The organism is Amycolatopsis sp. NPDC104819, assembly GCF_055583145.1.
Genome location: NZ_JBVJON010000001.1, coordinates 605,415 through 659,827 on the forward strand (window position 1 = coordinate 605,415; position 54,413 = coordinate 659,827).

Consider the following 54,413-nt stretch of genomic DNA (forward strand, 5'->3'; position numbering starts at 1 on the left):
ATCCTGGAGACGTATTTCGCCACGCGGCGCTGACCGTCGCGGTCCGCTGGGTACCCGGTGGACATGACTATGAAGGACAAGGTCCAGCAGGCGGTCGGCGGCGCACGCTCCAAGCTCGGAGCGGCGACGGGCAACCGGCGCCTGGAGGCTTCGGGCCGCATGCAGCGCCGCCGCGCCCAGGTGGCCGAGGTGGCCCACGACCTGCGCGACCGCTTCCGGGAGGCCCAGGTCAGGCGCCGTTCCCCTCGCCCCGGCGACCCCTCGTGAGGCTCAAGTAGGTGCTCCGGTATTGTTCTCGGCGGTGGCGTGTCCGAGCGGCCGAAGGAGCACGACTCGAAATCGTGTGACGGCTAATCCCCGTCCGTGGGTTCAAATCCCACCGCCACCGCTCTGCCGGACCCCCGGTCAGCCCAGCTGACCGGGGGTCCGGCGTTTCTCGAGGGTCTCCGGCTACTTGTGGTCGTCGGTGCGCCAGCCGTTCTTCGACTGGCACGTCGTGGGTGTGTTGCCCATGCTCGGGGCATCGGTCGCCGGATAGTGCGTGGCACAGAGTGCCGCGAAAGTCTCAGGCTCCTCGATCTTCACCTTCGATCACCTCCTCTCCGCTCCATCAGCAGACTTGCCAGGGCTCGCGAGATCGGCAGACCGGTCTCTTCTTCGATCCACAGCCACTGACCTACCGGATTGACCTCGAGGAAGACGTATTCGCCGTCCTGGTCGACGGCGAAGTCCATTGCGGCGTATTCCAGTCCCAGCTCCTCGAGCAGTTCCCGAGAAGCTTTCGCCAGTCCGTCGGGAAGCTCGTCGACCTCGTACTTCAGCGTGGTGAACACCTCGGGATTTCGCCAGTCCTCGATCTCCTCGAAGCCGGGTGCCGAGATGCGGCAGGTGTAGAACTTTCCGCCGACGTAGGTGGCGCGCACCTCGAAGGATTTCCGGATCCAGCGTTGGAACATCACCGGTTGATTTCTGACCAAGTCGATCTTTGCGAGCCGTTCTCTGGTCACGCGAGTGGTCAAAGCCGTATACGTGGAGTCTTCGTACTCGAAGTGGTATCCGCTGATCGGCTTGTAGACGCTCGGGGCAAGGGCGCAGAACTCGCGGGCGAGAACGGGGTCGTTCGTGACCAGGGTCTCGGCGACCTTGAGGCCGCAGCGCTCCGCGGTGGCGAGCTGGTGCATCTTCAGCCTGGAACGCCGGATCGACTGCGGCGGGCTGATCCAGTACCGGTCCCGGAGCGTCTCCCAGATGCCGTCGAGAACGTCTCGGATCTCTTCCTCGGCAACCGACCGCTGCACGGTGTCCTTGATCCGGAAGTCGTACGTGTGCGGGCGGCGGAACCAAACTGAGCGCACGGAGCGCAGGTCCTCGGATCCGATCGTGACGAGCGGACCGGAGCCGTGCCCGGTCCGGAAGCCGAGGGTGAGGTCGCCGCGGGTGAGAAGGTCGACGTCGAGCCGCAGGACCCGCCCGCCTCGCGCCAGAATTTCGGTGAGTACCGACTCCGTGTTCAAGCCGTCCCTGGAATGGGTGAGAAGGAGGATCTCCGGGGTGCCTTTCACGCAGCCCGGAGTCGGCGGTCCAGGTGGTGTTGTTACGCACGCTGTTCGGCGTTGGTGCGTCCGGGTGAACCTGCGTGGTGCGACGCAACAGGAACAGTCGCAAGAGCGAACCGGAGGGAGTCGTGCATCTCGAATCGGTTCCAGGAGAGAAAACATGGGTTTCTTCACGCGAAAGCAAAACGGCTCTCTGCTGCCGGCGGACATGGTCGACCGGGTCGTGGGTTACTTGCGGACCGAGGTACGTGCGCCGAACGCGCCCGCTTCGTTCGACACGCCGGGACTGATCTACAGCCTGCATTCGACGGCGCAGGCCGACCCGGCGCTGTTCATCAGAGAGCTCGCCGCGACGGTTCTGCCGGCAGGTGGGGAGGCGTCGCGTGGGGGCGCCCGGGTCGTTTGGGACCTCCTCACGTCCGACCACCTCGGTGATCCGAACTGCGAAGCGATGCTCGACGCCGGGCTGGCCTGGCTCCGTGCGACCGGAACCTCGTCCATCAACCTGTTCGGCTACGAGATCGGTCGCTGGCAGGCGACCCACGGTACTTGGTAGCGGCTTGACTTGAAGGGGACTTGAAGTGTGACCGTGGTCGGCACCAGCTGATCGAGGAGCGCACCATGAAGGTTCTTGTCACCGGGGCCACCGGAAACACCGGCCGGCACGTCGTCAGCGGTCTGCTCGACGCCGGCGTCGACGTTCGGGTTCTTGTTCGTGACCCCGCCAAAGCGCCCGACGGCGTCGAAGTCGTTCACGGCGATATCGCCGATCCCGCCGAGGCTGTTGAAGGCGTCGACGCCGTCTACCTCCTCTGGCCGTCCTACAGTGCCGAAGGCATCGAAGCCGCCGTGAAACCCATGCGGGGCAAGAAGATCGTCTATCTTTCCGCGATGAACGCGGAACATGGCGGGGTCTGGGGAGAGGTCGAGAAGGCCATCGAACACGTCACCGGCGACTGGACCTTCCTCCGCGTCACCGGCCTCGCCACCAACACGCTCGGCTGGGTCGAGCAGGCGAAAACCGGCAAGGTGCGAGCACCCTACGGCCAGGCCAAACGATCCCTCGTCCACGAAAAAGACGTCGCCGAAATGGCGGTCAAAGCGTTCACCGAAGACCACGCCAAGCAGATCTACCTCGTCACCGGGCTGGAAGCCATCAGCCAGGAAGACCAGGTGAAGGCCATCGGGAAAGCACTGGGAATCCCCGTGGAATGGGAAGAACAACCGCTCGAAGAAGCAACAACACAACTCGGCGAGGAATTCGCGAAAAGCGCCCTGCCCTACTGGGCCTCGCTCGTCGACGATCCGGAGCCCGTCTCGCTGGACGTCACCACCGTCACCGGGCATCCGGCGAGGAGCTTCGACGAATGGGCGCGCGAACGCTTCAGCTGAGCTGGACCGCCGGCGCCGTCAACGGCTCCAGTTCCGCGGCCAGCGAAGACAACGACGCCACCTTCGCCGAAACCACCCGCAGCACCGAAGTGCACGCCGCGCTCACCGCGCTCACCACTTCGGCGGACCGGTCGTCCGAAAGCACCGCCGCGATCGACGGCGAAACACCGGACGCGATGGTGGCCACCTCTTCGGACGCCGAAACAGCCAGCGCGTCCAGCTCCGCAGCGATCCGGACCCCCAGCGCGGCGGTCGACGCGGCCGCCCGGGCCGCTGACGTGTACTGACCGTCCACTGTGTCCGCCCAGGTGCCGAACGTCTCCGCGCTGCCGCCCGTTTCGGCGCGCTCGACGCCGCCGCGGAACTCCGCCTGGGCCGACGTCATCAGCAGGGCGCCCGCGTCGACCGTCGACGCGGACGTGCTGACCGACGCCGGGGCGCAGTCGAGGTGCCGGAGCGCCGCGACCGGGTCCGGGGCGCCGATGCGGCCGGCCGCCGCGCGCAGCGACGCCAGCGAAGCAGCCGCTGACGTCAGCGCCGGGTGTTCGAACAGCTCGAGCGTCACGGCGCCACCGCTAACCGCCCCCGGAAGCCGGTGCTCCGGGTGCTCTCGGCCGCCATGCGCAGCCGGCCGGCCAGGTCGGACGTCGCATCACCGAGGATGCGCGCGTCCGCTTCGCGTGCTGCGAGGGCGGACGCCCAGCGCGCCGCCAGCTCGCGGGCCTGCGGTGAGATGCCGAACGGCGTCGATTCGACGCGGGCTTCGGCGAACCGGCCCGCCGCCTTGTCGTCGGCTGCCGCTGCCTGATCCAGCAGGTCAGCCGCCGTGCGCAGCTGGTCAGGCCGCTTTGGGGGGTTCCGGGTGGCGAAGCCCCCGGCCCCGGGGCGGAGCCCCGGGATGTCACTGTCGATCCGCGAGCCTCTGCCTTCCGGCATGGGGACCTCCGTCGTCAAGGGCGCTCACCCGATCGTGAAGATCTTGCCTCATGGTCCCGCCCGGCCCGCATCGCGGTGACCTGCGGTGTTGATCGCGTTCCACCAAGTGGACGGCTTGACCGCAGGACGGGAAGAAGGTGACCATGAGCGCATGCCCGCCACCTCGGAACGCCTGATCGTCCGGTGGCTCGGCCGCGCCTCCAAGCGGTCGGTCGGGGAAGGCACCGTGGAGCTGCTCCTGCGCCGCGGCCGCCTGGGCTCGCCCCCTGCCTGACGCCGGCCCAGCGTCCGCTTTTCCCGAAAACCCTTGGAGCACAACCATGTCCGTAGATCTGCCTGCCCGGATCCAGCTGCGGGAGGCCGCCACGCCCGACGCCGGGATCGTCGAAGGCCCGCGCGTCCTGCACCGCGTCGAAAGCGAACCGTACGAGCTCTTCCGGATCCGGCCGCTCGGCCGGGTGATCGGCGCCGAGGTCGAAGGCGTCGACCTGGCCGAGCCGTTGACCCCTGAGCTGCGCGAAGAGCTGAACCGCGCCCTGCTCGAGTGGAAGGTCGTCTTCTTCCGCGACCAGCGGATCACGTCGGCGCAGCAGCGCGCCTTCGCCGCGAACTGGGGTGAGCTGGAGACCAACCCGTTCATCCCGAAGGGTGACGACGACGCCATCACACGCTTCGAGCGCACCGCCGCCATGCCCGGTTACGAGAACATCTGGCACGTCGACGTCACCTGGCGCCCCAACCCCGCCCTCGGCTCGGTGCTGCGGCTCATCGAGGTGCCGCCGGTCGGCGGCGACACGATGTGGGCCGACATGGCCGCCGCCTACGACAACCTGCCCGAAGACGTCCGCGCCCGCATCGACGGGCTCACCGCGGTGCACGACTACCTCCCCGGCTTCGACCGGTTCTCCGATCCTGCGCTCCTCGCGCAGTGGCAGGACCGCTTCCCGCCGGTGGAGCACCCGGTGGTCCGGACGCACCCGGAGACCGGCCGGCGCACCCTGTTCGTCAACCAGGCGTTCACGACGCACATCGTCGGACTCGACCGCGCCGAGAGCGACCGGCTGCTGCGGTACCTGTTCCTGCAGGCACACACGCCCGAGTTCCAGGTCCGGTTCAGCTGGCGGCCGAACTCGGTGGCGTTCTGGGACAACCGCGCGACGCAGCACTACGCGGTCAACGACTACCACCCGCACGTCCGGATCGCGGAGCGCGTCGCCATCGCGGGCGACCGGCCGTACTGAGCCTTAGCCTGGGGGCATGACCGATGAACCCCAGGCAGTGGTGACCGGTTTCCTCAAGGCCCTCGAAGACCTCGACATCGACCGCGCGCTGACGTTCGCGGCGAGTGACATCGTGTACCAGAACGTGCCGTTGCCGCCCGCTCGCGGCGTCGCCGCGGTCGAGAAACAGCTACGTCTCATGGCCCGGTTCGGCTCCGGGTTCGAAGCGCGCACCCACCACATCGCGGCGGACGGCAATATCGTCCTCACCGAACGCACCGACGTCCTGCGCCGCGGCGCGTGGGAAGCGGAGTTCTGGGTGTGCGGCACTTTTGAGGTCGAAGGCGGCCGGATCGTGCTCTGGCGCGACTACTTCGACTGGACGACGGTCCTGGCGGCGAGCGCGAAGGGCGCCGGGCGGGTGGCACTGGCCGGCGCGCGCACGCTCCTCGGCCGCTACAAGGGAAGGGCGGCGGTCCGCTAGGCCCGGTGCTCGCCGCGGTCGTGGTCCCGAAGGTCCACGACCGCGGCTATCCCCAGCACCAGCACGAACACGCAGCTGAGAACAATCAGCCCCCACATGATGGTTCTCCCTCCCCCACGTGATTGTGCCGGTTGAGCTGTCGGGGAGTGGTCTGTGCCACTTTTCCGGCGGCTCACGCAGACCGTACCGCCGCTTCACGCGGGTTGTTCCGGTCCTTAGGGAGCATTTAAGGCAGATGCGCCGGATGGGTGACACGCGCAGCGCGAGTCGTCACAGTTCGCGCGCGATCCGTTACGCACCAACACCCAACCCGGCCACCGAAGCGATTCCGTCCCGGACAGTGACCGATGTGGAGCGCAGCGCGGAGAGGTCCGCGACGTGCCGCAACACCTTGGCCGCTTCGTCCCCGGCGAGCGGTTCGCACTCGTTGTCGGCGCCGCGCCGCACCGGGATGAGCTCGAGCCGTGGTTCGTCGCCGAACATGCAGCCGGCCAGCAGCCCGTCGAGGTGCCGCCCGCGCATCGCCGGCCAGTCGAAGACGAGGTTGCCGAGGCTGTAGAGGATCGGGCGGCCGCGGTACACCTCGACGGCCTGGATCGTGTGCGGCCCGTGCCCGGCCACCAGGTCGGCGCCGGCGTCGATCGCGGCGCGCCCGTAGGTGACCTGGTACTCGGCCAGGTCGGGCCCCGGCAGGCCCCAGTGCATCGAGACGACGACGTGGTTGTTGCCGGCCTTGGCCTGCTTGACGTCCGCGACGAGCCGGTCGAGGTGCTCGGGCAGCGGCGTGGTGCGGACGAGTGGCGGCCGGCCCGGGACCTCCGCCACGCGGGGGTCGGGCTGGTAAGCGGTGGTCGCAAACGCTTGCGCGACGCCCGGGAAGTCCGGTTGCGCGACCTGGCCGGGCGAGCGGAGTGAGGTGTACGCGAGGAATGCGACCTTCTCCCCGGATTGCTCCACCACGGCGGGTGCGTGCGCGATGTCGGCTTTCGCGCCCGCTCCGCAGTGCGCGATCCCCGCGCGGTCGAGGACCGCGAGGCTCGGCAGGTGGGTGAAGTTGTTGGCGCAGGAGACGACGTTGATGCGGGCGGACGTCAGCGCTTCGGCGAGCGCGGCGTCGGCCGGGCCTTCGAGGTTCACGAACCGGAAGTCAGCGCCTTCGAGCAGGGGTTCCAGGCGGGCGAACGCTTCCGCGGGCTTCACGCGGCCCTGGACGTTGACGTCTCCGCCGAGTACCAGCGTGATCACGAAGCTTCTGCCGATCGAGTGACGACGAAAGTAGTTGTTACGAATCGTTGCATCTTTGTCTTCCTCCTCCTCATCTGTTCGGGGGACTATGCCACGACTGTTCAAGCACAAAGGGGACTCAGGGTGACCAAGACCCACAGATCCAAGACCGCGCTGACGGTGGCCGTCGCGTCGGGCCTGGTGCTCGGCGGAGTGGCCGCGCCGGCCGCCTTCGCGGCACCCAGCGCCGACGCGGTCATCGCCGAGGTCTACGGCGGTGGCGGCAACTCCGGCGCCACGTTGACCAACGACTTCGTCGAGCTCGCGAACCACGGTACCGCCGCCACGAGCGTCGACGGCTTCAGCGTCCAGTACCTGCCGGGCGCGCCGAGCGCGTCCAGCACCTGGCAGGTGACGCAGCTGGCCGGCAGCGTCGCGCCGGGCGGGCGTTACCTCGTCGCCGAGGGCAAGGGTTCCGGGGGCACCGTCGCGCTGCCTGCACCGGACGCGACCGGCACGATCGCGATGTCGGCGACCGCGGGCACGATCGCCCTCGTCTCCGGCACCACGGCGCTGACCTGCAAGACCGCCGCGGACTGCGCCGCCGACCCGCGGATCAAGGACCTGGTCGGCTTCGGCACGGCGACCGTGCGCGAGGGCAGCCCGACCGCCGCGCCGTCCAACTCGACCTCCGTCGCGCGCGGGACCGCGCTCGCCGACACCGACGACAACGCCGCCGACTTCACCACGGGCGACCCGTCCCCGACGAACACCAAGGGCGAGACGACCGGCGGCGGGAACCCGGGCGAGCCGGGCACGCCGGCGAAGATCCACGAAATCCAGGGCACCACGCGCCTTTCGCCCTTCAAGGACAAGAAGGTCAGCGACGTCACCGGCGTCGTCACCGCGACCCGGACGTTCGGCTCGGTGCGCGGCTTCTGGCTCACCGACCCGAACCCGGACAACGACCCGCGCACCAGCGAGGGCCTCTTCGTGTTCACCGGCTCGACCAGCCCGGCCGTGGCGGTCGGCGACGCGGTGACCGCGACCGGCACCGTCCGCGAGTTCTACCCGGACGCGCCGGCGATGTCGAACTACCAGTCGCTCACCGAGCTGAGCAGTGCACAGTGGACGGTCGGCTCGCACGGAAACGCCCTGCCCGCGCCGACGGTGTTGAACCCCGACACGGTGCCGGTCTCCTACGCGCCCGCGCCCGGTGGGAACATCGAGGCGCTCCCGTTGGAGCCGGCGAAGTACGCGCTGGACTTCTGGGAGGCGCACGAGAGCGAGATCGTTTCGATCAGCGACGCTCGCGTCGTCGGCCCGTCGAACTCGTTCAACGAGCTGTACGTGACGTCCAAGCCGGACCAGCACAAGTCGGTCCGCGGCGGCAGTGTCTACCTGGGGTACGACCAGCTGAATAGCGGCGTGATGAAGGTGTCGTCGCTGATCCCGTTCGAGCAGCGGCCGTTCCCGAAGCTCAACGTCGGCGACCTGCTGACCGGCACCACGTCCGGCCCGGTCGAGTACAGCAACTTCGGTGGATACACGCTGTTCGCCAGTGTGCTCGGGACCGAAAAGGACAACGGGCTGCAGGCCGAGACGACGCGCAAGCAGCGTTCCGGCGAGCTCGCCGTCGCGACGTACAACGTCGAGAACCTGGCGCCGAGCGACCCGCAGGCGAAGTACGACCGGCTCGGCGAGGCGATCGTGACGCACCTGGCGACGCCGGACATCGTGAACCTGGAGGAGATCCAGGACAACACGGGCGCGACCGACGACGGCACCGTGGCGGCGGACCAGACGCTGCAGAAGTTCGCCGACGCGATCGTCGCCAAGGGCGGGCCGCGCTACCAGTGGCGCTCGATCGACCCGGTGAACGACCAGGACGGCGGCCAGCCGGGCGGCAACATCCGTGTGGCGTTCCTGTTCAACCCGGCGCGAGTGTCCTTTGTGGATCGTCCGGGTGGCTCGTCGACCTCGCCGGTGGGTGTCGTCCGTGATCACGGCAAGGCGCACCTGACGGCGTCGCCCGGTCGTGTCGACCCGGCCAACGAGGCCTGGGAAGCCAGCCGCAAGCCGCTGGCCGGCGAGTTCGTCTTCAAGGGCCGCACGGTGTTCGTCATCGCCAACCACTTCAACTCCAAGGGTGGCGACCAGCCGACGCACGGCCGCAACCAGCCGCCGGTGCGCAGTTCGGAGGTGCAGCGGGCGAAGCAGGCCACGGTGCTGCGCGGGTTCGTCGACTCGTTGCTGTCGGCCGACCGCAACGCGAACATCGTCGTGGCGGGTGACCTGAACGACTACCCGTTCTCGCCCGCGGTCCAGACGCTCACCGCCGGTGGCGTGCTGAAGGACCTGATCGCGTCGGTGCCGGAAGCCGAGCGGTACAGCTACGTTTTCGAGGGCCAGTCGCAGGTCCTGGACCACATCCTGGCGTCGAAGGCGCCGCGCGGAGTGGACTACGACGTCGTCCACATCAACGCGGAGTTCGCCGACCAGGCCAGTGACCACGACCCGCAGGTGATCCGGTTCCGGCCGAGCACCGGCAACACGATCCTGGACGCGCTCAACGATCTGCTCGACTACCTGGAGCAGATCCTCGGGCACTAGTCCGCGGATTTCGAGGCCGCCACCGGGTTCGCCCGGTGGCGGCCTTTTGCGTGTTAGCTCCTTTGGGTGACGAGGAAACCACGAGGCGTTGACGGCCGTCTTACGGTGGACAGGACCACAGGGGAGGGTGGCGTGGACGGGTATGCGGTGAAGGTCGAGGAGCTGGGCAAGCTCATCAACGACCTAGACACGGCGGCGGGTCGAATGGCCGACGCGAACAAGAAGCTCGGCGGCGGTGGGGCGTTCGGGTCGCTGGGGACGGCGGACCTGGGCAAGGCGGGTGTCGAGTTCGAGGAGGCCTGGCGGTTCGGCATCGGGCGCCTGGGTGAAGCGGCGGGGGACATCACTGAGCGGCTGAAGGCGGCCAAGGAGAAGTACGAGCGGATCGAGGCGGAGTTCGGCGGTCAGCTGACGAAGTTCGGGTCCGCGGTGCTGGGTGACGAGCCTGGGAACCAACCCCGGGTCGGGCAGCCGTCCGGCGACGCCCCGGTGGGTGACGGCGGCATGGTGGGCGGCGGCGCGACGGGCGGCATCACCGGCATCCTGGACGGACTCGACGGATGAGCACGCAAGCCTTCCCGGCCCTGGGCTTCGACCCGGCGCCGGGCGACCTCGACGGCGTCACCGACCTGGCGGCCAAGTACCGCGCGGTGAGCAAGGACCTGACCGAGGCCGACGACGCGGTCCGGCAGATCGTCCGGAAGCAGGGCATCTGGCAGGGCGAGGCGAGCGAGGCGTTCGCCCGGCGCGTCGGCCCGCTCCCGCAGTACCTCGAGGGCGCGGCCCGGTCGATGGGCGAGGCCGCGGACGCGCTCGAAAGGTGGTCCCAGGACCTCGGCAACCTGCAGAAACGCGCGGCAGACCTGGAGGCCCGAGCAGAGGCGGCGGCCAAGGCAGCGGAGGCGGCGCGGGCGAACCCGGACCTGGCGCTGGCGAACCGGACGTTCCCGGATCAGCAGTCACTGCAGATCGCCCAGAAGCTCCTGGACAACGCAGGCCGGCAACTCCAGTCGGCGATCGACGGGTGCCAAAACATCCAGGACGCAGCGAAACAACTGCAGCAGGAGCACGCGGACGCGGCCGGTCGGGTGGCGGAGGCGTTGCGGAAGGCGAAGGAGCTGGCGCCGGACGAGCCGGGGTTGCTCGACAAACTGGGCGACGCCATGGGTGGTGTCCTGGGTGACCTGGCGGACACCCTCGTTGATGGGGCGGACCAGGCGTGGGACTTCGTCCAGGACCACGCGGAGCTGATTTCGAAGCTCTCGGACGTGATGGGCGATATCGGCAACGGCCTCGGACTGCTGAGTGACTGGCTCCCCGATCCGGTCGGCGAGGCCGTCGGCGCGGTCGCCACCGGCGTGGGCTTGGGCGCGCTGGGCGGGCATGCCCTCGCCAAGGCGGCGGGGGCGGACGTCGCGCCCGAGACGCTGACCTTCGACGCGGTCGGAGCGGTCACGTCGCTGGCGGGCATGGTGCCCGGCGTGCCGACGTGGGCGCTCAAACTCGGGACCTACGGTCCGGTGGCGGAGCAGCTCGCCGGCGAGACCATCGCGGGAGCCACCGGCAAGAGCTTCGAAGGTCCGTGGGGAGATTTCAGGAGCTACTGGGTTCCGAAGGACGTCGGCCAATGGGCGGTCGCAGGCTCGGCGCTCATCGCCGGGCCCGCTCCGTGGGCGGCGGTGGCGCTGGACAACGCGACCGAGGCGGGTATGCAGGCCGACAACGCGCCGGAGCGGCGTCGTAAGCGCGCGGAAGACGAGGTGTGGAACTGATGCCTCTGGAAATCGACCTCCCACCCGGGTTCGCGGGCATGCCGGTGGGCGCCGACGACAAGATGAACCGCGGCCACGCCTGGACCATCGCCGAGAGCCTGGCGACCGGCGCCGGAACGTCCGTCGAGGAGTTCGGCAGCTACCTGATGGCCCTGGTCCCGACCATGCAGGCGAACGGTATCCGGGTGTTCGGCAAGTTCGCGGTCGGCCGGCGCAAGGGCGACGTCGCGACCCTCACGCTGGGCGTGGTGCAGTGGCCCGAGACCGCACCTGGCAACCGGGACGCCGTCGTGGCGGCCATGGCCGACCAGTACCGGAGCCGGCACAAGTACGCCGTGGTCCAGCCGGTGCGCCTGCCCATCGGGCCGGCGATCGTGGCGATCAGCGGGGGTGAGTTCCGCCTGCCCGAGCGGGACGTCCGGACCCAGATCAAGGCCGAGTACCAGATCCCGCTCCCGGACGGCCGGTCCGTGGTGATCCTCTCCGTGGTCGCCGAGTCCGAGGACGCCTGGCCGGCCGTCGCCGAAGCGACGGCGAAGGTGGCTTGGAGCCTGCGAAGCGGGACGGTGGGCGGATGACCGCACGGCCAGGGCCGTGGTCGCCGTGACCATCGCCAGCTCGCAGTTCCACGGGAGCTTCACCGAGATGATGGTGATCGTCGGTGTGCTCTTGGCGGGGATCGCGCCCGTCGCGCAGTTGCTCGACGGCCGTCCGTTCGCCGTCCTTCCGTACGCCGAAAGTGCGATAAATGTGCCTGATCTGCTGAGCATGGCCCAGGCGCGTGGTTACGCATTAACACCGAACCCGGCGGCTCTGCGCTACGAATTCGCGCTCGGGGCGCCCCAGACGGCGTTCACCGGCATGGTCGTCGCCCACAGCCGGGGATACACCGTTCAGAAAGGCGACCGGGCCTACCAATTCATGCGGCATCAGGGGACGTCATGAACAACCCGCAGCGCGACGGGCACACCCAGACCAAGGCCGCGTGCCTGCGCAGCGAGCAGGCAGCCGGATGACGGTCTTCATGGCTGCCGCGGCAGCGGACTCCCCGGCTTCGCCGGCCGCCTACGTGCTCGGCATCCTCGTCTTCGGCACGATCGTGGTCGTCAGTGTCACGGTGAACGTCACACGGTTCAGGAAGTCCAGGAAGCCGCGAGAACACCAGATGGCGCTCCTTGCCGCCCGGCTCGACGGGCGTCGCCAGCTCTACGTCCGGTTCGACGAAACCGGCTTGGCGCAGGAGGACCTTCGTCGTGTGGGGTACAGCCGAGGCTACGGCCTGATCGAGCACAAGGTGGGCAAATACTACGAGTTCGTGTACGCGCCGCACCAGGCGGGGAGGCCGGGGCCGTGGGCGATTTGAATGTGTTTCACGAGTTCGAGGACATGGACCTCGCGGGCTCCAAGTTCAACGGCAGCGACGCGGAGTACTTCGGGACACTCGCTGTCTTGGCCGCGATCGTCCTTACCGCCGTCGGTGTGTACCTCTTCGTGAAGAGCAGGCAGAAGAAAGCGCGCATTCAGCGTCTCGCGCAGCAGTTGGACGGCCGCCCGCTGGTATACGTGCCCTACGCCGAATGCGGCCTGCCCGCTCCAGATGTGCTGAGCACCGCCCAGGCCCGCGGTTACGCCATGGCCCCGAACGGGGCGGCTTCGCGCTACGAATTCCTGCGACACCAGGGGAGGCCATGAACAACCCACAGCTGATCGAAGAAATGCGCTGGCAGCTAAGACAGATCGAAGACCGCAAAGCCGATAACCAGCGCCTCCTCGCGAGTATCGCCAGGAGTGCGCATACCACCGTCGTCTCGCCGGATCGGTCCGTCACCGTGCTGGCCGGGCCCGGGGGTGTTGTCAGCGAAGTGCGGCTCGCGCCCGAAGCCATGCGGCAGGACGCCGTCACGCTCAGCCGGATCATCACCGCCGCCGTGCGGGAAGCTGTGGCCGCCGGTGAGCGAGCGCCCGCCCAGCAAGCACAACCGCAACCGGCCAGACATACGCAACGCAGGCAAACCCCGGCCGACGAAGAAGAGCCCTACGACACCGTCTTCGACGTCTAGTCCGGCGGCTGCTCTCCCCGCTTCCCCGCCGCCCGCTTGGCCCGCCAGCCCAGCGCCAGCACGGCCTGCACCAGCTCCTGGTAACTCGGCTTGACCTCCTCCAGATACCGCTCCAGATACGCCGCCCGCGCCGTCGGGACCGGGCGGGGCTCGTCGCCCGGATGCAGCCACATCAAGCCCTGGATGTTGTGCAGCGCCATCTTCCACCAGCGCGTTGCGCGCTCGGCCGCCCTGGCTTCGCGGTCCGTTGCCGCCTCGATGGCGGTCTGGGCCTCCTCCAGTTCGCCCTCCAGCTCCTCGGCCCGCCGGAGCTCCCACTCACGCAGGTTCTCCGCCGAGCCCCGGGACAGGGCGATGATCTCCTTGTACCGCATGGCCGCGGTGGCGCCGTCGTCGGTCATGACGCGTTCTCCGGACGCTGGAACGGGATGATCACTTCGGGTGCGCCGTGCGTCGTCCGGTCGAAGAACAACGCGCGGCCGGGCCGTGGTGACCAGTGCACGACCTGGCCCGCCGCGAACGGGGCCAGCTCGTTGCCCTGGACGTCGAGCGCCGCCCACGTGCCGATGTCGTCGGTGCCGGCAAACCCCAGCGTGTCCTTCAACCTCGCGATGCTGCGCCACCAGCCGATCGTGTGGATGCCGTGGCCCGGCCCCTGTTTCAGCACCGTCCGCAGGTGGTCGAGCCCGCTCTTCAGCTGCCCGACGGCCTTGGCCTCCAACACCGGCAGCGCCGCGTCGACGCCGTACAGCAGCAGGATTTTCGCCCCGCCCGACATCGAACCGGCCAGCGACTCCAGCACCCCGGTCAGGTCCTCCACCAGGGACGCCGCGTGGCCGTCTGAGCGCAGCCGGTCGGCCAGCTCCAACGCCGCGGGCGCGCACGCCTCGATCGCGCAGCCCAGGACGAACTCGACCTCGCCCGGCTCGTACTGACGGGACAGCGACCGCGCCGCCGAGTCCAAAATGGACAACGCTTCCGCGGTGGCCGACCCCAGCACTGCGATGTTGCGGCCCGGCGCCCAGGAGAGGTCGACGCCGCACGCCGCCTCGGTGACGTCGATCGACTGGCCCAGCAGCGCCCGCGGCCGCGAGCTCGGCTTGAGGTCGAGGTACGCCGGGAACTGTTCCAGGATCGGCGAATGCGCGCCGTCGAACAGGCGGGGTCGCGGGAACCGGCCCGCGTACTCCTCCCACAGCCGGTGCTGCAGCCGGACGAACACGTTCTTGCTGCTCGCGTCCGGGATGTGGGCGAGCTGGTTGCCGTGCGCGATGCCGGAGTCGTGGTTGATCACGCCGTGCCACTTCGGCGCCGCCACCGCGGCGTTGTTCGTCTCGGCCAGCACGCGCCGCGCCTTCGGCATCGCGATCCGCAGCGTGCACTGCTCGAACACCGCCGGCTTGCCCCAGAACGCCTCGATGCCGGCGACGTCCTGGCTGGCCAGCACCATGTGGATGCCCTGCGACCGCCCGCGCCGCGCGATGTCTTCGAGCAGCTGCGTCGCCGTCGCCGTCACCTGGTCACGGCCGGCGAACAGGTACTGGAACTCGTCGATCACCGCGACGATCCGCGGCCAGTGCCCGCCCGGGTCGGCTTCGCGCAGGTCGGCGAGGTTCGTGACTTCGTGCTCCTTCGCCGCCGCCGAACGCCGTCGCAGCTCGTCGGCCAGGAAGCGCAGCAGCGCCAGGCCGAACTCGCGGTCGGTGTTGACGTTGACGCCGACCAGCCGCGCGTGCGGCAGCCAGCTCGCGTCCTTCCGGCCCGGCGCGAGACCGGCGAACGAGACGCCTTCCTTGAAGTCCAGCAGGTAGAGCGCCAGCTCGTTCGGGTCGTAGCGCGCCGCGAGACTGCCGAGCAGCGCGTACAGGAAGTTCGTCTTGCCCGAACCGGACGGTCCGCCGATGAGGGCGTGCGGGCTCGCGTCGCCGATCACGACCTCGACCGGCTCGCCCTCGAAGAACCCGACCGGGGCACGGAGTTCGCGCGCCGAGTTTTCCCGGCCCAGCTCGGTCGGCAGCAGGTCGTCGAACGAGCGCGGCCCGCCCTGCTTCGCGATCAGCGCCTTCGCGATCTTGTCGACGGCGCGGATCACCTGCCCGGACGGCATCGGCGGATCGAGGTCGACCATCAGGTCGGTGCCGGTCATGCTGCTGATCGCGTGCCGGTCGTCGACCAGGCTCAGCGTCTCGACCGGCGCGCTCACCGCCGTCGGGACGTCGACCATGACCAGGCAGATCCCGGCGGCCAGCGCGCCGCTCGCGACGCGCTTGAGGTCGCGGGCGCGTTCGGGTTCGAGGGTTTCGCCGTTGCCGTACAACACGACGACGCGGTACGGCTCGCCCCGCTGCTGGGTCGACTTGCGGATTTCGCGCAGCGACGTGAACCCGGCGGCCATGCCGGTCGCGTGGATGCGGCGGATGTGCCCGGCCAGCTCGTCGAGGAGGTCCTCGAGCCGGCCGGGGTCGTACAGCGAGAGCGCGCTGGTGGTGCTCAGCGGGTACAGGTCCGGCAGGATCGCGGTCAGCTGCCCGACGTCCCACAGGTGCACCCGCACGGCACCGGGTTCGAACGTCGAGAGCACGCGGATCAGCAGGTTCTGGACGATGCCATCGATCGTGGGCCGCGTCTTCGGCGCCGACGTGATCGCCAGGTGCGACTCGTCGAGCAGCGGCACCGCGACGTCGAACGTGCGGGTGGCGTCCCCGCCCGCGGCGGTCGCGGACCCGACGCGCCACAGGCCGGGCGAGGTCAGGCCGGGGTTGTGCCCGACCCGGCCGAGCCAGTCACCCGGCGGCAGGCCCGCCGGGCCCGGCGCGTTCTGGGCGACCAGCTCGCGCAGGGTCACCGGACCCTGGCTCCAGTCGGTGTAGAACGCGCTGCGGACACTGCCGAGCGCGCCGAACACCTCGTGCGCGGCCGGGTGGCGGGCCCACTCGTTCTGCTGTTCGGTGCTGGCGTGGTTCATGCCGACGCGGACGATGTCCCGCTCCAGCTGGAGTTTGGCGAGATCGGCCTCAGCGGCCTGTCGGGCGCCGGCCGCCGCGCCCAGCACCAGCCCGATCTGATGGCGGACGCGGTCGAGTGCGGTTTCGACGCGGTTGCGTTGCTCGGCTGACTTGCTGGCCATCGGCGTCCCCAAGAAAAGTCGTCCCCCGGAAAAAGGATTACAGGCGCGACCGGTATCCGCTCACCAGGTCCTCGGCGGTGCTCAGGCGGCCGAGGAGCTGGTCCAGCCCCTCGCCGGCCTGCGCGTACTGCGTCGGTAGCCAGGGATCGGCCTTGGCCTGGGCGTCCACGAGAGCTTGCCGGGCCTCTCCGAGCAGGCTTGTGGCCCGCTCGGAGTGGGCCCGCGCGTTCGCGAGCCCGTCCACGACGGCGGTGAGCAGCTGGTGGAGTTCGGCTAGCGTCATCCGGTCAGAGCCTGGCCGAATACGAGTCGGCGGAGGAGATGCTGGCCTGGATGGTGCTCTGCATACCGCTTATGTCGTGCAGGGCCTGGGCGAGCAGGCCGTGGGCCTGGCTCACTTCGTGCTGGCTGCTGCCCTGCGTCGCCTGGGCGAGCGACTGCTGGGCTTCTTCGAGAGACTGCGCTGCTTGCTGAAGGGCGGCGATGCCTGCGGACGCCTTTTCGTTGGCGAGCGCGATGCCAGCGCGGATCTCTTCGACTCCGGCCATCGGGCCTCTACTCCTCGGATATCTGGTGTCTTACGGGGGACGGATTCCATTGAAACAGATCCAACGACACAGCGTGATCATCTGATGATGCCGAGTGATCGCGGGTCCGGAATCAGCAAGGCCCCGGACGTGGGACGTCCGGGGCCGGGCCGATCACGGTCTGTGCGGGGGTCGTCCCGACACCAGTACCGCACACTGAAGTCGCTGGCCAGCGCTACCCCAGGTCAGAGCGGTTTTCGTGCCACTGCTGGCCTCTCTTGACGGGGCGGGCTCGGTTGCGGGTGAGAGTAACGCGACCGGAGCAACCGGCTTCGCTCGGCCCTGCTCGTAACTCCCCGTCAACGCGCGGAAAACGCCACAATCGAAGCGATTTCACATTTCGGGCCGCCGAAACTCCCAGACGAGCATCGCCGGCACGCCCTTGGCGGCCGCCCGCGCCGCGTCGGGCACCAGCGCGGCGAGGCTCCACGGCCAGAGCTCCCACGGCCCGGGCTCGGTCGTGGCGGGCGCGGGATCCTGGGGTGGCAGGCCCGGTTCCTCGCAGCGCACGACGGTCAGCCCGGCCGCCAGCGCGGCCCGCAGGTAGTCGCCGACGAGGTGCCGGTGCGAGACGATCCGCCCGGGCCGGCCGCCGGGTCCGCGCAGCGCCGGGATGGAACCGCGGGCGACGGATTCGGGGTGGACGTCACAGATGACGACGGTCCCGCCGGGCCGCAGCACCCGTGCGAACTCGGCGAGCACTGGTCCCAGGTCGGCGACGTGCGTCAGGGCGAGTCCGCAGACGACCAGATCCACGGCGGCGTCGTCGACGGGTAGTTCGGTCAGGTCACCGAGCCGGAAGTCGCCACCTGCCGCCTTCGCGAGCATCGCGGGCGAACTGTCGACACCGATGACGCGATGACCCCGCCCGGCGAGGATCCGCGCGTACCGGCCGGTGCCACAGGCGGCGTCGAGGGCGTCGCCGGGCGGGAGGTCGTCGAGGATCTTTTCGAGCAGTGGCTCGTCGAGCGTGAAGGCGGCGTTGCCGGGGTTGTCGTAGGAGGGGGCCCAGATCTCGTAGCCGGGCACGGAGTCGAGCCGCTCACTGGTGACGGCTTCGGTCAGTGACGCGTCGTCCAGCAGCCGGCGGACCTCGGTGAGCCGGGCCTCGACGAACTCGCGGTCGAACTCGCCGGTGAACCCGCGTAGCAGGGCCAGGCCTTCGATGCCGAGGAGGTAGGCGAGGGGGTGTTCGTAGGTCACGCCTGGGACGGTAGGGGCGAGGATTCGGGGCGGGCCACCGAATTCCGGCACCGAAACGACAAAACGCCGGGCGCGCGGCCCGGCGTTTTGCCTGATCAAACGGCGGAGGATACAGGATTCGAACCTGCGAGGGCGTGAACCCAACACGCTTTCCAAGCGTGCGCCTTAGGCCGCTCGGCCAATCCTCCGCAGGAGACGATACCGGATGGTCATCTCGTGGTCTGAAGGTGGGTCAGCGCGTGACGTCGGCGACCACGCACGTGATGTTGTCCGGGCCGCCGGCCTCGTTGGCCAGGCGGATCAGCTCCGGGATCGTGTCCGCCGGCTCCGGGATCGATGCCAGGACGTCGCGCAGGGTGGCCTCGCTGACCGGGCCGCTCAAGCCGTCCGAACACAGCAGTACCCGGTCGCCTTCGGTCGGCTTGAACGTCCAGATGTCGGGGTCGCCGGATCCCGCCGTTTGCAACGCTTTCATCAGCAGCGACCGCCGTGGGTGGGACTCCGCGTCTTCCGCCGCCACGCGGCCGTCCTCCACCAGTGCCTGGACGAGCGTGTGGTCGCGGGTCAGGCGGCGCAGGCCACCCTCGTGCAGCACGTAACCGCGGGAGTCGCCGATGTGGGCCGCCGCGAACTCGATGCCGTCGAACAACAGGGCCGTCAGTGTTGTGCCCATGCCTTCGGTTGTCGGCTCCTGGGACGCCACCTCGGTCAGCCGCTGGTCGATCGACTTGACCACGCCGGCCATCGTCGCGGCCAGGTCGACACTCGTGAGATCGATCCGGCGCAGGTCGACCTCCAGCTCACGCAGCACGTCCACCGCGGTCGCGCTGGCCACCTCGCCGTGCGGCTGACCGCCGATGCCGTCGGCCACCGCGAGCAGGCGGGAACTCGCGTACAGCGAGTCCTCGTTGACCCGGCGACGCCGGCCGACGTCCGACCCCGCGGCGTACCGCAGGACGTACCGATCGTGTGTCATGCCCCCATGAAAGCATTGGTTGACTGAGTTCACAACCATGACGGCTGAATGGAGCATCCTCCGATAGAGTCCTCGCCATGGACGACGACGCCACGGTCAGCGCGGCCGACATCGCGCGGCTCGCCGGGGTCGGCCGGGCCGCGGTGAGCAACTGGCGACGTCGTTACCCGGACTTCCCGCAGCCCGTCGGCGGCACGGCGTCGAGCCCGCTGTTCGGCCTGTCCGACGTCGCCGGCTGGTTCCGCGCGCGCGGCAAGAAGTTCGAGCTGACCGCGGGCGAACGCGCCTGGCAGCGCCTGCGCGCCCTCGGTGACGACCTCGACCTCGCCGCGCGCGTGAGCCGCGCCGGGGTCTTCTTCGCTTTCCAGGCCGGGATTTTCGACACTTTCGACAGCAAGCTCGACGACCCCGAGCTGCTCACCCTGCTCAGCGAGATGACCCACCAGACCGGGCCGGTCGAAGCGTTCGAACTGTTGTGCCACCGGTACTTCGAGGCCCACTCACGGCGGCTGTCGACCACGCCGGAGCCGGTCGCCGAGCTGATGGTCCGGCTCGCCGGGCCGGTCTCGGCGATCCTCGACCCCGCGTGCGGCTTCGGCGCGCTCGCGCTGGCGAGCGGCGCCAAAACCGTGCTGGGCCAGGACAGTGACCCCATGACGGCGTCGATCGCGGCACTTCGGCTGCGGCTGCGCGGCATCGAGGCCGAGGTCTACGCGGTCGACGCGCTGCGTGAAGACGCTTTCACCGGCCGCGTCGCCGAAGCCGTGCTGTGCGATCCGCCGTTCAACGAACGGGCCTGGGGGCACGACGAGCTCGTCGGCGACGAGCGCTGGGAGTACGGCCTGCCGCCGCGGGGCGAGCCCGAGCTCGCCTGGGTGCAGCACTGCCTGGCCCACGTCGAACCCGGCGGCACCGTGGTAATCCTGATGCCGGGCGCGGCCGCCGGGCGGCGCAGCGGCAAGCGCATCCGCGGCAACCTGCTGCGCGCGGGCGCGGTCCGCGCGGTCGTCACGCTGACCGCGGCGGGCCCGGACCTCTGGCTGCTGCGGCGGCCGGTGCCCGGCGAACGGCCGCCGTCGACCGTGCTGCTCGGCGAAGCGGGCGATGATCTGTCCACAGTGGATACCAGCTGGCAGGAGTTCCTGGCCCGCCCCGAATCCGGCGTCCGGATCATCGACCTGCTCGACGACGACGTCGACCTCACGCCGGCCCGGCGCCGCGCCCGCGACGAGGACCTCGGGCAGGCTTTCCAAGCCGTGCAACACCATTTTGCCGAGCTGGCGCCCCAGCTGCCGGTGCTCAAGACGGCGGACACCGAACCCGCGTTCACGACGATCGGTGAGCTGGTCAAGGCGGGGATCGTCGAGGTGAAGCACGCGGCTCGCGCGGACGCCGAGCCTCCGGTGGCCGAGGAGGGTGACGTCGTCGCGTCGGTGACCGGCGTCGCGTACGTCCACAGTGGACCACCGGAGCCGGTCGGCGCCGGGCTCACCGTGTACCGCGTCGACCCGGACCGGCTGGACGCGGGTTTCCTGGCCGGCTGCCTGCGTGCGGCCGACCTGCCCGCCGCGTCCGCGTCGACCCGGATCGACGGCAGGCGGGTGCGGATTCCGCGGTGCCCGATCGCCGTCCAGCGGGAATACGGACTGGTCTTCCGGCGGCTCGCGGAATTCGACGCCGTCCTGCGCGAGACGGCGGAAACCGGCCGTGAGCTGGTCCGGCTAGGCTTCGCTGGACTTGTCGAAGGACGGCTCAAGCCGGGCCATTAGGGGAACGGATGCTGATCGCCGACCGCTACGAGCTCGACGAGCTGCCGCTCGGCCGCGGCGGGATGGGCGCGGTGCACGGCGGGCACGACCGCCGGCTGGGCCGGCGCGTGGCGATCAAGCTGCTCAGGCTGCCGGGCCGGGACGAGGAGCTCGAAGCCCGCTTCGCCCGCGAGGCGCGGATCCTGGCGACGCTCGACCACCCCGGCGTCCCGACGTTGTACGACTACGGCACGCACGATGACCGGTTGTTCCAGGTCATGCAGTTCGTCGAGGGCGTGACGGTGGCGGATCTGCTCGCCGAGCACGGGCCGCTGCCGGTGCCGTGGGCCGCGGCGATCGCGGCGCAGGCGTGCGCGGTGCTGACCGCCGCCCACGCGCTCGCCGTCTGTCACCGCGACCTCAAGCCGTCCAACCTGATGCTCGGGCCCGACGGCGGGGTGAAGGTGATGGACTTCGGGCTGGCGGTGCTGCGCGAAGCCGACGCCGCGCAGTTCACGCGGGCCGGGCAGCTGCTGGGGACACCGTCGTACATGGCGCCCGAGCAGATCCAGCGCGGCGGCGCCGAACCGCGCAGCGACCTGTACGCGCTGGGGTGCGTGCTGCACGAGATGCTCACCGGGCGGCGGCTCTTCGACGGGCCCACGGCGTACGCGGTGTTCGAGCGGCAGGTCAAGGAGCTGCCGGCGCCGGTGCCGGGGATTCCGAAGCAGCTCAACGCGCTGCTCGCGGAGATGCTCGAGAAGGACCCTGAAGCGCGGCCGCCCGGCGCGGCGGCGCTGTACGAGCGGCTCGGCGCTTTTGTCGGCGCGCTGCCGCCGCTGCCGGGGTTCCTGGTGCCGCCGTCGGTGCCGAGCCCGGGCCGGATGTACGCGCGGATGCTGGGGCGCGTCACCGGCTGAGTCCCGGGCATCCGCAAGACGAGAGACCCGGCATCTACCCAATCGTGACCTTCGCCGACGAACCTTCACCGGGTGACCACCGTCTTTACGGGTGTCCAAAGGCGATGATCGAGTAGCTGGGGGTACCGGATCGTGAAAAGGCTTCTGGCGGGAGCGGCCGCGCTGGCCACCGCATTCGTGCTGGCCGCCTGCTCCGGCGGTGGCGCCGCGGGCGGGGCGAACGCCGGTGGTGGGGCCGTCGCGGCCGCGGGGACCGGTGGGGGGACGCCGGCCACCTCGAGCACCACCGCCGCCCCGACGACGACGTCGAGCGCGACACCGACACCGACCCCCACCCCGACCACGTCGAAGGCCGCGCCGACCACCACGGCCAAGCCGAAGCCCAAGCCGAAGCCGCAGCCCGCGGCGAACGACTCCGGGGTTCCGTGCGCCGCCGCGGCGGCCGCTTCCGGCACCGCGGCCTGTGTCGACCTCTCCGCGCACAAGGCGTGGATCCTGCAGGGCGGCAAGGTCGTCTACGGGCCGGTGCCGATGCTGCCGGGCCGCAAGGGCTACGCGACGCCGACCGGCACGTTCCACGTGCTCTCCAAGGAGAAGATGCACCTCTCCAAGGAGTTCGACAACGCGAAGATGCCGAACTCGGTCTTCTTCTACCCGGGCGACGCCTTCCACACCGGCAGCCTCTCGGTCTACTCGCACGGCTGCATCCACCTGTCTGCGAGCGCGTCCCTGAAGTTCTTCAACACTTTGCACGTCGGTGACGTGGTGCAGGTTGTGCCGTAACAACCACGCACAGTAGGTCACAGTCAGATAACTTCACTCTGTCGAGTGCAACTGGCCCCCCTGTTCAGGCGATAAGTGATCGCTTGGGAAGGGGGGCCAAATGGCCTTGGCAAAACTTCGGGCACTCCGTCACGCCCTCGTGGCGGCCGTGCTCGCAGGGGCGTTGCTGCCCGTCGTGTCCACTGGGGTGGCGACGGCGGCAACAACACTCCCGCAGGGATTCGTCCTGCGGGACACCAGCACCGGGCTGGGACAGCTTCAGCTCACCGATTTCGCGTACCTGCCGGACCAGTCCGTTCTCGCCACGGCGAAGGACGGCCGCGTCCAGTGGGTCCCGGCCACCGGGACGCCCCGGACGATCGCGGCCCTGCCGTCGACCCGGGTCGCGGGTGACCTCGGTCTGGTGGGCCTGGCCGTCGCGCCGGACTACGCGACTTCGCACTCCATCTACCTGACGCGGTCGATCAACGGCAGCAACGGCTTCGTCATGCGGTTGTCGCGGTTCACGGTGACCGTCGACGCGGCGGGCGCGCCGACCGGGCTGACCGGCGAGCAGTCGCTGTTCGAGGTGCCCGGGTTCCACGACGTCCACGGCATCAACGGGATCGTCGCCGCCGCGGACGGCACGATCTGGACGTCCGTCGGCGACAACGGGGACTTCACGCAGGTCGACCCGGGTTCGCTGCGGGCACAGGACGTCAACCAGCCGTACGGCAAGATCTTCCACCTCGCGGCCGACGGCAAGGGGGTGCCGGGAAACCCTTACTACGACACGGCGAACCCCTCGTCCACCGCGAGCAAGGTGTTCGCGCGCGGGTTCCGCAACCCGTTCCGGTTCAGCATCGACCAGAACCTCGGCCTGCCGGTCGCCGGTGACGTCGGCTGGAACACCTGGGAAGAGGTCGACGTCGTCCAGCGCGGCGCCAACCAGGGCTGGCCGTGCTGGGAAGGCAACCACCCGACGCCGGGTTACAGCGGCCTCGCGGGTTGTGCCGGCGTGCCGAACCAGCCGCCGCTCGTGGAGTTCCTCCACGGTGAAGGCCCGATGCAGGCCAACAGCGTCACCGGCGGCATCGTCTACAACGGATCGAGCTACCCGGCCGCCTACCGCGGGTCGTACTTCTTCGGCGACTACGTGCGCAACAAGATCTGGACTCTGCGATACGACGACCAGGGCCAGCTCACGCAGGCTCCGGAGAACCCGCCGGCCTTCACCGGCATCGGCGGCCCGACCAAGTTCGCGGCGGCGCCGAACGGCGACATCGTCTACGCCGACATCCTGACCGGGAACCTGCGGCGGCTGACCTACTCGGCGAACAACACCGCGCCGGTGGCGAAGGCGACGACGACCACCGATCCGGACGCCCGCACGGTGTCGTTCGACGGCTCCGGCTCGGTCGACTACGACAACGACCCGCTGAAGTACGACTGGGACTTCGGTGACGGCGCCACCGCCGTCGACGCCGGCCCGAAGGTGAACCACACCTACGCGGCGGGCACCGAGTCGTTCACCGCGAAGCTCACGGTTCGGGACCCGCTGGGCGCCACCGGCACGACCGACATCCAGGTCGCGCCCGGCAACCACACGCCGGAGCTCACGCTGACCACGCCCGGGGACACCGCGACCTTCGCGGTCAACCAGCAGGTCTCGCTGAGCGCCACCGCCACGGACGCCGAGGACGGCACGCTGCCGGTCACCTGGACCACCGCGGTCCGGCACTGCCCGAGCGAAGCGACCTGTCACTCGCACCCGGGTGTCGGCGGCACCGGGGCGAGCTTCGCGCAGCCGTTCACCGACCACCCGGACTCCCGCATGGAGTTCATCGCGACGGTGACCGACAGCGCGGGTGTGGTCACGACCAAGACGTACACGGCGATGCCGCGCCAGCACCGGCTCACCCTGCTCAGCACGCAGCCCGCGGCGCTGAGCATCCCGGTCGAGGGCGGGGTCAGCTCGGCGCTGGTCACCGAGGGTGCCAAGTTCGACGTCGAGGCCGCACCGCTGGGCATCGACGGCGTCTCGAAGTTCACCGGCTGGCAGGGCGGTCCCACGGACACCACGTGGATCGTCACCGTCGGCACGGGTGACATGACGCTGACGGCGAACTACGCCACGCCGATCGACCAGCGCTACGACGGCGACGCCGCGTTGCGGGCGAAGCTCGGGGCGCCGACGGCGGCCGAGGTCACCGACGGTCCGGTCCACTACCGCGCCTACGCGAACGGCCGGCTGTACTGGAGCGCCCTGGGTGGCGTGAAGTACGTGACCGGTCCGGTGCTGGACAAGTACGTCGCCCTCGGCGGCAGCAACGCGCTCGGTGTCCCGACCTCGGACACCGCGTCCACTCCGGACGGTGTCGCGCAGTACAGCCACTTCAACAACAACGGGAACATCGGGTCGATCTACTACACCGCGGCGACGGGTGCGCACTCGATCTACGGTGAGATCCGGAAGAAGTGGGCGGCGCTGGACTACGAGCGCGGGCTCGGTTACCCGACGACCGACGAGTCCGGCACGCCGGACGGGGTCGGCCGGTACAACCACTTCGTCAAGGGCGGCAACGTCGGGTCGATCTACTTCACGGCCGCGACGGGCGCGCACGCGATCTTCGGTGAGATCCGGAAGAAGTGGGCGGAGTACGGGTACGAGCGCGGGCTCGGCTACCCGACGACCGACGAGGGCACGACCCCCGACGGCGTCGGCCGGTACAACCACTTCAGCCTCGGCCACTCGATCTACTACACGGTGGCCACGGGTGCGCACGCCGTGAAGGGCGAGATCCGCAAGCGCTGGGCGGCGCTCGGGTGGGAGCGGTCCTACCTGCGTTACCCGACGACGGACGAGTACGTCACGGGAGGGGTGTACCGCAGCGACTTCCAGGGCGGTTACATCACCTACACCGTCGCGGGCGGGGCAGTCGACCGTCCCTGGTGACGTCTGAGTGAGCAGAAGCGGGCCGTCTCCGGGTTTCCGGAGGCGGCCCGCTTCGCGTTTCAGGAGCGCAGGTCGGCCGGGGTCGTGCCCGGCGCCGTCAGCGGCAGGCCGAGGGCGACGCGCTCGGTGAGCCACGGGCTCGGCCGGTACCGCGGGTCGCCGGTGGTGGCCAGCAGGCCGCGCAGGATGCGCAGCACGACGTCGCCGCCGACGAGGTCACCCCAGGCCAGCGGCCCGCGCGGGTACCCGAGGCCGAGGCGGACGGCGGTGTCGACGTCGGCGGGGGTGGCCAGCTGCTGGCCCGCGATGAAGCACGCCGTGTTGACGATCGACGCGAGCAGCCGCTGCGCGACCGGGGCCGGCCCGTCGCGGACGACGGTCACCGGGCGTCCGGTCGCGGCCAGCGCGCCCCACGCGGCGCGGCCCGCCGCCGGGTCGAGCCCGGCGTGCACGGACATCGTGAGCCGGCGTTCGTAACCGCCGAGCGGGTCGACGCCGGCGACGCGGGCGGGCGGCAGTCCCGCGCGGGTCGCGGCGTCCACAGTGGACTCGCCGTAGAGCGGGACGAGCAGGACCGCGTCCGGGTAGGCGTCGGACACCACGTGCACCCCCGCCGAGGACAGCACCCGCGCGAGGTGCTCGTCGGCGGTGAACACCGGGCTCGTCGGCTTCGGCGGCGCCGCGGGCTCGTCGGCGACCTGCTGCTTCCCGTCGGCGTACGAGTAGAACCCTTCGCCGTTCTTGCGCCCGAACAGCCCGGCGGCGACGCGCGGCCGGGTCAGCCACGACGGCCGCAGCCGCGGTTCGCCGTGGAAGCCGCTCCAGATGCTTTCCAGCACGGCGTGCGACACGTCGAGCCCGGTCAGGTCGAGCAGCTCGAACGGCCCGAGCTTCAGCCCGAGGACATCGCGGGCGACCCGGTCGACGTCGGCAGGTTCGGCGAGCGCCTCGGCGAGGATCTGCAGCGCCTCGGTGTTCAGGCCGCGGCCGGCGTGGTTGACCAGGAAGCCCGGCGCGTCCTTCGCCAGCACCGGCTCGTGGCCCCAGCTCTTGACCAGCTCCAGTGCTTCGCCGGGCAGCCAGTCGTACGTGCGCGTGCCCGGGACGACTTCGACCAGGCGCATCAGCGGCACGGGGTTGAAGAAGTGCAGCCCGAGGAGCCGGCCCGGGTCGGCCAGCTCGGCGGCGATCTCGGTGACCGACAGGGAGCTGGTGTTCGTCGCGAAGATCGTCTCCTGTGGACAGACGCGCTCGAGGCCGGCGAACAGGGCCCGCTTCGTCGCGATGTCCTCGCGGACGGCCTCGACGACGAGGTCGACGCCGTCGGCGGGCGCGTCCGGCGCGTCCACCGCGACCAGCCGGTCCTTGACCGCCTGCGGGTCGTCGAGCTTGCCCTTGCCGGCCAGCTTGTCGGCCATGCCGCCGATGAACTCGATCGCTTCGGTGACGGCTTCGCGCCGGACGTCGGCCAGCTCTACGGTCACCCCCGCCGTCGCGGCCAGCTGAGCGATCCCGCGGCCCATCACCCCGGTCCCGATCACCCGGATCCTGCCGACCTTCCCGGCCCACCCCGTCACGTCGTGCCCGCCTTCCCGCCGATGCTCACCGGGCGACGGTACCGTCTCGGCCGTGACGGGGAAGCGCCTGACGCGGGCGGAAAGCCGCGAACGGACGAAGGACCGGTTGCTCACGGCCGCCGCCGAGCTGTTCGCCGAGCGCGGGGTCAACGGCGCCTCGGTCGAGCAGATCGCCGAACGCGCCGGGTACACGCGCGGGGCGTTCTACGGCAACTTCGACGGCAAGCACGACCTGGTCGTGGCCCTGCTGGCGCGACGCCGTGAGCAGGAAGCCGTCGAAGTCGCGGCGCTGCAGGGTGATGTCCTGGCGCGGCTGAAGGAGTGGCACGCCGAGCGCGCCGAGCACCTGCCCGAGTGGTTCGCGCTGCGCACCGAGCTGACGCTGTACGCGCTGCGCAACCCGGCCGCGCGGCCGTCGGCCGGGGAGAACGAGCGCGCCGCGCGGGAGCTGATCGAGACGGGCGTGCGCGCGACGTTCGCCGAGCGCGGGATCGAGCCGCCGGCGGATCCGGCGTTCCTGGCGCTGATCATCCACGCGCTGGAGGACGGCCTGCTCCGGCAGCGGTACCTCAGCCCGGACGGCACCAGTGACACGGTGATCGCCGACGCCGTCGAGCTGCTGCTGCGGACCTGGCTGCGTTAGAGCCCGACGAACTCCGCCATCCGCAGCGCCGTGTGCGCGAAGAACTCGTCGGCCGGGTCGACACTGCCGACGTACTGGCCGAACAGGTCGAAGTTGATCGCTCCGAACAGCTGGGTCCAGGCCATGATCAGCCGGGCCACGGTTTCCGGCCCGGAGACGATCCCGAGGACCTTCGTGAGGGCCTCGGCCTGGGCGCGCAGCCGGGGTGGGACGTCGCCGTGGACGTCGCGAAGTTCGGTGTGCGTGAGCACCTTGACCAGGGCGAACGCGACCCGGGACGCCGGCGCGACGGTGTCCTGCGGCGCCTGGTAGCCGGGGATCGGCGAGCCGTAGATCAGCGCGTATTCGTGCGGGTGCGCGCGGGCCCACTCGCGCGTCGCCCGCCAGATCGCCAGCCACCGGTCGCGTGGTTCGCCCTCGCCCGGGTCGGCCTGCTCCGCGGCCTCGCCGATCGCGTTGTAGGCGTCGACGATCAGGTCGGTCAGCAGCCGGTCGCGGCTGGGGAAGTAGCGGTAGAGCGCGGACGACACCATGCCCAGCTCCCGCGCCACCGCGCGCAGCGAAAGCCCGTGCGCGCCGACCTCGGCGAGCTGGCGGCGGGCCTCGTCCTTGATCTCCTGGGTCAGCTCGGCGCGGGCGCGTTCGCGCGCGGTGCGGGTCGCGGTCATGAGGCTCAGTGTGCCATGGCGGAGAGCGGCGCACCAAATCGAGAGCACTGCTCTTGACAACGTGTCGCGACCCGTGTTCACTGCTCTTAACCGAGAGCACTGCTCTCCCAAACTTCGGAGGACACCATGACTGCCGCCCGCTACATCGAGCCGAAGAAGGCCACCAACGTCTTCAACGAGGCCGTCGCGAAGCTGACCCGGATGGGCTTCAGCGTCTGGGGCAGCCGGGTGCTGACCGTCGTCGGCCGCAAGAGCGGCGAGCCGCGGTCGGTCCCGGTCAACCTGCTGACCGTCGACGGCGTGCGCTACCTGGTCGCCCCGCGCGGCGAGACGCAGTGGGTGCGCAACCTGCGCTCGGCCGGCCAGGGCACGCTGAGCGTCGGGCGCCGCGTCGAGGAGTTCACCTTCCGCGAGCTGGGCGACGACGAGAAGCCCGGCATCCTGCGCCCCTACCTCAAGCGCTGGAAGTTCGAGGTCGGCGTGTTCTTCGACGGGGTCGACGCCAAGGCGTCGGACGAGAAGCTGCGCGAGATCGCGCCCGGCTACCCGGTCTTCGAGATCTTCACGAAGTAGGTTTGCGCCGCTTCGTCAGGTTCGCCGCGATCAGGACCACGCCGAGCAGGAACGCGACGAGCCCGATCAGGAACCACAGCTTCTGGCCGGTCATGAAGCTGCCGGTGATGACGCCGATGCCCTGCAGCACCCAGACGGCGCCGACGAGCAGGAGCACAACCCCGACCGCGAAGGTGATCCAGCGCCTCATCCACCCAGTCTGGCACGCGTTCGGGCCAGTCGCCGGGAACGGGCCCGGCGACGGCCCCGGTTAGGGCAGAGTTGCGGGGGTGCACGACATCAGCGGGTCACTGCGGCGGCAGTCGCTGCTCGTCGCGCTGGTCTGCATCGCCTGCGACGCCATGCTCTTCAGCGTGCGGGGGCCGCTCGGCGACGGCCGCTGGCAGCCGTGGGCGGTGCTGGCCGGCGGGGTCGCCGTCAACGCCGCGCTCGCCGGGCCGGCCCGCTACTCGGGCTGGGTGTCGTTGGCGCACGCCCTGCTCTTCGCCGCGTCACCCGTGCTGATCAGCACCACTACGGGGTACGTCGTCGGCAACAACGCCGGCATCCTGATCGCCGGGTACCGCGCCGGCGCCTGGCTGCGCCCGAAGCCGGCGGTGCTCGCGTTGCTCGTGATGCTCGCCGGGGTCACCGCGGGCTGCATCGAAGGCGGCGGCCGGACGGCGGGTGACCTGCGGCTGATCGCGGTCAGTGTCAGCGTCAGCGCACTCCTGCCGTGGCTGGTCGGCCGGTACACCACCGCCCGGCGTGCCTACATCGCCGACCTCGAGCGGGCAGCGGACGAACGCCGTCAGCACGAGGAAGAAGCCGTGCGGCGGGCCGTCACCGAGGAGCGCACGACCATCGCGCGCGACCTCCACGACGTCATCTCCCACCACGTCAGCGCCATCGGGGTGCACGCCGGCGCGGCCCGGCTCGGGCTGCCCGACGGCGCCGAACCGGCGCGGAAGTCCCTCGGCGCCGTCGAGTCCGCGAGCCGGTCGGCGATGGCCGACCTGCGCCGGCTGCTCGACCTCCTGCACGCCGAGGCCGGCGCCGGGCAGCCCGGGCTCGACAACCTCGACGAGCTGGTCGAGACCGTCCGCGCCGCCGGCCTGCCCACCCGGCTGACCCTGCTCGGCGAGCCCCGCGAACTGCCGGGCTCGCTCGACGTCGCGTTGTACCGGATCGCGCAGGAGGCCCTGACCAACGCGCTGCGGCACGGCACGGGCCCGGTCGAAGTCGAGCTAAACCACGGCCGCACCGAGATCGTGCTCACGGTGACGAACGGCCTGTGCGCCGGCCGCACCGCGCAGGGCGACCACGCGCACCGCGGGCTGGCGGGCATCCGCCAGCGCGTCACGCTGTTCGGCGGCCAGGTCTCCTACGGCGAGACCGGTGAGCACTGGCAGCTGCGCACGACCTTCCCGGTGGAGAGCACATGATCCGCGTCCTGCTGGCCGACGACCACGCGATGTTCCGCTCCGGGATGCGCGCGCTGCTCGACACCCAGCCCGACTTCACCTGCGTCGGCGAGGCGTCCGACGGCCGCGAAGCCGTCGCCGAAACCGCGCGGCTGCGCCCGGACGTCGCGGTCCTCGACGTCCGGATGCCCCGCCTCGACGGCCTCGCCGCGACCGAGGCGATCCTCGCCGCGCCGGGCAACGACACGCGTGTCCTCGTGCTCACGACGTACGACGCCGACGAGTACGTCTACCGCGCGCTGCGCGCCGGGGCGAGCGGGTTCCTGCTGAAGAGCCTGGCGCCGGAGGAGCTCGTCGCGGCGATGCGGGTCGCGGCGCGCGGGGACGCGCTGATCGACCCGTCGGTGACCCGGCGGCTGGTCGCGAAGTTCGCGTCCGTGCTCGAACCGGCGGCCGCGGAGCCGCCCGAGCTGGCGCGGCTGACCTCGCGTGAACGTGAGGTGCTGCTGCTGATCGCCAACGCGTCCAGCAACGCCGAGATCGCGCGGCAGCTGCACGTCGGCGAGGAGACGGTCAAGACGCACGTGTCGCGGGTGCTGTCGAAGCTCGGGTTGCCCGACCGGGTGCACGCGGTCGTCTACGCCTACCGGCACAACCTCGTCCCCGGAAGCTGAGCCGGGCGGGAACGCCCGGTGCGGCGGGAGGGGGACGCCGCACCCGGGCATTCCCTGGTCAGTTCGACGGCCGCGCCGAGTAGCCGCCGCGGCGCTGGCCCGGCTGGCGCTGGCCCGCTTCGAAGCCCTGGCCGAGCGTCGTCGCCGTGGCCGTCTGGCCGTCGACCTTCGCCACGACCGTGATGTTCGTGGAGCCCTGCTGCACGTCGCCCGTCTTCTGGGTCGACGAGTCGAGCGTGTACGTCTGCTTGTAGCCGTCCTTGCTGGTCAGCGTCACCGAAGTGGCGCTCAGCTCGGTGACGTCGCCGGTCTGCAGGCGCTCGGTCGTGTAGCCGCCGTGCGGGTTGGCCACGACGAAGTCGCCGTGCAGGGCGTCCCGCATGGCCGCCATGCCACCGCCGAACCCGCCGCCCGGCATGCCCTGGCCGCGGAACTGGCCGCCGCCCGGGCCGCCGAAACCGCCGGGACCCTGCTGGGCGCTGTTGTCGGCGCTGCTGGTGCCGGCCCAGATCGCCGCGCCGCCGCCGGCCGCGATCACCACCGCGATGCCGGCCGCGATCGCCGTCTTCTTGCCGGACCAGCCCTTCTTGGGCGCCGCGGGGGCCGGGTCGCCCCAGCTCGCCGGGGCCGGCTGGCCGGCGGGCGCCGGCTCGCTCTGGGGCGTGTTCGGCTCGGTCGTCATCGTGTCCTCCGGTCGTACCCACACTGGTCCAGCCCAGGTTCACCGCCGTGGCTGTGTTTGAGCTGTGCGGGCCGTCAGCACGCGCTGTGGCTCCCTTACCCGAACGAAGGACCTTCACAGGAAACGCACAGCGATCACACAGCGAGGACTGAAGCGCCGCCGAGAAGGTGGCACTATGACCGCTATGAACGCCACGTCACCCGGCCCCGGCAAGGCCGACCTGCGCCGCGCCGACGGGAGCCCGGTGCGGGTCCTCGTCGTCGACGACGAGTCGACGCTGGCCGAGCTCGTCTCGATGGCCCTGCGGATGGAGGGCTGGGAGGTGCGCAGCGCGGGGGACGGCACCGAGGCCGTCCGGATCGCGCGCGACTTCCGGCCGGACGCCGTGGTGCTCGACGTCATGCTCCCCGACTTCAGCGGCCTCGAAGTGCTGCGGCGCATGCGATCCGAGGCGCCGCACCTGCCCGTGCTGTTCCTGACGGCGAAGGACGCCGTCGAAGACCGGATCGCCGGGCTCACCGCGGGCGGCGACGACTACGTCACCAAGCCCTTCAGCCTCGAAGAGGTCGCGCTGCGGCTGCGCGCGCTGCTGCGCCGGGCCGGCGGGGTGACCGGCTCGAGCGGGTCGCAGCTGGTCGTCGGCGATCTCACCCTCGACGAGGACAGCCGCGAGGTGCACCGCGGCGGCGAGCTGGTGCCGCTGACCGCGACCGAGTTCGAGCTGCTGCGCTACCTGATGCGCAACCCCAAGCGGGTGCTGTCGAAGGCGCAGATCCTGGACCGCGTGTGGAGCTACGACTTCGGCGGTCAGGCCAACATCGTCGAGCTCTACATCTCCTACCTACGCAAGAAGATCGACGCCGACCGCGAGCCGATGATCCACACCATGCGGGGCGCCGGATATGTCCTCAAGCCAGCGGGCTGAGCGGCGGCGGTTCCGGGCCCAGCGGCCGTGGTCGCTGCGACGGCGGCTGATCGTCCAGCTCGCCGCTCTGCTCGCGCTGGTGTGCCTGGTCGTCGGCGTGGTGACGGAGTTCGCGCTGAGCGAGTTCCTGGTGGGCCAGCAGGACAAGCGGCTCGCCGCGGCGACCGACCGCGCCGCGCACGGGGCGGACCGGCCGCCGCCGTGGACCTACGACGGACAGGCTCCGCCGCCGGATCCGCTGCGCGCGCTCGGCCAGGGCGAGGGCACGCTCGCCGCCGTCCAGATCGGCTCGCTGTACACCGGGTCGGTGATCGACTCCACCGTAGCCAGCTCGCTGCCGAAGCAGCGGCGAGCGCCGTTCCGGAACATCGAAAAGGGCCAGACGCTGGCCCTGCTCGCCGTGCCGTCCGACGGGAAACCGCACAGCATCGACCTCGGCGGCAAGCTCGGGGACTACCGCGTCGTCTCGACGACGTCGCCCGGCGGTGAGAAGACCGTCATCGGCCTGCCGCTCAAGGACGTCAACGAGACGCTGTGGCGGCTCGGCTTCATCCTCGGCGGCGTTGCGCTCGCCGGGATCCTGGTGGCGGGCGCGGTCGGCGCGGCGACGATCCGCCGCACGATGCAGCCGCTCGACCGGCTGGCCGCGACCGCGACCCGCGTCTCCGAACTGCCGCTGGACCGCGGCGAGGTGGCGCTGTCCGAGCGTGTCCCGGACGCCGACACCGACCCGAACACCGAGGTCGGCAAGGTCGGCTCGGCGCTGAACCGGATGCTGCAGCACGTCGCGAACGCGCTCACCGCGCGGCACGCGAGCGAGAACCGCGTCCGCCAGTTCGTCGCGGACGCGAGCCACGAGCTGCGCACGCCGCTGGCGGCGATCCGCGGGTACGCGGAGCTGACCCGGCGCAGCGGTGAGCAGGTGCCGCCGGACGTCGCGTTCGCGATGAGCCGCGTCGAGTCCGAGTCGCGCCGGATGACCACGCTGGTGGAGGACCTGCTGCTGCTGGCCCGCCTCGACTCGGGACGGCCGGTGGTGCACGAGTGGGTGGACCTGTGCCGGCTGGTGGCCGACGCGGTCGCGGACGCGCACGTCGCGGGCCCGGACCACAAGTGGCTGATGGACGTGCCGGGCGAGCCGATCGGCGTGCTCGGCGACGCGGGCCAGCTGCACCAGGTGGTGATCAACGTGCTGGCCAACGCGCGCACGCACACCCCGGCGGGGACGACGGTCATGGCGTCACTGTCCACTTCGGACGGTGTGGTGCGCCTGCGGGTGAGCGACGACGGCCCGGGCATCCCGCCGGACATCCTCCCGGACATCTTCGAGCGCTTCGCCCGCGGTGACAATTCGCGGTCGCGGGCGGCGGGCAGCACCGGCCTGGGCCTGGCGATCGTCGCCGCGGTCGTGGGCGTGCACGGCGGGCGGGTCGGGGTGCACAGCCGTCCCGGCCGGACGGAGTTCGAGATCACGTTCCCGGAGGCCCCGGCGCCGGAGTGACCCGATCGTGGCGGACGCACAGCCGTCGCACAGCTTCGGCACAAGTTCACCACATGCGCCGCCCACACGGTGGGCAGCATGACGACCACGCTGTCGGCGCCCGAACACGCCCAGCCCGCGCCCCGGGCCGCCCGCCCGCCGCGGTGGATCAAGCCTTCCGTCGCCGCGCTGCTGCTCGGGACCGGGCTGCTCTACCTGTGGGACCTGGCCAAAACCGGCTGGGCCAACGACTTCTACGCGATGGCGGCGCAGGCCGGCACGTGGAGCTGGAAGGCGCTGTTCTTCGGCTCGCTCGACCCGGGCAACGTCGTCACGGTCGACAAACCGCCGCTCTCCCTGTGGGTCATGGGGCTCTCGGGCCGGATCTTCGGCTTCTCGAGCTGGAGCCTGCTGGTGCCGAACGCGCTCGCCGGCGTCGCGTCGGTGGGCCTGCTGTACCTGGCCGTGCGCCGGCTTTCGGGGCCGGGCGCCGGGCTGCTCGCCGGGGCCGGGCTCGCGCTGACGCCGGTCGCCGCGCTCATGTTCCGCTACGACAACCCGGACGCCTTCCTGGTGCTGCTGCTCGTCGCCGGCGCGTACTGCGTCGTGCGCGCGCTCGAGCACGCGAGCACGAAATGGCTGGTGCTCGCCGGGGTCTGCGTCGGGTTCGGCTTCCTCGACAAGATGCTGCAGGCGTTCCTCGTGCTGCCCGCCTTCGTGCTGGTGTACGCGGTCGCGGCGCCGACGTCGCTCGGGCGCCGCATCGGCCAGCTGTTCGCCGCGGCGGGCGCGGTGCTCGTCTCGGCCGGCTGGTGGATCGCGGTCGTCGCGCTCTGGCCGGTCGCGGACCGGCCCTACATCAGCGGGTCGACCGACAACACCGTGCTGGAGCTGGCTTTCGGGTACAACGGCCTCGGCCGGATCTTCGGCGAAGGCCGGGGTGGTGGCGGAGGCGGGACGTTCGCGCCGCCGTCCGGCGCGGGTGGCGGCTTCGGCGGCGGTTTCGGCGGGGAGACCGGGCTGACGCGGCTGTTCAGCGGGGAGTTCGGCGGCGAGGCGTCGTGGCTGCTGCCCGCCGCGGTCCTCGGCCTGGTCGCGGGCCTGTGGTTCACCCGGCGCGCGCCGCGCACCGACCGGACGCGGGCCGCGCTGCTGCTCTGGGGCGGCTGGCTGGTCGTCACCACGCTGGTGTTCAGCTACATGAGCGGCATCATCCACCCGTACTACACGGTCGCGCTGGCGCCCGGGATCGCCGCCACGCTGGGCATCTCCGCCCGTGAGCTCTGGCGGGGCCGGGCCAACTTCGCGGCCCGCGCGGTGCTCGCGGTCATGCTCGCGGTGACGGCGGTCTGGGGCTTCGTGCTGCTCGCGCGGACGCCGGAGTGGCAGCCGTGGATCCGCTACGCGCTGCTCGTATCGAGCGCGGCCGCGGTGCTGGCGCTGCTCTTCGGCGCCGACCGGTTCCGCCGTCTCGGGCCGGTCGTGGCCGTGCTGGGCCTGTGCGGCGCGTTGCTCGGGACGACGTCCTTCACGCTGGCCACGGCGGCGAACGCGCACGCGGGCGGGACGCCGTCGTCCGGTCCGGTCGCGGCGGCGAGCGGACGCGGTTTCGGCGGCCGGGGCGGCTTCGGCGAGGGACAGGCCGACACCGCGGTGATCACCCTGCTCAAGGCCACGACGACGAAGTGGGCCGCGGCGCAGAGCGGCGCGATGCAGTCGGCCGGGCTGGCGCTCTCGAGCGGACGGCCGGTGCTCGCGATCGGCGGGTTCAGCGGCAGCGACCCGGCGCCGACGCTCGCGCAGTTCCAGCAGTACGTCGCCGCGGGCGACATCCACTACTACGTCGCCGGCGGGCGGGGCGGTTTCGGCGGCGGCCGCGGGACCTCGGGGGAGATCCAGGCGTGGGTCGAGCAGACCTTCGCGCCGCAGACCGTCGGGAGCGCCACCGTTTACGACCTCACAAAATCTGTCAATTGATCGAAATAGCTCCGATTGTTTCGGTCTTGTTAACAGTGGCGGAATCATTCGCGGTCTCCCGGCCGGTGCGGTAGTCCCGGGTGGGCTCATCTGTTCGAACACCATTCCGGCCAGCGGCACATTACGAACGATTGTTCGGTTCTTGCCGGTAGCCCACGGTGATGATCGCGGGCGTGTGTAACGGGGAGGGACTACTGCCCGTGCAACTGCACGTCCGGGTGAACCGCGATTTTGACCGGGCGGCCGACAGAAAGTCGGCCGGTCCGGCTCGTCGAACCTGTCGATGACGCTGGTTGGCCCACGCGTGGATCACTCGTTCGGCGGCATCCTCGGGGCATTGTGGTGATCTTGTGCTCCTCGCTAGGCTCTCCGCCGGGTGAGGGACAAGGGGTGGCTGGTCCGGTCCGCTGAGGCACCGGATCTCACTGGGTGTGGGTGATCCCTGTCCGCTTTTGCTCATCCGTGACCCGATCAGGTGCGTCTGGAAGAGAGCAGCGATGACTGTGCGCTTTCGGCGCCGCAACACTCCACTTCCCCCGCCTTTTGGAGTTTCGCTGTGACTTCCCGTCCCCGTCGGCTGACGGTGTTCCTGACTCTGCTGACCCTTGCCGGGGTCACCGCGCTTTCGGGGTGCAGCGACAGCACCGCCGCCGGTGGCGGCGGCAAGATCACCCTCGGGTTCAGCGCCTGGCCGGGCTGGTTCCCCTGGCAGGTGGCGCAGGAAAAGGGCCTGTTCGCGAAGAACGGCGTGGACGTCGACCTCAAGTGGTTCGACAACTACACCGACAGCATCAACGCGTTGTCGAGCGGGGCGATCGACGCGAACAGCCAGACCCTCAACGACACGCTCTCCTCGGCCTCCGGCGGCGCCAAGCTGTCGATCGTGCTGGTGAACGACAACTCCACCGGCAACGACAAGATCATCGCGCGGGACGGGATCAACGCCGTCGCCGACCTCAAGGGCAAGAAGGTCGCCGTCGAGCAGGGCACGGTCGACCACTACCTGCTGCTGCTCGCGCTGCAGGAGGCGAAGCTGACCGAAAAGGACATCGAGCTCGTCAACCTGCCGACCGACGCCGCCGCGGCCGCGTTCGTCGCCGGCCAGGTCGACGCGGTGGGCGCGTTCGCGCCGTTCACCACCAAGGCCCTCGAGCGCCAGGGCAGCCGCGCGATCTCGTCGTCCGCCGAGTTCCCCGGCGCCATCCCGGACCACCTCGTCACGTCGCAGAAGCTGGTCAAGGACCACCCGAAGGACGTCCAGGCGCTCGTCAACACCTGGTTCGAGACGCTGACCTGGATCAAGAACAACAAGGACGCGGCCGTGCAGATCATGGCCAAGCGCGGCGGGGTCGACGACGCCGAGTACAAGACCTACGACGCCGGCACCACGATCTTCACACGCCAGCAGAACCTCGACGCGTTCACCCCGGGCGTCACCGCCCAGCACCTGGACTTCTCCGCGAACAAGATCATCGACTTCATCGTGAACACCGGGCTCGCCCAGCAGCGGCCGTCGCTCGACGGGCTGTTCGACGACCAGTTCGTGAAGGCCGCACCGCAGTGACGGGTCCGACCCAGCGCACCGCGGGCGCCCCGGCCGACGAACGCGCGGCCGAGGAGCTGGAGGCCGAGCAGCGGCTCGCCGACGACACCCACGCCGGCCGGGGCCGCCCGGCCTGGTCGGCGTTGCCGCGGCGGGCCACGCCGAAGGCCCGGTCGCCGCTGTTCTCCCTGCGCACGCCGATCTCCTCGTCGGCCCGCTGGACGCTGGCGGTGCTGTCGTTCGCGATCCCGTTCCTCGCCTGGGTCGTGCTGAGCGTCAGCGGGGTCGTCGACTCGACGTTCCTGCCGTCGCCGGCCGCGGTGCTCAAGGCCGGGCTGGACATGGCCGGCACCGGCGAGCTGTTCGACGACCTCTGGGCGACGACCCAGCGGGTGCTCGAAGGCTTCGGGCTCGCGGTGCTCGTCTCGGTGCCGCTCGGCGTCCTGATGGGCACCTTCACCGCGGGCCAGGCATTCTTCGAGCCGCTGATCGGCCTGCTGCGCTACCTGCCGGCGAGCGCGTTCATCCCGCTGCTGATCATCTGGCTGGGCCTCGGCGAGCCGTCGAAGATCGCGATCCTCTTCATCGGCACGGTCTTCTTCAACACGCTGATGACCGCCGACGTCGTGCGGGCGGTGCCGAGCGCGCTCCTCGACGTCTCCTACACCCTCGGCGCGCGCCGGGGTGAGGTGCTGCGCAAGATCGTCGTCCCGCACTCGCTGCCGGGCATGATCGACGCGGTCCGGGTCAACGCCGCCGCGGCGTGGAACTTCGTCGTGGTCGCCGAGCTGATCAACTCCCAGGCCGGCCTCGGCTACCGGATCGTGCGCGCGCAGCGGTTCCTGCAGACGGACAAGATCTTCGCGGTGCTGGTGGTCATCGGGATCGCCGGTCTCACCATCGACGTCCTGCTGCGCCTGCTGCGCACGCAGGTCGGGAAGTGGGCGGCATGACGCTGGAACTGCGGGGCGTCGCCAAGGACTACACCGTCCGCGGCGTCGTGACGCGCGCCCTCGACGGGGTCGACCTCGAAGTGCTGCGCGGCGAGTTCGTCTGCGTCGTCGGGGCGAGCGGCTCGGGCAAGTCGACGCTGCTTTCGCTGGTGGCCGGGCTGAGCACGCCGACCGAAGGCGAGATCGTGCTCGACGGCGCCCCGGTGACCGGACCCGGCCCGGACCGCGGGCTCGTCTTCCAGCACGGCGCGCTCTACCCGTGGCGCACCGTCGAGAAGAACGTCGCGTTCGGACTCGAACTGCTGCCGATCGACGCGGCCGAGCGCGCCAAGCGCGTGGACTGGTACCTCGCCGAGACCGGGCTCGACGCCGTGCGCCGGTCACTGCCGAAGCAGCTTTCCGGCGGGCAGAAGCAGCGCGTCGCGATCGCGCGGGCGCTGGCGTGCGAACCGGAAGTCCTGTTGCTGGACGAACCCTTCGGCGCGCTGGACGTCCAGACCAAAGAGGACATGCAGGTGCTCATCCGCCAGGTGTGGGCCGACACGGGCACCACGGTGCTGATGGTCACCCACGACGTCGAGGAAGCGGTGTTCCTGGGCGGCCGGGTGGTGGTGCTCGCCTCCGACCCGGGCCGCATCGCCGCCGACGTCGAGGTGACGCTGCCCGCCGAGCGCGGCCTGGCGGTGAAGCGCGAACCGCGGTTCCTCGCGCTGCGCGCCCGGATCGAGGACCTGGTCCGCGAGCAGCACCGTGGCCACGTCGACCGGGTGGCCGCGGGTTCGTGAGAACGGAAGACGGGATGGTGGCGGGATGAGGCACGGCAAGGCGACCGCGAGACGGGCCGGCGGCGGGGGAATCCTCGCCCGGCTCGGCATTCGCGGCAAGCTGAACCTGCTGCTCCTGCCGCCGCTGGCCGCGGTGGTGCTCGTGTCGGTGCCGTTCGTGCTGACCCAGGCGAACAGCGCCATGGCCGCGACACAGTCGGCGACCGTGGCGCGGCACACCCAGCAGCTCGGCGGGCTGGTCTCGCAGCTGCAGCGGGAACGGCTGCTGACCGGCGCGTTCGTCGCGTCGCCGTCGCTGACGGCCGACCAGATGCTCCAGCAGCGGAAGACGGTCGACTCGGCGGTCGAGAACGTCCGGTCGTCCCTCGGCGCCGACGCGCCCGACGAGCTTTCCGCGGCCCTGACCCGGATCGGCTCGCTCGCCGAGCTGCGGCAGAACGCCGAACGCCGCGGGGTCGCGCTCGACAGCGTCGCCCGCACCTACCACGCGGTGATCGGCGCGGTCATCGACGCGCTGCGGCTCGTCCCGCAGCTGACCAGTGACGCCGAGGGCACCCGGGAGCTGACCGCGCTGGAGGCGCTGCTGCGCGCGAACGAGGAGAACTCGTTGCGCGGCATGGCGTTGATCGTGACGGCGGTGGCGCCGGAGGCCGGCCGGTCCATCCTGGACGACGCGACCCAGCAGGCGCCGATCTTCACCGACCGGTTCGTCCAGCAGGCCGGCAGCGAGCAGTCCGCGCTGGTCGTCAACGTCGAGCAGAGCGAAGCCGGCCGCCGGATCGACGACCTCGCCGGCGTGGTCGGCAACCCGCGCGACACCGGCGCGCGGACCCAGTACGTCGCCGACGTCCTCGCCGCGTCGGAAAGCCAGGCGGCGCAACGCAAGCTGGTCCAGGAGCGGGTCACCGGCGAGATCGCCACCGCCGCGAACGGCCGCGCCGACGCGGGCACGCGGCTGGCGTGGCTGGTCGGCGCGGGCGCCGGTCTGCTCTTCCTGCTCGTCGCTTTCCTCGCCGTCGCGGTGTCGCGCTCGATCGCCCGGCCGCTGCGCCGGCTGACCACCGCCGCGACGTCGGTCGCCGACCTCGCCGGCACCGAGCTCGTCCGCGTGACCGACACCGAAGAGGCCGAGGAGCAGATCCCGCGGCTGGCCACCATCGACGTCGTCTCGAGTGACGAGCTGGGCAAGCTGGCCGCGGCGTTCAACCGGGTCCAGACCACCGCGGCCGAGCTGGTCGAGCGGCAGGCGCTCACCCGGCGCAACACCGGCCTGATGTTCGCGAACGTCGCGAAGCGCACGCAGAACCTCGTCGGCCGCCAGCTCGCGCTGATCGACGAGGTCGAGCGCAACGAGCAGGACACCCGGCTGCTGGCCAGCCTCTACCGGCTGGACCACCTCTCCACCCGCCTGCGCCGCAACGCCGACAACCTGCTCGTGGTGTCCGGCACCCGCGACGAGACGCGCATCGCCGGCCCGATCGAGCTGTCCACCGCGCTGCGCTCGGCGCTCGCCGAGATCGAGGACTACCAGCGCGTCAAGCTCGGCGTCGTCGCGGAGATCCTCCTGTCGTCGGCCCTCGGCGCCGACCTGGTGCTCGTGTTCGCGGAGCTGCTGGAGAACGCGACGTCGTTCTCACCGCCCGGCTCGCTGGTCGAGGTGGACACGATGTTCCTCACCGACGGCTCGTGCCTGGTGAACATGGTCGACCACGGCATCGGCATGACCGCCGAGAAGATGGCCGACGAGAACCGGCGGCTCGTCGAGCGCGAACGCCTCGAGCTGGCGCCCACCAGCGTGCTCGGCCTGTTCGTGGTCGGCCGCCTGGCGCGGCGCCACGACCTGGCCGTCGAGCTGCTCGCGACCCCGACCACCGGCGGCGTGACCGCGCGGCTGACGATCCCGCCGTCGCTGTTCAGCCACCGCGGCGGGCTCCTGAAGACCACCCCGACGCCGGTGATCCCGGCCCAGGCCGCACCCCAGCCGCGTCCCGCGGAAGCCGTGGCGGTCGCCGCCTCGGTGTCCACTTTGGACGAGCTCCGCCCGGTCGCGGCGCCGGCCGAGCTGCCGATGCCGGCGATCCCGGCGCTGCTCGGCACCATTCAGGGCAACGGGTTCCGCTGGTTCAACCAGCTGGAGCCGGTCTGGCCCGACGCCGAACCCGACGTCAAGGCGACGGTCCTGTCCGGGGCCCCGGAGTCTTCTTCGGAGGCTGAGTCCCGCGGTGGCCTCCGCCGGCGCGTCCGCGGCGCCCAGTTGCCCAGCCCGGGCACGACAGCGCCGGTGGCCGACGGCCCGCGGCACGACCCGGACGCGACCAAGGCCGCCATGGACGGCTTCCAGAGCGCCTTCGCGAAGGCCGCCGAGGTCGGCGCGATGGAGACCGACCCGCCGTCCGCGCCGCCGACCGTCGTGACCGAGCCCGTGTCGCTGCCGGTGCGCGTCCCGGCCGCGGCCGTCCCCGAACCGCCGTCGCGTGACGGCCTGGTCCGCCGCGTCCCCGGCGCCCAGCTCGCCCCCGGCCTGCGGCAGCAGCCCGCGGGGCGGCCGGTCGCCCGAGCCGTCGTCAGCCGCGCCCGGCGCGACCCGGCGGCCGAGCGGGCGGCGTTCGACTCGTTCGCCGCCGGCCTGGCCAAGGCGGAGGACGTGGTTACGGCAGACAGCCCGCCGCATGGCGTGGTCGCCGGTCGTGTGATGGAACGAGGAGAAGAGAGCAGGAAATGAGCATCCCCGCAGCAGGTGTCAGCGTCGAGGCCCAGAACTTCAACTGGCTGGTGAGCCGCTTCGCCCAGCACACCGCGGGCGCGATCGCCGCCATCGCGGTCTCCGCCGACGGACTGCTGATCGCGGTGTCGTCGGAGCTCGAGCGCTCCAACGCCGACCGCCTCGCCGCGATCTCCTCCGCCATGCTCGGCCTCGCCCACGGCGTCTCCGAGAGCCACCCGCTCGGCTCGCCCGACAAGGTGATCATCGAACTGGAGCACGGCTACCTGCTGGTCTGCACCATCAGCATCGGCTGCTCGCTCGGCGTCCTCGCCAACAAGCAGGCCAGCCTCGGCACGATCGCCTACGAGATGGCGATGTTCGCCAACCGCGCCACCGAGGTCCTGACGCCCGGCCTGATCGAGGAGCTCAAGAACACCGTAGGTTCGTGATGACGGAGGAACCTTCGCTCCTGCGGCCGTACCTGATGACCTCGGGGCGGGCCCAGCCGGTGGACCAGAGCCTCGAGATCGAGGCCCAGGTGATGACGTCCCGGCTGGGTGCGGCGTCCCACCCGAAGCTCACCTTCGAACGCCAGGAAATCGTTTCCCTGTGCCGGAGCACCATGTCGGTCGCCGAGGTGGCCGCCATGCTCGGCCTGCACATCGGTGTCGCCCGCGTCCTGGTGGCCGACCTCGCCGAGCTCGGCTACGTCGTCGTCCGGCGGCCGGCGAACCACAACTCGCAAGACCTCGGCATGATCGAAAGGGTCATTCGTGGACTCGAAGCCATTCACTGAACCGGGCGCCCGGCCACCGGCCCCGGTCAAGATCGTCATCGCGGGCGGCTTCGGCGTCGGCAAGACGACGGCCGTCGGCGCCATTTCGGAGATCAAGCCGTTGACGACCGAAGCGGCGATCACGTCGGTGGCGGCGTCGGTGGACCGCACGGGCCACGTCCCGGCGAAGACCACCACGACGGTCGCCCTGGACTTCGGCTGCATCACGATCGACGACGAGGTCAAGCTGTACCTGTTCGGCACGCCCGGCCAGGACCGCTTCGGCTTCATGTGGCAGGACCTGGTCCACGGCGCGCTCGGCGCGCTGGTGATCGTCGACACCCGCCGTATGGACGACTGCTACCCGGCGGTCGACTACTTCGAGAACGCGGGCCTGCCGTTCGTGGTGGCGGTGAACATGTTCGACGGGTCCCTGGGCCACAACCTCGAGGACGTCCGCTGGGCCCTCGCGGTGAGCGACGACGTCCCGCTGATCACGTTCGACGCGCGGCAGAAGCTGTCGGTGCGCGACGCGCTGCTGGCGGTGCTGCGGAACACGTTCAAGCGGGCTCGTGCCCAGGCGGGCGCAGGGGCCTGACTGGTCTTCGCTACACTGATCCACGGACCCCGCGCGGCGTCCACCCTGTGAACTTCCCCAGGGCCGGAAGGCAGCAAGGATAAGCAGGCTCTGACGGGTGCGCGGGGTCCCCTTTCGTTTAGAAGATCCCCAGCATGTCGTCTGGTGGCTGCGGCGATGGTGGCGTGTCCTCGTCCGTGATCGGCTTCGCCCGGCCCGTCAGCTTCACCAGCTCCGGGCCGTAGACGCACCTCGCTGGGAACGCCGCCGAGGCCGTGCGGGCCGCGATCGCCGTCGTCGAGAGTTCGGTCGCCGAGGCCGCCAGGACCAGGTTGCCGAAGCGGCGGCCCTTCAGCACCGCCGGGTCGGCCAGGACCATCACCTCCGGGAACACCTCGCGCAGCGTGGCCAGGAAGCGGCGGGCGAACGGCAGGCCCGAGCCGTCCGTGATGTTGGTCAGGTACACGCCCGGGGTGCGCAGGATCGCCGCGATCGCGCGCGTCGCCTCCAGGGACGCCAGGCCGCCGGCCAGGGTCGCGCGCTCGAACGCGTCGACCACCACCAGGTCCGCCGAATCCTCGCGGCGCGTCGCCAACCCCGCCCGGCCGTCGGTCACGCGGACGCGCAGGCCCGGCACCCGCAGCCCCAGCTGGGTGCGGACCAGCTCGACCAGCTCACCGTCGGCGTCGAACACCAGCTGCCGCGACCCCGGGTGCGTCGCCGCCACGTACCGCGGCAGCGTGCAGGCCGCGCCGCCGATGTGCAACGCGTCCAGCGGACCCGGTGGCAGCTGGTCCACCACGTCGCCGAAGCGGCGGACGTAGTCGAACTCCAGGTTGGCCGGGTCGTCGAGATCGACGTACGACTGCGCGACCCCCTCCACCGACAGCAGCCACGCGTTGCCCCGGTCGACGTCCCGGAGCAGCTCGGCCGTCCCGAAGCGCACCGGGTACCGCCCGGGCACCGGTTCGGCCTTCTGCGTTCGACCCACGACGACCGAGCCTAGCGGGTCGGAAACATTCCGCCCGCCGCGCCGATAGAGGAGCGGAAAGATCAACGATCGAGGGGGTTTTCCTTGCGTGCGAACGCAGTAATCGTCGCCGCGGCACTCGCCGCCGGGGTCTTCGTGACGCCGGCGGCCGCGGACGTCCTGCCCGACCGGGCCCAGGCCGTCTCGCTGCTGGAGTCCGGCGGGCCCGGCGTCGCGAGAGCAGCGGAAACGGCGTTGCTCGGCACACCCGCCGACCTGCAGGCCTTCCTGGCCACCGGGCAGTTCCAGGCCAAGGACGACGACGACCGGGTCCTCGTCACCCAGGCCCTGTCCACCGGCGGCCCGGTCACCAAGCGCGCCGCGCAGCAGGCGCTCAGCGGCACCATCGCCGACGTCCGGGAGTTCCTCGCCCACGGCCTCCCGCAGGCCCGGGTCGCGGACGACCGGATCGCCGTCGGCCAGGCCATGAGCACCGGCGGCCCGACCGTCAACGAGCGCGCCCAGAAGGCGCTCGACGGCACCGCCGCCGACGTCCGGGCGTTCCTCGAGACCGGTCTGCAGCCGGCTCGCGACGTCGACGAGCGGGTCTTGGCCGCCCAGGCCATGTCCGCCGGCGGCCCCGAGGTCAAGGCGGCCGCGCAGACGGCCCTCGACGGCGACCCGGCCGACGTCCGTTACTTCCTGAACCTGTGGAAGAAGGTCGCCGCGGACGGCGACGCCGAGGTCACCGCGGTCCAGGCTCAGCTCGACTACGGCAAGGCGGCCGCGGCCAAGCACAGCGCCCTCGGCGTCCGGCTCGCGAAGAGCCGGGCCGCGGCGATCGCGTCGGACGCGCGGAAGGCGAACACCGACCGGCTGGCCACCCAGCAGCACCAGGGCCGGCAGGACGGCCAGGCGGCGGCCGGCGCCGAAGCGGCCGCGCAGCAGCAGGCCTGCGACGCGGCGGCTCGCGCCGCGCAGGCCAAGACCGACAACGACAAGCTGCTCACCGACGCGGCCGACCCGGCGCTGACAGTGCCGAACGGCCGCCGCGCGTCGGTCTACTTGCTCCACAACGGCGGCGCCGCGGTCAAGGACGCCGCCCGCGTCGCGCTGAGCGGTTCGGACGACGACGTCGTCACCTTCGTGCGCAGCGGGCTCGCCGTCGCGCAGGAGTCGGACGACCGGGCCGCCGTCGCGGCGATCGCGGCCGACCCGAAGGCCCGCCCAGGCCTGCGCCAGGCCGCCCGTGACGCGCTCGCCGGGCCGTACGCCGGGGTCGCCGCGCTGCTGCGCACCGGGGACTACCCGGGCCGCGACGCCGACGACCGCGTCGAGGTCAACCAGATCATGGCGGCCGGCGGCCCGGCGACGAAGTCGTGGGCGCAGAAGGCGCTCGACGGCACTGTCGCCGACGTCCGTGAGTTCCTGGCGCACGGCCGGTACGACGCGCACCTGGTCGACCTGGACATCTACGTGACCCGGACGCTGTCGGACGGTCCCGAGGTCAACGCCGTCGCGCAGGGCGTGCTCGACGGCCCGCGGTCGGGTCTGCAGCCGTACCTCGACGGTGAGCTGGGCAAGGCGCGGGCGCGGGACGCGTTCACCACCCAGCACGTCACGAAGGTGAACGCTCTGGTCGCCGAGGTGAACGCCCTGACCTCCTGACCGCAGGGCGAAGGTTGTCGGACCCTGCCGGTAGTCTCGCGGCGTGGCTCTAGCGCTGTACCGCAAGTACCGTCCGGCAACCTTCGCCGAGGTCGTCGGGCAGGAGCATGTGACCGAACCCCTCCGCACGGCGTTGGCCGCCGGGCGGATCAACCACGCCTACCTCTTCTCCGGCCCGCGCGGCTGCGGGAAGACGTCGAGCGCGCGCATCATGGCGCGCTCGCTGAACTGCGTGAAGGGGCCGACGCCGGACCCGTGCGGCGAGTGCAACTCGTGCAAGGCGCTCGCGCCGGAGGGCTCGGGCAGCGTCGACGTCACGGAGCTCGACGCGGCCAGCCACGGTGGTGTCGACGACGCCCGCGAGCTGCGGGACAAGGCGTTCTACGCGCCGGCCGAGTCGCGGTACCGCGTGTTCATCATCGACGAGGCGCACATGGTCACCACGCAGGGCTTCAACGCCCTGCTGAAGATCGTGGAAGAGCCGCCCGAGCACGTCATCTTCATCTTCGCGACCACCGAGCCGGACAAGGTGCTCACCACCATCCGCTCGCGGACGCACCACTACCCGTTCCGGCTGATCCCGCCGGGCGCGATGCGGACGCTGCTGGAAGGCAACGTCGCCGCCGAGGGTGTCGAGGTCGAGCCCGCGGTGTACCCGCTGGTCATCCGCGCGGGTGGCGGTTCGGCGCGGGACACGCAGTCGGTGCTCGACCAGCTGCTCGCCGGCGCCGGGCCGGACGGTGTTTCGTACAGCCGCGCGGTGTCGCTGCTGGGCGTCACCGACGTCGCGCTGATCGACGACATGGTCGACGCGCTCTCGACCGACGACGCCGGCACGGTGTTCGGCACGGTCGAGAAGGTCACCGAAGCCGGGCACGACCCGCGCCGGTTCGCCACCGACCTGCTCGACCGCCTGCGTGACCTGGTGCTGCTGCGCGCGGTGCCGGAGTCCGCGGGTGGCTTGGTGTCGGCGCCGGAGGAAGAGCTGACGCGGATGGTCGCGCAGGCCGAGCGAGTCGGCCTGGCCACGCTCTCGCGCTACGCGGACATCGTCCACAATGGACTCCTGGAGATGCGCGGCGCGACCTCGCCGCGGCTGGTGCTGGAACTGCTGTCCGCGCGGATGCTGCTGCCGTCGGTGACGGAGGCGGAGAAGGCGCTGCTGGCCCGGATCGAGCGGCTCGAGCGCCGCGCGACGCTGGCGGGCGGCGGTGGCGCGCCGGCCGAGGGCGGTGTCGAGCCGCCGGTGCGAGCGGCGCCGGAGAAGGAGTTTTCCCGGCCTTCGCAGCGCGCGGCTTCGGCCGGGCCGGCGCCGGTTGCGGTGCCTGAGCCGCCGCAGGCTGCACCGGGCGGCGCGACTGCGGTGGCACCGGCTGGCACTCCCGCCCAGCCCCCCGATGGCGGCTCGCGCACGCCCGCTCCGGCCGAGTCCGGCGACGGCGGTTGGGGAGCTGCTCGTACTCCGGGCGGCGGCACGCCTGCCGCGACCCCGGCAGCTTCAGGCGCCCCGGCTCAGTCCGCCGATGGTGGTTGGGGAGCTCCTCGTACTCCGGGCGGCGGCACCCCCGCCGCGACCCCGGCAGCTTCAGGCGGCGCCCCGGCTCAGTCCGGCGATGGCGGTTGGAGCACCCCGCGCACCCCGGGCGGCGGCACCCCCGCCCCCGCAGCCGCTCCCGCCGAGGAAGCCCCGGCGCCCGCCGCGTCCGGCGGCATGGACGCCGCCGGGATCCGGAACATCTGGCCGCAGCTCATGACCGCCCTGCGCAAGTTCACCGGCGGCCGCAGCCTCGAAGCGATGCTGACCCAGGCCACGGTGGCGACCGTCGAGGGCCACGCCGTCACGCTGACCCACAAGTCCGAGCCGCTCTCGCGCCGCCTGTCCGACCAGGACAACGCCCGCAAGATCGCCGGCGCCCTGACCGACGTCCTGGGCGGCGAGTGGCAGGTCCGCTGCGTCCACGGCAACGCCCCGGCCGCGCCCGCCGCGCGTCCGCAGCAGGCCGCGCCCGCGCCGGAGCGGTCGTTCACGCGCCAGTCGGCGGCCGCGCCCGCGGCTCCCGCGCCGCCGTCCCGGCCCGCGGCACCGCCCGCGCCGCCCGCGCGGCCCAAGGTCACCACGGCCGAGCCGGACATCCCGCTGCCGCCGGAGCCGTCCGACGAGGACGACGAAGACCTCTACAACGAGGACGCCAGCCCGGCCCCGCCGCCACCTCCGCCCCCGCCGGACCAGGACCCGGACGAGCTGGCCCGCAAGCTGATCTCGGACCACCTCGGCGCCCGCCCGCTGGACTGAACCGTCAGCCGGCCAGGTAGGCCTCGATCGCCGCGGCGATGGCCGAAGCGAACTGCTGACGGCCTTCCTCGCTCGTCATCCGGGCCGCTTCGGCCGCGTTGCGCATGTTTCCGCACTCCACCAGCGCGATCGGCCGCGTCGAGAGGTTCAGGCCACCGAGGTCCGAGCGCGCCGACAAGCCGTTGCCGCCGATGTAGTTCGACGTGCTGAAGCCGCCGCTGCGCATCGTGTCGCGCAGCGTCCGGGCCAGCCGCGTCGACGGCGCGCCCTGGGCCGCGTTCAGCGGCGGTGACGAATACGCGACGTGGAAGCCGTTCGCGCCCGGCGAGTTCGAGCCGTCGGCGTGGATCGAGACGACGGCGTCCGCGTTGGCGGTGTTGCCGATCTCGGCCCGCTTGTCGACGCACGGGCCGACGCCGGTGTCGTTCGGCCGGGTGTAGACGACGCGGATTCCCTTGGCCGCCAACGCCTGCCCGACCCGCTGGGCGACGTCCCAGGTGAACGCGTGCTCGGCGTACCCGGCGTTGGTCGACGTCCCGGTCGTGTTGCACGGCTTGGTCTGCCCGCGCCCGGCGGGCACCAGCCGGTTGATCTCCGCCGGATGGGAGCCGTTGCCGCCGTTGTGGCCCGGGTCGAGGACGACGACCTTCCCACCCGCGACCGGCGGCGGTGGCGCGGGCGCCGAAGACGACGGCGAGGTCGGCGGCGGTGGCGCGGAGGTCACCGTCGTCGGGGTCGGCGTGACCGTCCGGGTGACCACGGGGGCCGGAGCCGCCGGGGCTTCTTCCTGACAGCCACTGAGCAGCAGGGCGCCGGCCAGCAGCAGGGGGACAATCGCGCGTCGCACGGCGACCACGGTGCCACAACCCGGGCCCGCCCGGGGCGCGACTACCCTGGTGGGGACACAGGCGTGCAGAGAGGACCGAGTGCGATCATGGTGCAACCCGGCGGCGGCTTCGACATTTCCCAGCTGATGCAGCAGGCCCAGCAGATGCAGCAGAAGCTCGTCGAGGCCCAGGAGGAGCTCGCCAACACCGAGGTCACCGGCACGGCCGGCGGCGGGCTGGTCACCGCGACCGTCTCCGGTGACAGCCAGCTGAAGAGCCTGCAGATCGACCCGAAGGTGGTCGACCCGGACGACGTCGAGACGCTGTCCGACCTGATCGTGGCGGCGGTCCGCGACGCGTCGGCGAGCGCGCAGAAGCTCACCGAGCAGAAGCTCGGCCCGCTGGCCGGCGGTCTCGGCGGCGGTGGCGGCATGCCCGACCTCGGCGCCCTCGGCTTCGGCGGCTGACGAACTTGTACGAAGGTGTCGTCCAGGACCTGATCGACGAGCTCGGGCGGCTGCCCGGGGTCGGGCCGAAGAGCGCCCAGCGGATCGCGTTCCACCTGCTGGCCACCGACCCGGCCGACATCGCGCGGCTGCAGGACGTGCTCGGCAAGGTCAAGGAGGGCGTGCAGTTCTGCGAGGTCTGCGGCAACGTCTCGGAGCAGCAGAAGTGCCGCATCTGCCGCGACGAGCGCCGCGACCTCACGGTGATCTGCGTGGTCGAGGAGCCCAAGGACGTCCTGGCGGTCGAGCGCACCCGCGAGTTCAAGGGCCGCTACCACGTCCTGGGCGGCGCGCTCGACCCGCTGTCGGGCATCGGCCCGGAGCAGCTGCGCATGCGCGAGCTGCTCAAGCGCATCGGCGAGGCGGACATCAGCGAGATCATCATCGCGACGGACCCCAACACCGAGGGCGAAGCAACGGCGACGTACCTGGTGCGGATGCTGAGGGACTTCCCAGGCTTGAGCGTGACGCGGCTGGCGTCGGGCCTGCCGATGGGCGGTGACCTGGAGTTCGCGGACGAGCTCACCCTGGGCCGCGCGCTCTCGGGCCGTCGTGTCCTTTGACGGGCTGCCGGTCGGGCCGGTCCGGACGCTGCTGGCCGTAGCGCGGCGGTACGTCGACATCCGGGACTGCGCCGAGCTGCCCCAGGTGCGGTACGGCGACGATCTGACCGGCGTGATCGAGCTGTCCGTCGGGCAGGTCGCCCTCTTCGGCCCGAACTGGGAGTCGGAGATCGAGGGGTTGTGGGGTTCCGTGGCCGAGCTGGTGGCTCGCTACCGCGAGCGCGGGCACGCCGAGGTGCCGTTCGCCGACCAGCCGGCGAGCATCACGCTCGAGCCGGTCCCGCCGGGGCTCGTCCGGATCACCGTGGCGGGCGGGCCGTACCGCGAGACCGCGGTCACCGGGGAAGAGAAGCTGCTTTCCGCGCTCGAAGCGGGTGCGGCCGGGTTCTTCGCGAAACTGGCGGAGCTCACCGGTCGAAGCGTCTCAGGTCGTAGAGGTCCATCAGCCTGATCACCTTGTTCGCGTACTCCGGGTCGGTGGCGTACTTCCGCGCCACCGCCCGGATGAACGCGTCCGGGTCGCTCCGCACCGGCAACGCCGCCGCGTAGTTCGACGACGTCGTCAGCAGCCGCCCGTAATCACGGAACGAGTCGGAAACCGTCGCGTACGAGCGGAAAAACGCGTCCACCGGATGGCACGGCGACGGAATGCACTCCGTGGTCGGATACCGCGCACACCTCAACGCGATCGGCCCCGGGCTCGTCGGCGTCACGCACTTGAAGCCGAAGAAGTTCCGCTCGACCGTCGACAGTGTGCTGCGGCCCCAGTTCGACTCCAGGATCGACTGCGCCACCGTCACCGACGCCGGGATGTCGTACGCCGCGTGGATCGCCTGGGCGATCGGGCCCGCCGAACCGACGTACGCCTGCTGGTAGCCCGAGGAAAGCGCCGCGTCGCGGACCGACACCTGGTCGACCGGCGGGGTCACCACCAGCAGCGCGGCCAGTCCGATGTGGATCATGGACGCCAAGCTGCCCGATCGCCGCTCCAGCGGCGACCGGGGTCACTCCAAAGAGGACCTCAGCAGTAGCCGAGCTGCGCCAGCGTGTCCACGATGATCTCGGACGGGTGGTACTTGTCCATCCAGGACTCACCACGCCGGTTCTGGTACGTGTCGAGGAAGTTCTGCAGCTTGTCGCCGCGCATCTCGGTCAGCACCACCGTCTCGCCGAGGTGCTGCGGCGTCTCGGTGCGCTCGCGGTGCACCGCGCACGGCAGGCCGAGGTAGTAGCACTCCGCCGAAAGACCACCCGAGTCGGTGACGACGTACTCGGCGCGCGCCACCAGCGGGAGGAACTTCAGGTACCGCATCTTCGGCTGGACGATGAACTGGTCGTCGAAGATGTTCCCGATGCCCAGCGCGCGGATCTTCTCGCGCTCCGGCGCGCCGGCCATGTACAGGATCGGCATCTTGCGGCTCTGCTCGCGCAGTATCTCCAGCGCCTCGCGGTACTTGTCGGGGCGCGAGACCAGCTCGAAGCGGTGCAGCGTGGCGAGGCCGAACTTCTCCGGCAGGTTCGGCACGTCCAGCGGGCCGTTGATGGCCAGGCGCATCGCGTCGATCGCGGTGTTCGCCTCGGTGTCGACGACCACGCCGCGCGCGTGGCGCAGGTTGTTGACCTCGCGGATGCTCGGCGCGAAGTGCATGTCGACGATCTTCGCCGCGATCTTGCGGTTCAGCTCCTCCGGCAGCGGCGAGAGGATGCTGCCCGACCGCGCGCCCGCCTCGACGTGCCCGACGCGAGACTTGAGGATGCGCTTGCCGATCAGCGAGCCGTACGGCGTGGTGAACGTGTCGCCGTGCACCAGCACCAGCGGCGGGCGGCCGTCCTCGTTGAGCGCGGCGCGCAGCTCCTGGCGGCGGCTCCACGCGGTGCGCAGCACCTGCGCGGCCCAGCCCGGCACCTGCGCCGGCGACTCGAGGTTGTGCGCCTTGTCCTCCGGCACCAGCCAGACGTCCGGCTCGGGCATGTTCAGGTCGGCGAGCACGTCCGCGACCTCGTCGACGTGCTGCGCGGTGAACCAGATCTTCGGCCGCATCCCGCGCTCGCGGATCCCGTGGTAGACGGGCGCGATCTTGATCAGTTCCGCGGTGGTGCCGAGAATGAAGGAAATCACCGTGAAGGCCCATTTCTGGTCGGGTGCGGTGGCGCAAGGATACTGGCCGACCCGCCGCGGAGACCGCCGGGTAGCCTCGGCCCGGTGAGTGCGAACCCGCTCCTCCCCTCGCTCAGCGTCGTGATCCCGGTCTACAACGAGCAGGACTGGATCGAACGCAGTGTCGGCGCGCTGCTCGCCTCCGCCGAGGAGGCGAACTGGCCGATCGAGGTCGTCGTCGTCGACGACGGCAGCACGGACGCCACGCCTTCGCGGCTCGACGAGCTGCGGGAACGCCGTGGGATCACCGTGCTCAGCCAGGCCAACTCGGGCCGCTTCGAGGCCCGGCGGGCGGGCATCGCCAAGGCGTCGGGCCACCAGATCCTGCTGCTCGACAGCCGGGTGGTGGTGGACACCGGCTCGCTGACCTTCCTGCGCGACCAGCTGGTCGACCACCCGGAGCGGACGGTCTGGAACGGGCACGTCAACGTCGCTTCCGAGCACAACCCGTACGCCGGGTTCATGGCCGGGCTGGTGAAGATCCCCTGGCGCCGGTACTGCGCGGACCCGCGCCTGATGTCCTTCGGCATCGACCAGTTCGACCTGTTCCCGAAGGGCACCGGATTCTTTTCCGCGCCGCGTGACGTTCTCGAAGCGGCTTCCGACGCTTTTGTTTCCCTCTTCGACGACGTCCGCTTCGCCAGTGACGACACCGGCGTCCTGCGCTGGATCGCCGAGCGGCACCGCATCTTCCTGGCCCCAGAGTTCTCCGCGACCTACCACGGGCGCGACAGCTTCAAGAAGTTCGCCGCCCAGGCCTACTTCCGCGGGACGACCTTCGTGGACTCCTACCTCGGCTCGCCCGGCCCGGCCCGCAACGGCCTGTTCGCCGCGTTCGGCGTCGGCGTCCTGGGCCTCGGCCTCGCGCTGAAGAAGCCGAAGACGGCGGTGGCGCTCGCGGCCGCCGGCTCGGCCGCGGCGGGTGTGGCCGTGACCCGCTTCGGCGCGACGAACGCCGAGGCCAAGGCCGTCGCGAAGCTCGCGCCGGTGTTCGGGGCCGGCTTCGGCGCGGGCGCCGTCCGCGGGCTCGTCATGGCGCTGCGCGCGCGCCGGCGGCGGGATCGATGAGCTCGCCAGTGACCCACGAGTCCGACGAGGCGGACGGCCGCAGCCTGGCGAAGGAGACCGGGCGCTCGGCCGGGCGGATCGGTGTCTCGCTGCTGGTCGCGATCGCGCTCGGGTACGTGCTGACGCTGGTCGCCACGCGCTGGCTCGGACCGGAGAACAGCAAGGTCTACCTCTCGTTCTGGGGCATCCTGATGGGCCTAGGCAGCGCGTTGTCGCCGCTGGAGCAGGAGCTCTCGCGACAGTCCGCGGTGGCCGCGCTCGACGGCGGCAAGGCCGGCAAGCCCGCGCTGCGGGCGCTCACTGTCGGCGCGGTGACGGTCGCCGTGGTCGCGGCCCTGACGATGGCCGTGCCGGTGCTTTCGGACCGCCTCTACGGCGGCAACACCGTGCTCGGCGTCATCGTGCTGTGCGGCGCGATCGCGTTCGCCTGCCAGTTCGCCGCCCGCGGCCTGCTCGTCGGGCAGCAGCGGATCAAGCCGTACTCGGGGCTGGTCGTCGCCGAAGCCGCGGTCCGGGTGGTCGTGCTGCTCGGGATCGCCGCCGCCGGGCTCACCGGCGTGACGTCGTACGCGATCGCGGCCGCGGCGGGCTCGTTCGCCTGGCTGCTGTTCGTCCGGCCGGTCTCCGGCCTGGTCGACCCGCACGCCGAAGGCGAGGGCTGGGGCCCGGTCACCGGCCGGATCCTCACCTTGCTGGCGGGCGCGGCGCTGACCGCGAGCGTCATCACCGGCTACCCGGCGATGGTGAGCCTGCTCGCACCCGGCGGGTCCGTGCGCGACGTCGGTGTCCTCTTCGCGACGCTCACCGTGTCGCGGGTGCCGCTGCTGCTGCTCTCACCGCTGCAGGCGCTCGCGGTGCCCACGGTCGTCCGGCTCACCGGCACCG

59 protein-coding genes, 2 tRNA genes and 1 other RNA gene (2 of these 62 cut by a window edge) are annotated in these 54,413 nt (G+C 71.1%); 42 read left to right on the forward strand and 20 right to left on the reverse strand.

What is annotated here, in order from left to right; translation table 11 throughout:
• From ACZ63E_RS03030 to ACZ63E_RS03040, 3 genes are all read left to right on the forward strand, one after another.
• Window positions 1-33, forward strand: the 3' end of a protein-coding gene (locus ACZ63E_RS03030) for a nucleoside deaminase (protein WP_465333854.1). The gene continues 396 nt to the left of window position 1, outside the view; only the last 33 of its 429 coding nucleotides appear in the window; its start codon lies beyond the left edge, outside the window; the stop codon is at window positions 31-33.
• 30 nt (window positions 34-63) lie between these two features.
• On the forward strand, window positions 64-267 hold the full coding sequence (locus ACZ63E_RS03035; RefSeq protein WP_465313053.1) for a CsbD family protein: 204 nt from the start codon (window positions 64-66) through the stop codon (window positions 265-267).
• A gap of 33 nt (window positions 268-300) precedes the next feature.
• A tRNA-Ser gene (locus ACZ63E_RS03040) sits at window positions 301-388 on the forward strand.
• 62 nt (window positions 389-450) lie between these two features.
• Here ACZ63E_RS03040 and ACZ63E_RS03045 read toward each other — a convergent pair.
• Window positions 451-585: a hypothetical protein gene (locus ACZ63E_RS03045; protein ID WP_465313054.1), complete on the reverse strand. Its 135-nt coding sequence runs from the start codon at window positions 583-585 to the stop codon at window positions 451-453.
• Window positions 582-1,562: an MvdC/MvdD family ATP grasp protein gene (locus tag ACZ63E_RS03050; RefSeq protein ID WP_465333856.1), complete on the reverse strand. Its 981-nt coding sequence runs from the start codon at window positions 1,560-1,562 to the stop codon at window positions 582-584. The genes ACZ63E_RS03045 and ACZ63E_RS03050 overlap by 4 nt, the downstream gene beginning before the upstream one ends.
• A 154-nt stretch (window positions 1,563-1,716) precedes the next feature.
• Between ACZ63E_RS03050 and ACZ63E_RS03055 the strand changes: the two genes are divergently transcribed.
• A complete protein-coding gene (locus ACZ63E_RS03055) occupies window positions 1,717-2,112 on the forward strand; it encodes a hypothetical protein (protein ID WP_465333858.1) in 396 nt (131 codons plus the stop codon).
• 65 nt (window positions 2,113-2,177) lie between these two features.
• A complete protein-coding gene (locus ACZ63E_RS03060; protein WP_465333859.1) occupies window positions 2,178-2,948 on the forward strand; it encodes an SDR family oxidoreductase in 771 nt (256 codons plus the stop codon).
• Here ACZ63E_RS03060 and ACZ63E_RS03065 read toward each other — a convergent pair.
• Both ACZ63E_RS03065 and ACZ63E_RS03070 read right to left on the reverse strand, forming a co-directional pair.
• On the reverse strand, window positions 2,941-3,513 hold the full coding sequence (locus ACZ63E_RS03065) for a hypothetical protein (protein WP_465333861.1): 573 nt from the start codon (window positions 3,511-3,513) through the stop codon (window positions 2,941-2,943). The two genes, ACZ63E_RS03060 and ACZ63E_RS03065, sit on opposite strands and share 8 nt — an antisense overlap.
• Window positions 3,510-3,884 (reverse strand): hypothetical protein, encoded by a 375-nt coding sequence (locus tag ACZ63E_RS03070; RefSeq protein WP_465333863.1) that lies wholly within the window; start codon window positions 3,882-3,884, stop codon window positions 3,510-3,512. The genes ACZ63E_RS03065 and ACZ63E_RS03070 overlap by 4 nt, the downstream gene beginning before the upstream one ends.
• Before the next feature lie 151 nt (window positions 3,885-4,035).
• Between ACZ63E_RS03070 and ACZ63E_RS03075 the strand changes: the two genes are divergently transcribed.
• The 3 genes from ACZ63E_RS03075 to ACZ63E_RS03085 are packed head-to-tail and all read left to right on the forward strand — an operon-like array spanning window position 4,036 to window position 5,588.
• The gene (locus ACZ63E_RS03075; RefSeq protein ID WP_465333865.1) at window positions 4,036-4,158 is read left to right on the forward strand and encodes a hypothetical protein; all 123 of its coding nucleotides are present in this window, start codon (window positions 4,036-4,038) and stop codon (window positions 4,156-4,158) included.
• A gap of 46 nt (window positions 4,159-4,204) precedes the next feature.
• Window positions 4,205-5,125 carry a TauD/TfdA dioxygenase family protein gene (locus ACZ63E_RS03080; RefSeq protein WP_465333866.1) on the forward strand — a complete coding sequence of 307 codons (921 nt, stop codon included), beginning with the start codon at window positions 4,205-4,207 and terminating at the stop codon, window positions 5,123-5,125.
• Between the two features lie 16 nt (window positions 5,126-5,141).
• Window positions 5,142-5,588 carry a limonene-1,2-epoxide hydrolase family protein gene (locus ACZ63E_RS03085; RefSeq protein WP_465333868.1) on the forward strand — a complete coding sequence of 149 codons (447 nt, stop codon included), beginning with the start codon at window positions 5,142-5,144 and terminating at the stop codon, window positions 5,586-5,588.
• A 291-nt stretch (window positions 5,589-5,879) separates the two neighbouring features.
• On the opposite strand, the gene ACZ63E_RS03090 is transcribed toward ACZ63E_RS03085, so the two are convergent.
• Window positions 5,880-6,833, reverse strand: coding sequence for a CapA family protein (locus ACZ63E_RS03090; RefSeq protein WP_465333869.1), 954 nt, complete (start codon window positions 6,831-6,833; stop codon window positions 5,880-5,882).
• A gap of 123 nt (window positions 6,834-6,956) precedes the next feature.
• Here ACZ63E_RS03090 and ACZ63E_RS03095 point away from each other — a divergent pair, with 123 nt between their 5' ends.
• The 8 genes from ACZ63E_RS03095 to ACZ63E_RS03130 all read left to right on the forward strand — a co-directional run bounded on the left by ACZ63E_RS03095 (window position 6,957) and on the right by ACZ63E_RS03130 (window position 13,257).
• Complete coding sequence (locus tag ACZ63E_RS03095) at window positions 6,957-9,425, forward strand: endonuclease/exonuclease/phosphatase family protein (RefSeq protein WP_465333870.1); 2,469 nt, start codon at window positions 6,957-6,959, stop codon at window positions 9,423-9,425.
• A 132-nt stretch (window positions 9,426-9,557) separates the two neighbouring features.
• On the forward strand, window positions 9,558-9,989 hold the full coding sequence (locus ACZ63E_RS03100) for a hypothetical protein (protein ID WP_465333871.1): 432 nt from the start codon (window positions 9,558-9,560) through the stop codon (window positions 9,987-9,989).
• Window positions 9,986-11,197, forward strand: a complete 1,212-nt coding sequence (locus ACZ63E_RS03105; RefSeq protein WP_465333873.1) for a putative T7SS-secreted protein — start codon at window positions 9,986-9,988, stop codon at window positions 11,195-11,197. The genes ACZ63E_RS03100 and ACZ63E_RS03105 overlap by 4 nt, the downstream gene beginning before the upstream one ends.
• Window positions 11,197-11,775 carry a hypothetical protein gene (locus tag ACZ63E_RS03110; protein ID WP_465333875.1) on the forward strand — a complete coding sequence of 193 codons (579 nt, stop codon included), beginning with the start codon at window positions 11,197-11,199 and terminating at the stop codon, window positions 11,773-11,775. Before ACZ63E_RS03105 ends, ACZ63E_RS03110 begins: the two co-directional genes overlap by 1 nt.
• A gap of 25 nt (window positions 11,776-11,800) precedes the next feature.
• The gene (locus ACZ63E_RS03115) at window positions 11,801-12,142 is read left to right on the forward strand and encodes a hypothetical protein (protein WP_465333877.1); all 342 of its coding nucleotides are present in this window, start codon (window positions 11,801-11,803) and stop codon (window positions 12,140-12,142) included.
• 67 nt (window positions 12,143-12,209) lie between these two features.
• The gene (locus ACZ63E_RS03120; RefSeq protein ID WP_465333878.1) at window positions 12,210-12,560 is read left to right on the forward strand and encodes a hypothetical protein; all 351 of its coding nucleotides are present in this window, start codon (window positions 12,210-12,212) and stop codon (window positions 12,558-12,560) included.
• Window positions 12,548-12,889, forward strand: coding sequence for a hypothetical protein (locus tag ACZ63E_RS03125; protein WP_465333880.1), 342 nt, complete (start codon window positions 12,548-12,550; stop codon window positions 12,887-12,889). The genes ACZ63E_RS03120 and ACZ63E_RS03125 overlap by 13 nt, the downstream gene beginning before the upstream one ends.
• Complete coding sequence (locus ACZ63E_RS03130; protein WP_465333882.1) at window positions 12,886-13,257, forward strand: YbaB/EbfC family nucleoid-associated protein; 372 nt, start codon at window positions 12,886-12,888, stop codon at window positions 13,255-13,257. The genes ACZ63E_RS03125 and ACZ63E_RS03130 overlap by 4 nt, the downstream gene beginning before the upstream one ends.
• Here ACZ63E_RS03130 and ACZ63E_RS03135 read toward each other — a convergent pair.
• The 7 genes from ACZ63E_RS03135 to ACZ63E_RS03165 all read right to left on the reverse strand — a co-directional run bounded on the left by ACZ63E_RS03135 (window position 13,254) and on the right by ACZ63E_RS03165 (window position 19,150).
• A complete protein-coding gene (locus ACZ63E_RS03135) occupies window positions 13,254-13,658 on the reverse strand; it encodes a hypothetical protein (RefSeq protein ID WP_465333883.1) in 405 nt (134 codons plus the stop codon). The two genes, ACZ63E_RS03130 and ACZ63E_RS03135, sit on opposite strands and share 4 nt — an antisense overlap.
• Complete coding sequence (locus tag ACZ63E_RS03140) at window positions 13,655-16,384, reverse strand: FtsK/SpoIIIE domain-containing protein (RefSeq protein WP_465333884.1); 2,730 nt, start codon at window positions 16,382-16,384, stop codon at window positions 13,655-13,657. The genes ACZ63E_RS03135 and ACZ63E_RS03140 overlap by 4 nt, the downstream gene beginning before the upstream one ends.
• A gap of 37 nt (window positions 16,385-16,421) precedes the next feature.
• A complete protein-coding gene (locus ACZ63E_RS03145; RefSeq protein ID WP_465313074.1) occupies window positions 16,422-16,667 on the reverse strand; it encodes a hypothetical protein in 246 nt (81 codons plus the stop codon).
• Between the two features lie 4 nt (window positions 16,668-16,671).
• Window positions 16,672-16,932, reverse strand: coding sequence for a hypothetical protein (locus tag ACZ63E_RS03150; RefSeq protein WP_285457569.1), 261 nt, complete (start codon window positions 16,930-16,932; stop codon window positions 16,672-16,674).
• Between the two features lie 372 nt (window positions 16,933-17,304).
• Entirely contained in the window at window positions 17,305-18,174 is an 870-nt protein-coding gene (locus tag ACZ63E_RS03155; protein WP_465333886.1) for a class I SAM-dependent methyltransferase, read from the reverse strand.
• A 103-nt stretch (window positions 18,175-18,277) separates the two neighbouring features.
• A tRNA-Ser gene (locus tag ACZ63E_RS03160) sits at window positions 18,278-18,362 on the reverse strand.
• A 44-nt stretch (window positions 18,363-18,406) separates the two neighbouring features.
• Window positions 18,407-19,150 (reverse strand): PP2C family protein-serine/threonine phosphatase, encoded by a 744-nt coding sequence (locus ACZ63E_RS03165; RefSeq protein ID WP_465333887.1) that lies wholly within the window; start codon window positions 19,148-19,150, stop codon window positions 18,407-18,409.
• A gap of 77 nt (window positions 19,151-19,227) precedes the next feature.
• Between ACZ63E_RS03165 and ACZ63E_RS03170 the strand changes: the two genes are divergently transcribed.
• The 4 genes from ACZ63E_RS03170 to ACZ63E_RS03185 all read left to right on the forward strand — a co-directional run bounded on the left by ACZ63E_RS03170 (window position 19,228) and on the right by ACZ63E_RS03185 (window position 25,536).
• Window positions 19,228-20,919, forward strand: a complete 1,692-nt coding sequence (locus tag ACZ63E_RS03170; protein ID WP_465333889.1) for an HsdM family class I SAM-dependent methyltransferase — start codon at window positions 19,228-19,230, stop codon at window positions 20,917-20,919.
• Between the two features lie 8 nt (window positions 20,920-20,927).
• The gene (locus ACZ63E_RS03175) at window positions 20,928-21,818 is read left to right on the forward strand and encodes a serine/threonine-protein kinase (protein ID WP_465333891.1); all 891 of its coding nucleotides are present in this window, start codon (window positions 20,928-20,930) and stop codon (window positions 21,816-21,818) included.
• 132 nt (window positions 21,819-21,950) lie between these two features.
• A complete protein-coding gene (locus tag ACZ63E_RS03180; RefSeq protein WP_465333893.1) occupies window positions 21,951-22,601 on the forward strand; it encodes a L,D-transpeptidase in 651 nt (216 codons plus the stop codon).
• Between the two features lie 100 nt (window positions 22,602-22,701).
• Window positions 22,702-25,536: a PQQ-dependent sugar dehydrogenase gene (locus tag ACZ63E_RS03185; RefSeq protein WP_465333895.1), complete on the forward strand. Its 2,835-nt coding sequence runs from the start codon at window positions 22,702-22,704 to the stop codon at window positions 25,534-25,536.
• A gap of 59 nt (window positions 25,537-25,595) precedes the next feature.
• Here ACZ63E_RS03185 and ACZ63E_RS03190 read toward each other — a convergent pair whose 3' ends face one another.
• A complete protein-coding gene (locus ACZ63E_RS03190) occupies window positions 25,596-27,113 on the reverse strand; it encodes a 3-hydroxyacyl-CoA dehydrogenase (protein WP_465333897.1) in 1,518 nt (505 codons plus the stop codon).
• A gap of 52 nt (window positions 27,114-27,165) precedes the next feature.
• Here ACZ63E_RS03190 and ACZ63E_RS03195 point away from each other — a divergent pair, with 52 nt between their 5' ends.
• Window positions 27,166-27,756, forward strand: coding sequence for a TetR/AcrR family transcriptional regulator (locus ACZ63E_RS03195; RefSeq protein WP_465333899.1), 591 nt, complete (start codon window positions 27,166-27,168; stop codon window positions 27,754-27,756).
• Here ACZ63E_RS03195 and ACZ63E_RS03200 read toward each other — a convergent pair.
• The gene (locus tag ACZ63E_RS03200; protein WP_465333901.1) at window positions 27,753-28,424 is read right to left on the reverse strand and encodes a TetR/AcrR family transcriptional regulator; all 672 of its coding nucleotides are present in this window, start codon (window positions 28,422-28,424) and stop codon (window positions 27,753-27,755) included. The genes ACZ63E_RS03195 and ACZ63E_RS03200 overlap by 4 nt on opposite strands.
• 126 nt (window positions 28,425-28,550) lie before the next feature.
• Between ACZ63E_RS03200 and ACZ63E_RS03205 the strand changes: the two genes are divergently transcribed.
• Window positions 28,551-28,997 carry a nitroreductase family deazaflavin-dependent oxidoreductase gene (locus tag ACZ63E_RS03205; protein ID WP_465333903.1) on the forward strand — a complete coding sequence of 149 codons (447 nt, stop codon included), beginning with the start codon at window positions 28,551-28,553 and terminating at the stop codon, window positions 28,995-28,997.
• Here the strand turns inward: ACZ63E_RS03205 and ACZ63E_RS03210 are convergent.
• Window positions 28,987-29,187, reverse strand: coding sequence for a hypothetical protein (locus tag ACZ63E_RS03210; RefSeq protein WP_465313085.1), 201 nt, complete (start codon window positions 29,185-29,187; stop codon window positions 28,987-28,989). The two genes, ACZ63E_RS03205 and ACZ63E_RS03210, sit on opposite strands and share 11 nt — an antisense overlap.
• 79 nt (window positions 29,188-29,266) lie before the next feature.
• On the opposite strand from ACZ63E_RS03210, the gene ACZ63E_RS03215 reads away from it, so the two are divergent.
• Together ACZ63E_RS03215 and ACZ63E_RS03220 are read left to right on the forward strand one after the other, a co-directional pair.
• The gene (locus ACZ63E_RS03215) at window positions 29,267-30,421 is read left to right on the forward strand and encodes a sensor histidine kinase (protein WP_465333905.1); all 1,155 of its coding nucleotides are present in this window, start codon (window positions 29,267-29,269) and stop codon (window positions 30,419-30,421) included.
• On the forward strand, window positions 30,418-31,074 hold the full coding sequence (locus ACZ63E_RS03220; protein ID WP_465333907.1) for a response regulator: 657 nt from the start codon (window positions 30,418-30,420) through the stop codon (window positions 31,072-31,074). The genes ACZ63E_RS03215 and ACZ63E_RS03220 overlap by 4 nt, the downstream gene beginning before the upstream one ends.
• Window positions 31,075-31,132: 58 nt before the next feature.
• On the opposite strand, the gene ACZ63E_RS03225 is transcribed toward ACZ63E_RS03220, so the two are convergent.
• Window positions 31,133-31,756: a hypothetical protein gene (locus tag ACZ63E_RS03225; RefSeq protein ID WP_465333909.1), complete on the reverse strand. Its 624-nt coding sequence runs from the start codon at window positions 31,754-31,756 to the stop codon at window positions 31,133-31,135.
• 175 nt (window positions 31,757-31,931) lie between these two features.
• Here ACZ63E_RS03225 and ACZ63E_RS03230 point away from each other — a divergent pair, with 175 nt between their 5' ends.
• From ACZ63E_RS03230 to ffs, 11 genes are all read left to right on the forward strand, one after another.
• Entirely contained in the window at window positions 31,932-32,681 is a 750-nt protein-coding gene (locus ACZ63E_RS03230) for a response regulator transcription factor (RefSeq protein ID WP_465333911.1), read from the forward strand.
• Window positions 32,659-34,182 (forward strand): sensor histidine kinase, encoded by a 1,524-nt coding sequence (locus ACZ63E_RS03235; RefSeq protein ID WP_465333913.1) that lies wholly within the window; start codon window positions 32,659-32,661, stop codon window positions 34,180-34,182. The genes ACZ63E_RS03230 and ACZ63E_RS03235 overlap by 23 nt, the downstream gene beginning before the upstream one ends.
• A 78-nt stretch (window positions 34,183-34,260) precedes the next feature.
• Window positions 34,261-36,138 carry a glycosyltransferase family 39 protein gene (locus ACZ63E_RS03240; RefSeq protein ID WP_465333915.1) on the forward strand — a complete coding sequence of 626 codons (1,878 nt, stop codon included), beginning with the start codon at window positions 34,261-34,263 and terminating at the stop codon, window positions 36,136-36,138.
• Window positions 36,139-36,694: 556 nt separating this feature from the next.
• On the forward strand, window positions 36,695-37,702 hold the full coding sequence (locus ACZ63E_RS03245; RefSeq protein WP_465333917.1) for an ABC transporter substrate-binding protein: 1,008 nt from the start codon (window positions 36,695-36,697) through the stop codon (window positions 37,700-37,702).
• Complete coding sequence (locus ACZ63E_RS03250) at window positions 37,699-38,634, forward strand: ABC transporter permease (protein ID WP_465333919.1); 936 nt, start codon at window positions 37,699-37,701, stop codon at window positions 38,632-38,634. The genes ACZ63E_RS03245 and ACZ63E_RS03250 overlap by 4 nt, the downstream gene beginning before the upstream one ends.
• The gene (locus tag ACZ63E_RS03255; RefSeq protein WP_465333920.1) at window positions 38,631-39,419 is read left to right on the forward strand and encodes an ABC transporter ATP-binding protein; all 789 of its coding nucleotides are present in this window, start codon (window positions 38,631-38,633) and stop codon (window positions 39,417-39,419) included. The genes ACZ63E_RS03250 and ACZ63E_RS03255 overlap by 4 nt, the downstream gene beginning before the upstream one ends.
• A gap of 25 nt (window positions 39,420-39,444) precedes the next feature.
• On the forward strand, window positions 39,445-42,141 hold the full coding sequence (locus ACZ63E_RS03260; RefSeq protein ID WP_465333922.1) for a sensor histidine kinase: 2,697 nt from the start codon (window positions 39,445-39,447) through the stop codon (window positions 42,139-42,141).
• Window positions 42,138-42,572 carry a roadblock/LC7 domain-containing protein gene (locus tag ACZ63E_RS03265; RefSeq protein ID WP_364378792.1) on the forward strand — a complete coding sequence of 145 codons (435 nt, stop codon included), beginning with the start codon at window positions 42,138-42,140 and terminating at the stop codon, window positions 42,570-42,572. The genes ACZ63E_RS03260 and ACZ63E_RS03265 overlap by 4 nt, the downstream gene beginning before the upstream one ends.
• On the forward strand, window positions 42,572-42,919 hold the full coding sequence (locus ACZ63E_RS03270) for a DUF742 domain-containing protein (protein ID WP_395921209.1): 348 nt from the start codon (window positions 42,572-42,574) through the stop codon (window positions 42,917-42,919). Before ACZ63E_RS03265 ends, ACZ63E_RS03270 begins: the two co-directional genes overlap by 1 nt.
• Window positions 42,897-43,496, forward strand: a complete 600-nt coding sequence (locus ACZ63E_RS03275) for a GTP-binding protein (RefSeq protein ID WP_465313096.1) — start codon at window positions 42,897-42,899, stop codon at window positions 43,494-43,496. The genes ACZ63E_RS03270 and ACZ63E_RS03275 overlap by 23 nt, the downstream gene beginning before the upstream one ends.
• A 21-nt stretch (window positions 43,497-43,517) precedes the next feature.
• Window positions 43,518-43,612, forward strand: an RNA gene (gene ffs, locus ACZ63E_RS03280) — signal recognition particle sRNA small type.
• A 2-nt stretch (window positions 43,613-43,614) separates the two neighbouring features.
• On the opposite strand, the gene ACZ63E_RS03285 is transcribed toward ffs, so the two are convergent.
• Complete coding sequence (locus ACZ63E_RS03285; RefSeq protein WP_465333924.1) at window positions 43,615-44,466, reverse strand: spermidine synthase; 852 nt, start codon at window positions 44,464-44,466, stop codon at window positions 43,615-43,617.
• Window positions 44,467-44,550: 84 nt separating this feature from the next.
• On the opposite strand from ACZ63E_RS03285, the gene ACZ63E_RS03290 reads away from it, so the two are divergent.
• The gene (locus tag ACZ63E_RS03290; RefSeq protein ID WP_465333926.1) at window positions 44,551-46,113 is read left to right on the forward strand and encodes an ALF repeat-containing protein; all 1,563 of its coding nucleotides are present in this window, start codon (window positions 44,551-44,553) and stop codon (window positions 46,111-46,113) included.
• Window positions 46,114-46,156: 43 nt separating this feature from the next.
• Window positions 46,157-48,406 carry a DNA polymerase III subunit gamma and tau gene (locus ACZ63E_RS03295; protein WP_465333927.1) on the forward strand — a complete coding sequence of 750 codons (2,250 nt, stop codon included), beginning with the start codon at window positions 46,157-46,159 and terminating at the stop codon, window positions 48,404-48,406.
• 4 nt (window positions 48,407-48,410) lie between these two features.
• Here the strand turns inward: ACZ63E_RS03295 and ACZ63E_RS03300 are convergent, their stop codons facing one another.
• Entirely contained in the window at window positions 48,411-49,262 is an 852-nt protein-coding gene (locus ACZ63E_RS03300; protein WP_465333928.1) for an N-acetylmuramoyl-L-alanine amidase, read from the reverse strand.
• Window positions 49,263-49,340: 78 nt separating this feature from the next.
• Between ACZ63E_RS03300 and ACZ63E_RS03305 the strand changes: the two genes are divergently transcribed.
• Genes ACZ63E_RS03305 through ACZ63E_RS03315 form a run of 3 tightly spaced genes read left to right on the forward strand, consistent with a single transcriptional unit; the run spans window position 49,341 to window position 50,753 of the window.
• Window positions 49,341-49,700 (forward strand): YbaB/EbfC family nucleoid-associated protein, encoded by a 360-nt coding sequence (locus ACZ63E_RS03305; RefSeq protein WP_155549341.1) that lies wholly within the window; start codon window positions 49,341-49,343, stop codon window positions 49,698-49,700.
• A gap of 5 nt (window positions 49,701-49,705) precedes the next feature.
• Window positions 49,706-50,302, forward strand: a complete 597-nt coding sequence (gene recR, locus ACZ63E_RS03310; protein WP_285477257.1) for a recombination mediator RecR — start codon at window positions 49,706-49,708, stop codon at window positions 50,300-50,302.
• Window positions 50,292-50,753 (forward strand): hypothetical protein, encoded by a 462-nt coding sequence (locus ACZ63E_RS03315; RefSeq protein ID WP_465333930.1) that lies wholly within the window; start codon window positions 50,292-50,294, stop codon window positions 50,751-50,753. The genes recR and ACZ63E_RS03315 overlap by 11 nt, the downstream gene beginning before the upstream one ends.
• On the opposite strand, the gene ACZ63E_RS03320 is transcribed toward ACZ63E_RS03315, so the two are convergent.
• Together ACZ63E_RS03320 and ACZ63E_RS03325 are read right to left on the reverse strand one after the other, a co-directional pair.
• Complete coding sequence (locus tag ACZ63E_RS03320; RefSeq protein WP_465333932.1) at window positions 50,710-51,264, reverse strand: glucosaminidase domain-containing protein; 555 nt, start codon at window positions 51,262-51,264, stop codon at window positions 50,710-50,712. The genes ACZ63E_RS03315 and ACZ63E_RS03320 overlap by 44 nt on opposite strands.
• 59 nt (window positions 51,265-51,323) lie before the next feature.
• Entirely contained in the window at window positions 51,324-52,421 is a 1,098-nt protein-coding gene (locus ACZ63E_RS03325) for a UDP-N-acetylglucosamine 2-epimerase (protein ID WP_465333934.1), read from the reverse strand.
• An 84-nt stretch (window positions 52,422-52,505) separates the two neighbouring features.
• Between ACZ63E_RS03325 and ACZ63E_RS03330 the strand changes: the two genes are divergently transcribed.
• Both ACZ63E_RS03330 and ACZ63E_RS03335 read left to right on the forward strand, forming a co-directional pair.
• Complete coding sequence (locus ACZ63E_RS03330) at window positions 52,506-53,528, forward strand: glycosyltransferase family 2 protein (RefSeq protein ID WP_465313104.1); 1,023 nt, start codon at window positions 52,506-52,508, stop codon at window positions 53,526-53,528.
• Window positions 53,525-54,413, forward strand: partial view of a polysaccharide biosynthesis protein gene (locus ACZ63E_RS03335; protein WP_465333936.1) — the 5' portion only. It continues 428 nt past the right edge of the window; only the first 889 of its 1,317 coding nucleotides appear in the window; the start codon lies at window positions 53,525-53,527; its stop codon lies off the right edge, out of view. Before ACZ63E_RS03330 ends, ACZ63E_RS03335 begins: the two co-directional genes overlap by 4 nt.

Coding starts and splice junctions, on each gene's coding strand:
- ACZ63E_RS03110 (WP_465333875.1), top strand. CDS start 11,197: ATGCCTCTGGAAATCGACCTCCCACCCGGGTTCGCGGGCATGCCGGTG.
- ACZ63E_RS03305 (WP_155549341.1), top strand. CDS start 49,341: ATGGTGCAACCCGGCGGCGGCTTCGACATTTCCCAGCTGATGCAGCAG.
- ACZ63E_RS03205 (WP_465333903.1), top strand. CDS start 28,551: ATGACTGCCGCCCGCTACATCGAGCCGAAGAAGGCCACCAACGTCTTC.
- ACZ63E_RS03120 (WP_465333878.1), top strand. CDS start 12,210: ATGACGGTCTTCATGGCTGCCGCGGCAGCGGACTCCCCGGCTTCGCCG.
- ACZ63E_RS03220 (WP_465333907.1), top strand. CDS start 30,418: ATGATCCGCGTCCTGCTGGCCGACGACCACGCGATGTTCCGCTCCGGG.
- ACZ63E_RS03075 (WP_465333865.1), top strand. CDS start 4,036: ATGCCCGCCACCTCGGAACGCCTGATCGTCCGGTGGCTCGGCCGCGCC.
- ACZ63E_RS03070 (WP_465333863.1), bottom strand. CDS start 3,884: ATGCCGGAAGGCAGAGGCTCGCGGATCGACAGTGACATCCCGGGGCTC.
- ACZ63E_RS03265 (WP_364378792.1), top strand. CDS start 42,138: ATGAGCATCCCCGCAGCAGGTGTCAGCGTCGAGGCCCAGAACTTCAAC.
- ACZ63E_RS03055 (WP_465333858.1), top strand. CDS start 1,717: ATGGGTTTCTTCACGCGAAAGCAAAACGGCTCTCTGCTGCCGGCGGAC.
- ACZ63E_RS03130 (WP_465333882.1), top strand. CDS start 12,886: ATGAACAACCCACAGCTGATCGAAGAAATGCGCTGGCAGCTAAGACAG.
- ACZ63E_RS03165 (WP_465333887.1), bottom strand. CDS start 19,150: ATGACACACGATCGGTACGTCCTGCGGTACGCCGCGGGGTCGGACGTC.
- ACZ63E_RS03200 (WP_465333901.1), bottom strand. CDS start 28,424: ATGACCGCGACCCGCACCGCGCGCGAACGCGCCCGCGCCGAGCTGACC.
- ACZ63E_RS03105 (WP_465333873.1), top strand. CDS start 9,986: ATGAGCACGCAAGCCTTCCCGGCCCTGGGCTTCGACCCGGCGCCGGGC.
- ACZ63E_RS03035 (WP_465313053.1), top strand. CDS start 64: ATGACTATGAAGGACAAGGTCCAGCAGGCGGTCGGCGGCGCACGCTCC.
- ACZ63E_RS03320 (WP_465333932.1), bottom strand. CDS start 51,264: ATGATCCACATCGGACTGGCCGCGCTGCTGGTGGTGACCCCGCCGGTC.
- ACZ63E_RS03080 (WP_465333866.1), top strand. CDS start 4,205: ATGTCCGTAGATCTGCCTGCCCGGATCCAGCTGCGGGAGGCCGCCACG.
- ACZ63E_RS03240 (WP_465333915.1), top strand. CDS start 34,261: ATGACGACCACGCTGTCGGCGCCCGAACACGCCCAGCCCGCGCCCCGG.
- ACZ63E_RS03225 (WP_465333909.1), bottom strand. CDS start 31,756: ATGACGACCGAGCCGAACACGCCCCAGAGCGAGCCGGCGCCCGCCGGC.
- ACZ63E_RS03085 (WP_465333868.1), top strand. CDS start 5,142: ATGACCGATGAACCCCAGGCAGTGGTGACCGGTTTCCTCAAGGCCCTC.
- ACZ63E_RS03210 (WP_465313085.1), bottom strand. CDS start 29,187: ATGAGGCGCTGGATCACCTTCGCGGTCGGGGTTGTGCTCCTGCTCGTC.
- ACZ63E_RS03170 (WP_465333889.1), top strand. CDS start 19,228: ATGGACGACGACGCCACGGTCAGCGCGGCCGACATCGCGCGGCTCGCC.
- ACZ63E_RS03235 (WP_465333913.1), top strand. CDS start 32,659: ATGTCCTCAAGCCAGCGGGCTGAGCGGCGGCGGTTCCGGGCCCAGCGG.
- ACZ63E_RS03255 (WP_465333920.1), top strand. CDS start 38,631: ATGACGCTGGAACTGCGGGGCGTCGCCAAGGACTACACCGTCCGCGGC.
- ACZ63E_RS03230 (WP_465333911.1), top strand. CDS start 31,932: ATGACCGCTATGAACGCCACGTCACCCGGCCCCGGCAAGGCCGACCTG.
- ACZ63E_RS03145 (WP_465313074.1), bottom strand. CDS start 16,667: ATGACGCTAGCCGAACTCCACCAGCTGCTCACCGCCGTCGTGGACGGG.
- ACZ63E_RS03140 (WP_465333884.1), bottom strand. CDS start 16,384: ATGGCCAGCAAGTCAGCCGAGCAACGCAACCGCGTCGAAACCGCACTC.
- ACZ63E_RS03150 (WP_285457569.1), bottom strand. CDS start 16,932: ATGGCCGGAGTCGAAGAGATCCGCGCTGGCATCGCGCTCGCCAACGAA.
- ACZ63E_RS03175 (WP_465333891.1), top strand. CDS start 20,928: ATGCTGATCGCCGACCGCTACGAGCTCGACGAGCTGCCGCTCGGCCGC.
- ACZ63E_RS03185 (WP_465333895.1), top strand. CDS start 22,702: ATGGCCTTGGCAAAACTTCGGGCACTCCGTCACGCCCTCGTGGCGGCC.
- ACZ63E_RS03260 (WP_465333922.1), top strand. CDS start 39,445: ATGAGGCACGGCAAGGCGACCGCGAGACGGGCCGGCGGCGGGGGAATC.
- ACZ63E_RS03135 (WP_465333883.1), bottom strand. CDS start 13,658: ATGACCGACGACGGCGCCACCGCGGCCATGCGGTACAAGGAGATCATC.
- ACZ63E_RS03060 (WP_465333859.1), top strand. CDS start 2,178: ATGAAGGTTCTTGTCACCGGGGCCACCGGAAACACCGGCCGGCACGTC.
- ACZ63E_RS03270 (WP_395921209.1), top strand. CDS start 42,572: ATGACGGAGGAACCTTCGCTCCTGCGGCCGTACCTGATGACCTCGGGG.